This window comes from uncultured Fibrobacter sp., from assembly GCF_900316465.1.
Lineage (GTDB): Bacteria > Fibrobacterota > Fibrobacteria > Fibrobacterales > Fibrobacteraceae > Fibrobacter.
This window is the reverse complement of sequence record NZ_ONDD01000008.1, coordinates 57672-101476: the sequence shown is the minus strand read 5'-3', so window position 1 is coordinate 101476 and position 43805 is coordinate 57672. Positions and strand designations below refer to the sequence as shown.

Below are 43805 nucleotides of genomic sequence, written 5' to 3'. Positions count from 1 at the left end.
TAAGAACGGCAAAGTGACCGGAGTGAAGCCCGGCACGGTGACGATCACTGTGAAGAGCGAGGACGGCGGCAAGAGCGCGAGCTGCAAGGTCAAGGTGCTGAGGCGCAAGCAGTACAAGCTGAAGGCCGGAGCGAAGTATACCTTCAACAGCAGGCTGGGTCGCGAGCACAGCATGGACGTGATGTATCAGAACAGCGAGAAGAACACGAACGTGAGCCTCTACAAGACCACGTCAAATAGGAATGCCCAGATCTTCACAGCCGAGCAGAGAGTCGTGAACGGAAAGACGTGCTGGGCGCTGATCCGTACGAACAAGTACGTCACAAAGCGCGCGGTGACAGAGCTGAACGGCAAGAACATCGTGTTTGCGGCCTCGTCTGGGGAAATTGTATGCAATCAGGCCCCGTGCGGCGACCCGATTTCCAGTTCCAGCGTCGCAACATCGAGTTCCTCGGGCACAACCGCGATCGCCCCGCGTGCAATTCGCCACGATTCTCAAGCCCGCAAGGCATATCGTGACCTGAAGGGGCGCTCCTTCGACAAACAGATTCCGTATCGGGTGATGTTTTAGTTACGTGTCATCCTGAGCAAGGCGCTTGCGCCGAAGCCTCTTTGATCACTTAGTGCTTCAGCGCTTATGTGAGCATGATCCCCCTTGCGGGGAGAAGGATCTCTTTGGTTTAGGATTGGTATGAGTATATGAAAAAATTGGGTGTCATTTCTTCAATCGCGTTGCTTGCGGCTGCGGCTTGTTTTGCGGCGAATCCGCTCACGACTGATTTCTATTCGGCGGATGCGGCGGCGCTTGTGTATCACGACAGCCTGTTCATTTTCGCAGGGCACGACGAGCAGGGTCCGCAGGGCAATAACAACAAGGCGTTCGTGATGAACGACTGGCACGTGATGGTGACCGACGACATGGAAAACTATCACGACTACGGCGCGGTGCTAAGCGTCAAGACTTTCAAGTGGGCGAACGCGAGCGCATTTGCGGGGCATTGTGAATACCGTAACGGCAAGTTCTACTGGTACGTGGCGGTGCACCATGCGACTATCAAGCAGGACGAAGGCTTTGCGATTGGCGTTGCGGTGGCGGACCATCCGTCGGGACCGTGGACGGACGCGCTCGGGCATGCGCTAGTGACCGACAACACGCAGAATGACGTGGCGCTGAATATTGACCCCGCGATTTTCTACGACGGCGATGATATCTGGATGTATTGGGGCTCGTGGAATGCGGGCCGCCGCGTGAAACTCAAGGAGAATATGCTCGAACTCGCGAGCACTCCCGAAGATATCAAGATCAAGGACTTTTTCGAGGCCCCGTGGATGCACAAGTACCGCGGCAACTACTACTTCAGTTACGCCTCGGGTTACCCCTCCACGACGAACTACTCGATGGCTCCGAGTTTGAATGGTCCCTGGACGCAGAAGGGTGTCGTCAACGACAAACTTGACAATTCCGAGACGAATCACCAGGCGATCTTCAAGTATCTCGGGCACTGGTATTTTATGTATCACGGCGCGAACTCTCCGGGCGGCTGGACTTACCGCCGTTCCGTGAATATCGACTACCTGTATTATGACGAAAATGCGAATATCCAGAAAATCAAGCGCACCTCGACAGGTGTAGACAAGGTGAACAATGCCCCGCTAGTCGAAGGGGGCTACCGCTTGACGGTAACGCATAGCAACATGGTGCTCGAAGATGAAAACGGCATCGTGGTGCAGCGCCCGGCGGACGAGTCTTCCGAGGCGCAGCTCTGGGTGATTGCGAAGGGCGATTCCGCACGCCATTACACGCTCAAGAATTTTGCGACCGGCCGCTATTACTGCCCGCCCAAGGCTTTGCTCGATACGGTTAAGACTTCGGAGACTGCATGCGATATCCGCATCGAGAATGCGTCTGTGAACAAGGGCTATTACGTTTATGGCGATTACGATAGCGATTTTGTGGGCGACGTGCTGAACATCTCGAAGGAAACGGGCATGCCTGTGATTACGTGGGTCCGCACCGGAACGGATAACCAGAAATTCCAATTTAAGGCCGCCCAGTTGCCGGAACCTGTCGTAGATTCTTCGAGTTCGGAGGTTGAGTCAAGTTCTTCGGAAACTGCGCCGGGCTCAAGTTCTTCGGGTACGACCGCGATTGGCTCGCGCGCTGTCCGTCCTGACAATACGATGCTGCCCGCCCGCAAGGCCTACCGCGACCTCAAGGGCCGTCGCTTCGATAAGCAAATCCCGTACCGGGTGATGTTCTAAGGTTGACGTAAAGTTCTTTTTGGGCTAAAAGAAAGTATATTTAAATTGGTTGTGTGGGAAAGCGAGGCGTTATGAAAAGAGTCAACGTGGTTTTTGCACTTTCTGCACTGATGGCGGGGCAGGCTTTTGCGGCCAATTGGTATGCGAAGGAGACTCGCTGGGCGGGGCATGACCCAGACATTATCCGTTACGAGGACGGCTATGCGCTTGCCACGACGGACAATCACATGCTGATGCAGTTTTCCGAGGATGCGCTGAACTGGAAGAACGGCGAGCCCGCCATGCCGGAATTTTCGAAGTGGCTTTACAAGTACGCGCCGAACATGATTGACATCTGGGCGCCGGACATTCATTACATTGGCGGGGAATACCGCATGTACTATTGCGGTTCCGAGATGGGCATCCGCTCGTCGGGCATGGGCTTCATGGCGAGCAAGGAAATCGACCCGACAAAGCCCGGCTACGGCTGGACAGACCAGGGCGAGGTGATTCACACGGTCAAGAGCGATGCTTACAACGCGATTGACGCGGCAGTGCTGAAGGACAACGATGGCAAGGTCTGGATGGCGTTCGGTTCGTGGGGCACGGGCATCCACATTCTGGAACTGAACGAAGAAACAGGCAAGGTGAAAGACGGTGCGAAGATGATCAACATCGCGAACCGCGGCGGTTCGGGCATCGAGGGCGCAAGCCTCATCGAGCACGACGGCTACTACTACCTGTTTACGGCGTGGGATAACTGCTGCAAGAAGGGTGCCGACCTCGAGAACAATTCTTACAAGACGACTGTGGGGCGCTCCAACCGCATTGACGGCGGGTACGTGGACCGCAGCGGCAAGGCGCTCTTGAATGGCGGCGGCACGATTCTGTTGAGCCGTTACGGGCGCTACTACGGGCCTGCGGGCGGCGAAGCGTTCCAGGATGTGAACCGCCAGCGTTTCGTGAACCATTACTACGACAAGAACGACGGCGGAAATTCCTACATACAAGTTCGCGACATCGTCTATACCGATGACGGCTGGCCGGAACTGGGGCAGCCGTTCCTCGGGCGTTACCTGAGTGCGGAGGCGGAACACGGAGCCTTGACGCACGTGGATATTTCGAGCAGTTCCGATGCATCGAACGGCGAGTTCTGCGCCTACATCAACTACGAAGACAGCAAGATTCGCTTGCCGATGATTATCCCCCAGGCGGGCGACTACCTGATCCGCTACCGCTATGACAACAACTGGACCGAAGACGGTGCAAACGGTAGTTCGCACTATGTGAGCGTCAACGGCAAAAATCAGGAAGTGGAACTGCCGCTAACAGGTGCGTGGAGCGCGTTCCCTGAAAAGTCGGTGGTGTATATTCCCGCGAAACTCAAGCGCGGCTCGAATTTTATCGAGATTACGAAGGGCAAGCATTATGCGGAACTCGACCGTCTCGACTTCTTGCGCATTATTCGCGATACGATTCCGGCGAACGGCTTTGACAACGGCATCCGCGTGCGTTTGACGGATAAGGACGAATTTGCCATCAAGGACGGCGGCTATGCGATTTTCGAGAACGTGATTACGGATTCCATTGCGGGCCCGGGCGTGCTTGTGCAGGTGAAGAACGGAGCTGGCGGTACACTCTCGCTCCGCACTGAGAGCAAAAAAGGCGATGTGATTTCCAAGTGCGAGTTGCCCTCGGCGGGCGATGAGAGCAAGTGGATTGACGTGCGCTGCTCCAATATGCCAGAACTCAAGGGAGTGCAGGACTTCTACCTGACGGCGGATGGCCTCGGCGGCGAAACGCTTCTCGGGAACATCAAGTTCGACGAGGGCGTGAAGGACACGACGACTGCAATTCGCCGTATTGGCGGTCGCGACGAGCGGACCCTCCGTGCGGGCGACATGCGCGGCCAGAATAAAAAATACCGCGACCTTAAGGGGCGGCGGTATGATAAGCAGATTCCGTACAGGGTGATGTTCTAGACTTTAGCCCAGTCCTTGTACTTAATCCAGATGTGCAGCCAGATTCGGGCGACGGAATCGATTGCGTCGCTGAAGATCATGGTGCTGTACATCTCGAAATATTTGCCCCATTCAGTATCTGTTTCGAATTCCTTCATGGATTTCGTGTTTTCGAAATCTTCGGGAATCAAGAAGTACGAGAACAGGTAGGAATACTGCGAAACGACGCTCATGTAGTCCCACACGTTATTGTTCTTGCCGCCCCAGCCGTGCATGTACTTGCGGGTGGCAATTTCTTTTTCCACGTTCGTGGTGAATGGTGATGCTGTCAGCGGCAGCGGGTATCCATCCGGGTCGTAGAAGAATCGGTTGTTGTCCTTGTCGATCTTGTAGGCTTTGCTGATCGCATCTTCCCATTTCTTTTCGATGCCGCCGTGAATGCCCTTGCCGTCGGAATAGGGGCGACAGTCGCAATGCAGGGGCATGTGGCAGTCGGCAATGTAGTGGCTCAAAATGAAGAATCGCATGGCAATATGGTTGCCCGATGTGGCGATGGGGCAACCCTTTTCTTCGCGGTTGAGCATCTTGAAGTTGTCGATGATGCTGTGCGAAACCGCTTCGCAGCGGTCAGCGCAGTTGCCGCCTTCGATGTTGTAGGGTTTGCCCTTGAGCGGCGATTCCTTGGACATCTTGGTGTAAATACTATGGGTCGAGGGCAAACTGCCAAAGGTGTTGTAGGTGCCGTCTTCGGCGGGGCGGTATTTGACGATGTGGCTGGTGGCCATGTCCTTGAAAACGTCGTCGGGGTACCAGGCTCCCTTAATCACGAAGTCGCGGTAGTTCTTGAACCATTTGACCAAAGCCTTGGCCTCGGTGCGTACTTTGTCACTGACTCCGCTAATGACTTTTTCGTCGGTTGTGGTGGCGATAACTTCCAAACGCTTGATGGCCATAAAGGCAATCCATGCATGAGAATATTTTTTCACGCTTGTGTCTCCTTGTTTGCCTGCAAATATAAGTTTTAATTGCAAATGTATGACAGAATATGTTGTATAAATTACAAAACAAATATATTGCCTACAAACGAGGCATGATGATGGATTGTTGTTTTTTTATATTTGTTCACATGTTAACGATTAATGGACAGAGCGTCGATGCAGCCGGAAAAACGGTAGCCGAGTACCTGGCAGAAGCCGGGTTCAATACCGTGCGCATCGCTGTGGAACGGAACGAGGAAATTGTTCCGAAGGCGAAGTATGCCGAAACGGTGCTGGCCGACGGCGACGTCGTCGAGGTCGTGAACTTTGTAGGCGGCGGGTGATGACTGCTGATCTTTCGCAGATGCGCGAACCTTCTCGCGAAGAGATGCACGCTGCGCTTGAAAAGCGGCAGGGTGCAGAAGCAGTGCGCAAGTTGCAGGCGGCCACGGTTGCGGTTTGCGGCTTGGGCGGCCTGGGCTCGAATATTGCGATTTCTCTGGCACGAGCCGGTGTCGGCAAACTCATTCTGATTGATTTTGACAGTGTCGATGTCACGAATTTGCATCGCCAGCAGTACAAGGCGTGTCAGGTAGGCAGGCCGAAGCCCGAGGCGCTGCTTGCGAACTTGAAAGAGATTGCGCCCTATACGGAATATGAGGCTCATTTCGAAAAAGTGATCGCCGAGAATGCGAAGGCGTTGCTTTGCAAGGCCGACGTGATTTGCGAGGCCTTTGACAATGCCGAGGCGAAGGCGATGCTTGTGAACACGGTGCTTGAAAATATGCCCGAAAAGTTCCTGGTTGCGGCTTCTGGCATGGCGGGCTACGACAGCGGAAATTCGATTACGACTCGCAAGGTGACCAAGCGCTTTTTTGTTTGCGGTGACGGCCAAAGCGATGTGAATGATGGAATCGGGCTTATTGCGCCCCGCGTGATGCTTTGCGCCGCTCACCAGGCCTTGATTGCTATACGTTTAATTCTTGGGTTAGAATAGCCTAAATATTCTCTCGTCTTTCGTCTCTCGTCTCTCGTCTAATGCTATATTTAGCCCTGCAAAAAAGAAGGCTTTATGGACGACAAACTCGTTATCGGTGGTCACGAATTCAATTCCCGCTTTATCTTAGGTTCCGGCAAATACTCCCTCAAGCTGATTGAGGCTGCGGTGCGCGATGCTGGCGCAGAGATTGTCACTCTCGCCGTGCGCCGTGCGAATACCAAGGATCACGAAAACATTCTGGATTACATTCCGAAGGGCGTGACGTTGTTGCCGAATACGTCCGGCGCACGCAACGCCGAAGAGGCGGTGCGCATCGCGCGTCTTTCCCGCGAACTCGGCTGCGGTGATTTCGTCAAAATCGAAATCATGCGCGACACCAAATACCTTTTGCCCGACAACTACGAAACCATCAAGGCGACGGAAACCTTGGCGAAAGAAGGTTTCGTCGTGATGCCGTATATGTACCCGGATCTGAACGTGGCGCGCGACCTCGCTAACGCGGGTGCCGCAGCCGTGATGCCGCTGGCGTCTCCGATCGGGTCTAACAAGGGTCTTTCGACACGCGAATTCATTCAGATTCTCATCGATGAAATCGACCTCCCGATTATCGTGGATGCAGGCATCGGTAAACCGTCTGAAGCTTGCGCTGCCATGGAAATGGGGGCTGCTGCGATTATGGCGAATACCGCTCTCGCAACCGCCGGCAACTTGCCCATGATGGCCCAGAGCTTCAAGCTTGCAATCGAAGCGGGCCGTAAGGCGTACCTCGCTGGCCTTGGTCGTGTGCTGACCCGCGGTGCCTCTGCTTCTGACCCGCTCACGGGTTTCTTGAGAGATTAAAATCGGGGTTTTAGGGGCAGAGCCCTTAGGCGAAGGGGTAACGAAAAAAAGAGCGCTTAAAAGCGCTCTTTTTGTAGTGAGGGGAAGACTTGCCCCTTTACAGACCGCTCGGCTCTATCGCACAATCAAGAATGTGATATCGCCTCGCTCTCGCCGCCACGGCACGCTTACGCAGTGCCGTTTGACGGCTCACGGCAGACCGCTCGGCTTACAGCCTACTGCACATCAATCTGCACTTTGTACATAGCCTTCTTCTGCGTGAGTGAACCGCGCGGGGCTGTAGTCACGGTGACGTTTTTCTTGGTCACGCCGGGTTGCTGCTGTAAGGTCTTGAGCAGTTCCTGGTTGCGGGCATCGGCCATGGCGAGGATTTCCTTTTCCATGGTCTTGCGGTCTAGTTCCTTGGCGTGGGCTTCTGCGTAGGCGGCGTAGGCGCTATCCTTGTCTTCGATGGCGACAATGGCCTTTTCGTCGAGTTCGTTGAGCGTCGTCTTGTTCTGCGTTGCCTTGTAGAAGTCGGTCTTCAGCTTGTGCGTTTTGTAGGCTTCAACGGTCTTTTTCATGTTGAAGTTCTGCACAAAGTTCATCTTGAGTTTCTTGTCCTTGGCGAGCGCTTCGACCATCTTCTGGGCCTTGGCGAACTGTTCGCTGGTAAAGGAACTTGCGAGCGGGTCAATGTAGATTTCGTCGTTCTTGCCGAGGTCAATGCCCACAACGCCTGCGCCCGTGGCGGCCACGTTACCCACGACCTTGAGCGGGGAGAGAGCCACCTTGATGAGCAAGTTCATCACGGTCTGCCATACGATCTTCAGGTAAGAGAATTCCGGGTCCTTCACGTTGCCCTTCACAGGAACGTCGAACTGAATCTTGTCATCCTTGTCTTTGAGAATGTAGAGGCCGACCTTCATCGGGACCATGTATTCCGGGTCGGTGGTTCCGTCCTTGTCGGCGACGTCGATGTTGTAGATGTCGATGGTATTCTTACTTTCGATGTTCCAATCGTTCATCTTGTTTTCGCTGGCAAATGCCATGGTGCCCGAGCTGATGGGGTAGCCGGTGTAGTGGTGGCTATACGGCGAGAAGTGCTTGAGCGCAAGGTTTTTGACGCTAATGTAGGCGTCCATGGTACTAATGTCAGAGAGAGCGCCTTTGTACTTGAGCGTGAGTGCGCCGCCTTCGGGGAAGGCTGCAGAAACGTTGATGGTGCAGGGCGTGTTGAAATTGATGTTCGAACCGTTGACGGTGATGTTGCTGACTTTATAGTTGAATGTCTGCTTGGGCGTGTGGTCGGATGCAGAAACGTTGGTGTTGACCACTTGCAGCTTGTTGATCACGGCCTTGAGCGGCTTGGACTTTTCGGCAGCCTTGGCTTCTTCCTTGGCCGTCGTGTCGACCGGAGCGGCCTTTGCGGGCTTGTTCAGCGGTTCGAGCAAAATGTCGATGTTGGTCTTGCCGTTCTTTAAGAGGTCGAGGTGTGCGTAGGCTCCGTCCACAATCACGGAATCCACGCGGAAATCCATTTCGTTCACGTTAGCTTTGGCAATGCCGACGCCGACGTGTGCAACGCCAATGGTCTTGCCGCTGGTTTCAGTGAGCTTGATGTCGTCTACAGAGACGGTGCCGCTCACGTTCGAAGAAAGAACGTTGTTCACGTTACCCGCGACGTTCAGGTTCACGCCGAGGGAGCCTTCGAAATCCTTGTAGTTGATAAAATCCTTGAGGTAGGGCTTGGCAACGGCGAGGGCGAGCTTGTTGAGCGTAACGTTCACGCCGAAGTCCTGGGTCTTCATGTTGAACTGGACCTTGACGCCGAGGTCGCCACCGTTTGCGAACTTGAGGTTCACGCCGATGTCGGTGTTCTTGTTGCTGAAGTAAACGGCGGGGATTGCAACGGAGAAGTCCTGGATGTGGATCTTGGAGCCCACCTTGAGGTCTTCGTAAATGATGTTGCCTTTTTCAAGAGTGATGTTTTCGATTGCCACGCTGAATCCGCCCAAGGCTTCGGTGGGGTCGAGGTCCAGGGCCTGAGCAGAGTCCGCTGCGGTGGTATCGACCTTGGGTTCTTCCTTTGCAGTGGTGTCGGCTGTCGAGTCGGCGGCAAACTTGTTGAGAATGTCGCTGAAGTTGAACAGGTCGCCTCTCTGTGCTACGCGGGTGTAGAGACCTTTCAGGTAGATTTCGCTCACACTGATTTCTTTAGCGATGAGTCGCGTGGGGTTCACGTTGATGCGGAACTTTTCGAATGCCACGAAGGGGGTGGTTCCGTCGGGTTCAAAGATGGCGAAGTCGTCGACGGTGACGGTAAACGTAAACGGGCTGAATTCCACGTTTTCGATTTTCATCTTTCGGCCGATGAGTTCTTCGGAGTGATCGACTACGTAGTTCTTGGCGATGCCGGGAGCGATTTTGAGGGCGGCGATGACGAGCACGATCAGGGCCGCAAGAACGATAAGGGCAATATAACGTTTCTTCATGGTGCCCTAAAAATAGAATTCTTACTTTGCAGAAGTGTGTTAATTTTTTTTAGAACGCCTTTTTCTATCTTTATACATATAATGGAAAAATTCCCCGTGAATAACGATTCCCTGAATGTTTTGATTCTAGCGGCGGGCCTTGGAACCCGTCTTCGCCCGCTTACAAATGACGTGCCGAAGCCCCTTGTTCCCGTGGTTGACGCCTCGATTCTGGACTTGCAGGCCCGTAAGGCGCGTGCTATCGGAAATGTTCGTTTGCATGCAAATGCCCATTACCTGGCCGACCAGGTGGTTGCAGCGGGTGGAACTTTAGGTTTCGAAAAAGTCTGGGTGGAACTGCCCGATATCCTTGGGACGGCTGGTCCGCTCAAGCGCATTTATAACGAGGGCTATCGTGGTGGCCTCTTGATTATGAATGGTGATGCCTATTGCAATTTTGACTTGAAGGCATTTGTAGAAAATGCGCAGGTGTTGGCTGCTCAGCCAAATGGCCCGCAGGTGGCTTTGCTCGCGGTCGATTTTCCGAAGGTGAATACGTTCCGCGTGGGTGCGGACGGTCGCTTGGCCGGTGTGGTCGGGCGCTTTGGCAGCGAAGAAGGTTTGCCTGCAACATTTTCGGGCGTTTCTTGGTATAGCGACGAGGCTCTTTCTCGAATCCGCGACGGGGAATTCGATATCCGCGAATTCTGGAAGCAGGAATTGGCGGCGGGTCGCGCTCCGTTCGTGGACATGACGCAGCTGCATGCGACTTGGATTGATATGGGCTCGCCCGAAGGCTTGATGTCGGCGGTGGAAGCTCGTTTGAAGGAGCTTGGCCGCGACGTGAACGAAGCAGTCATTGAAGATGGCGTTCAAGTGCCCGCAGGCGTGACCATCAAGCATTCCGTAATTTATAATGGTGCCGAAATTCAGCCCGGCGAAACAATTGAAAATGAAATCCGCGGTAAGGGATTTATTTGGAAGGTTTAAATTATGCGCAAGTTTAGAGTTGTCCTAGTCGAACCGGAACATCCGCACAATGTGGGCTTTGTGGCCCGCGCCATGCACTGCTATGCCCTCGATGAACTTTATATTGTTTATCCGAGACGCGACAAGGTCATCGAAAATTCTTACCACACGGCTCCGAACAGTCACGAAGTCTTGGACAAGGCAACCATTGTGCACAAGTTTGAAGATGCCATTGGCGCTTGCGCTTGCGCGGTTGCGTTTAGCCGTCGTATTTACGGTTCAGCCATTAAGCACACGATGATGCCTGGGCTTTCGGAATTGCTGCCTGAAAACGGAACGATTGCGCTGGTGTTTGGCCGCGAATCTTGCGGGCTTGAGACCGAAGAAGTGAATGCTTGCACTTACCAGTGCGAAATTCCGGTGCCGGGACTCATGAGCTTGAACTTGGCGCAGGCCGTTACGGTGGGCCTTTATGAACTTTGCCGCAGCGGTGCGCTTGCCAACGGCGAAGGCCGCGCAAAGCGTGGTAGCAAGGGTGCCTGCGAAACGGCTCCGGCGACCATTGATCAGATTGATAGTTTCAAGAAATTCCTGGACCGCTATCTGACTGGCCAGTATCACGACCAGTCTTGGCGCGACAACTTCCTCAATACGCTCTTGCAGCGCCTGCACCCGACCCGCAACGAACTTTCGGCGTTGTTTGGCCTCATCCGCAATCTCGCAAAAAAGCCTGCCCGCTTGGAACAAGCCGCCGACAAGGCCGCTAAGGCTGCGGCAGAATCTGCTGAAAAATAAGCATGGAAGTCGAATTCAACATCGCAGGGCGAATTTTGACCAAGGATGGTACGCGAATCATATCGCTTGCCGAAATTCTTGCGTCGCCCTTGGTGGTGAATGGGGCTACGTGCGCCGCTGACCTTTCCGAAGATTCTCTCGCCGCCTACTGCAAGGCGGTTTCGGCGCAGAACGCCTGCATAGTCTACCTGTGGAAGGACCGCGAAGAATACGGTAACGCGAACGTATTCAACGGCGGCTCCGATTACGAAGTCGTGAACGAAGTGTGCTTTTTATGCGTTTACGACTGCGGAAAAGAAATGGTCCGTGAAACCACGAACCATTGGAACGAAAAAATTGACGCCGTAATTTAGCGACTTTCATATTCTTCTTTTGTAATGCAACTGACATGCCCCGTGCGGTGCTCGCTCATCAAGGGGAGATAAAGGTCCTTGGTGGTCCATTGGTATTTGAATCCACATTTTTCCTGCACTCGGCGAGATTTTTCATTTCCATCGTAGTATCCGCACCAGACTTTTCGCATGCCAAGATCTTGGAAGGCGTGCCGTATTAATTCTTTTGCCGCTTCGGGAATGAGCCCTTGCCCCCAAAAGGGTTTGCCGATCCAATAGCCTAGTTCGCATTCGTCATCGCGCTCGGTCAAATCGGTGTTGCCGTTGAGCTTCAGTTCGATTGCTCCGATGGCCTTGTTATCTTGTTTTAAACAGACGGCGTAAGCTTCGGCTCCGCAAAAAACGTACCGAATGACGCCAAGACTTTCTTGAACATTTTTGTGAACGGGCCAACCCGCAATAGGGCCCACATCAGGGTCGCTGGCGTATTTGTAAAGATCTTCGGCGTCGCTATCTTGCCAACGGCGAAGAATCAATCGTTCTGTTTCTAGGGACATATTCCAAATATAGACTTTTATATATTTGCACCATGACCACGAAGACGATTAAAATTCAGTACCTCGACGATTCTATTCCGAAACTCACTTACATCGGCGGCAAATCCGACTGGATTGATCTTGCCGCGGCAGAAACCGTGACGCTCAAGGCAGGCGAGTTTAAACTCATTCACCTGGGGGTCGCGATGAAGTTGCCCGAGGGTTACGAGGCGCATATCGCCCCGCGCAGCTCCACGTTCAAGAACTTCGGCATCTTGCAGGCGAATTCCGTGGGCGTGGTGGATTCAAGCTACTGCGGCGCGAATGACTGGTGGAAAATGCCAGTTTACGCTACCCGCGACGTGACCATCGAGAAGGGGAGCCGCATCGCTCAGTTCCGCATCATGGAGCAGCAGCCCACGCTTACCTTCGAGGAAGACTCTCTTGACGGCGCTGACCGCGGCGGCTTCGGCAGCACGGGAATCTGATTTTCCTATATTTTCACTCGCAAAAATTTTTAACAAGGACCTTATTATGGCAAAGATCGCTATTCTCGGTTACGGTAACCTCGGTCGCGGCGTGGAATGCGCTGTGAAGCAGGCTCCCGATATGGAACTCGTCGCTGTTTTCACTCGTCGTGACCCCTCTACGGTCAAGATTCAGACGGCTGGTGTTCCGGTTTTGAACGTTTCTGAAATGGAAGCCTGGAAGGACAAGGTGGACGTGCTCATCATTTGCGGTGGCTCTGCTACGGACCTGCCGGTGCTCACCCCGAAGTACGCTTCTATGTTCAACGTGATCGACTCCTTCGACACGCACGCCAAGATTCCGCAGCACTTCGCTGCCGTTGACGCTGCTGCCAAGGGCGCAAACAAGATCGCCATGATCTCTGTCGGTTGGGACCCGGGTATGTTCAGCCTGAACCGCGTGTACGCTCAGTCCATTCTTCCGGAAGGCAAGGACTACACGTTCTGGGGCAAGGGTGTTTCTCAGGGCCACAGCGACGCTGTCCGCCGTATCAAGGGCGTGAAGAACGCCAAGCAGTACACCTGCCCGGTGGAATCTGCTCTCGAAGCCGTGCGTAGCGGTTCCATGCCGGAACTCACGACTCGCCAGAAGCACACTCGTCTCGTTTACGTGGTTGCCGAAGAAGGTGCTGACAAGGCCTACATCGAAAACGCCATCAAGACGATGCCGAACTACTTCGATGAATACGACACTACCGTCAACTTCATCAGCGAAGAAGAATTCAACAAGAACCACAGCGGCCTCGCTCACGGTGGTTTCGTGATTCGTACCGGCAAGACCGGCATGAACAAGGAACACACTCACGTGATCGAATACAGCCTCAAGCTCGATTCTAACCCGGAATTCACGACGAGCGTTCTCGTGGCTTACGCCCGTGCCGCTCTCCGTATGAAGGCTAACGGCCAGACCGGTTGCAAGACCGTTCTCGATGTGCCGCCTGCATACCTCAGCACTCTGAGCGACGAAGAACTCCGCGCTCACTGCCTGTAATATGGTGACCCCGGAACAGTGTCCGGGGTGACAAAAGAAAATTGCCTCGGGTTAATCCCGAGGCTTTTTCTATAAAAAGAATTTCTGGTTGATTTCTATTTCTATACCCACGTATCGCGGGCCGAATTTCTTGCGGAGCGTGGTGGTAAGCCCGTCGGAAGTTCCCTTGTACGGGTAGTTGAAGCGGACTTTCATGGCGGGGTAGAGTCGCTTGATTTCTTCCTTGATGACGTTCGCGTAGGCGCGTTCTTGCGGGCGACTCGGGTCGTAGAGAATTCCGATGTCAGTGTTGCGGACTTTGCCGTTCAATTCGGGCGTAAAACTGTGGATGCCGAGGTGAATGATTTCTTTCTTGGCATTTGCTTTCACGAATTTTTCAATGACGGTGCGGTATTCGTTCCAATAGGTGGTGGCTTGCGCTTTTACTTTTGAGGCTGTCGCTTTGTCGAGCTGTTCGTAGTATTCGCTGAACGCGCTCTTGTTGGTGATGGTGCGGTTCAAGTCTACAAACAGGCGCGAATACTTTCCTTCGCAATAGAATTCCGGCTTTGCAAATTTTACCAGCTTGCGGAACACATGAACGGCTCCGATGTCGTAGGCGCGGTGCGTCTTTAATACATCTGCCGGAACAGCTTTTTTGAAGGCGGCGGGCAATCGATTGCTTGCGTGCTCGCAAGTAAGCATGAGTTTCATTATTTCAACCTGTCCTTCAAAGCAGCGATTTCTTCTTGAGTCATTCCCAGTTTTTCCAGGAATTTCTCTGTGGCTGAAGCCCAGTCTGCATTACTGGTGTCGGGAACCTCGATTCCTGCGGCATGGTATACGGACTTTAGATTCCTTAGGACAACGGCCTTGAAGAATCCCACTTGTTCTTCGCTCAAGGCAATCTGCTTGCCTTCGCGAACGGTGAAGTAGTTGCTAAAGGTCTTCGCATAGTCGGCTTGAATTTCTTCGGACGTTGCGCCCATCAGAGCTTCCAGAACGGCGATTGTGAAACCGGTGCGGTCCATGCCATAGGTGCAGTGAACCAGATACGGGCCTTCGTGCTCGATCATGTAGCGATATCCGATGACAAGTCGTTCCTGGAATGATTTAGAATAGAAATCTACGTTCAACGCCAAAAAGGCAATGTTTTGTGTCGAATAGTAGGTGGCTTCGTATCCCTTGTAAGAGGTGCCGGAGTTTTCTGAATCGGCCAAGTTGATAAACGTGGCGACTCCTGCTTCTTGTGCGAGGGAGTCGGCGTAGTAGTTTCGGCCGAGGCCATGGTCAATAGGGCTTGAGGAACGGTAGAGCTTGTTTTTCCCGATGCCTGTGGTGCGGACTTCCCTGAAGTTTGCGTATTCTTCGATTGAAAGTTCCGGATAACTTTCGGGGTAGGTGTCCATGTAATGGGCATTGCGCATGATGTCAAGACCCAATAAGTGACCACCTTTTTCTTTCATGGATACGATAACTTCTACGGGAGAGTTCTCAACACTTATTCCAAGGATTTCTGCCAGTTTCCCGTTGTGCACCGACATGTACATATAGTCGTTGCCATTTATTGCCGAAAGTACGAACTGTGCGATAGGAACATCACTGGTGGATGCTGCTACCGCCATTTCGAGGGTGTCGTAGCCGACGAATGCTACCATTACCATATCGCCAATTTCAAACCGGGTCAAGAACGAATCGGCCGGATAGTTGAGATACAATTCGCTAGATGTAATCTCTTTGTCGCCGAGTATAAAATGAAGACCTAAGCTATCTTCGGTAACTGCGTAGTGTGGGGTAGTGTCAACGGTTGCTGTTTCTTTAGGCGCAGTGGTGTTGGGAACGACTGTTTCGGTTTCCTCGACAGCCGTAGTATCCGGCTGTGTAGTTGTATCAGGAACTACAGGTTCTTCGACTGCGGACGTGTCGGGAGCTTTGGGCTCTTCAACCGCGGTTGTATCGGATTTTGTTGGTTCGCCGATTTCAATTACGGCAGACGATGTCGAATCACCACAGGCAATAAAGACCTGAGTGCAGAAAAAGAGCCCTGCAAAAATTGACCAAATTTTATTCATTAGGAATAAATATATTCTTTTAAATTCCGTAGAGTCTATTTTCGGCCAAGCATTTTGCCAATTTCCCGTATTCGTATACAAAGTCGTCGCGGTCGGGGTCTGCGCCGACGGCTTTCACGAGGGCGCTTGAGAGGGTTCCGCGTTTGAACATTTCGGCAAGCAAGGCCTGCGAATGGCTACTGATTTTGGCTTTGATGCGGTCCGTGATTTTCTGGATGAGTTCGCCGGCGGTGATTTCGCTGGCATCTACGTTCCAAATTTTCAAGAAATCGCGGTCTGTAATCACGGTCTTTTCGGCAGATTTTGTCGTCGCAAGCAGAATCTTGGCTAGGGCGTCGGTGTCAAGGGCACGAATTTCTTTTTCGCTTGCGAAAACGCCTTCTGCAAGGCCTTTAAGTACGGCGACTTCCCATTCAGCAATCGCGATGTCGGCATCAGGGCATTCCTGGATGTCAACCAGGCGGATTTCTACGGCCCCGCGGTCAAAGCGGGCGATAGCACCGCGGCTGTTCAAGAAGAAATGGTTCAGCAAATGTTCCGGATCGTAAGGCGCAATGTCTGCCTTCACGCGGTTGAAAATCTGCTCTTCGTAATCCTTGTAAGTGAATACCGCTTCGGGAATCACCTTGCCGGTAATGCTCGGGATTTTCTCCTGGTTGTGGCGGTAAGTCTCGATTCGTCCATCCAAGAATCCGCAGTACTTACTGTCCAAAAACGGGCTAGAGGCTGCTACGGCAGGAATCAGCGGCAGCAATGCGCGAATGGCGGCGTGCAACTTTCCGAATTCCTCGTCACCGTTAAAGGAAAGGTTGATGTGGGTGGATTGCAGATTCGCCCAACCATGGCCTTTGCAATTAAAGATGCGGTCGTAAGCCTGGTAAATGTCCAAGCAATCGTAGGGCCAAAGCTGCATTACGGCGGGATCCATAAAGGGGTGGGCTGCCGTCGGCAAAAGCATGGCGTTAATGCTCTTGAGCGATTCGTTCGCCTTCAAGATTTCGTGATGGAACGTCTTGCCCAAATGCTTCAAGCTATCAACTGGCTCTGCGCACTTGAATTCCAGTACATGGCTCACCAGTTCGTTGGAAAGTCCGATGGGCCCATGTTCTACGTCCGAAAGCTGTTCGCCATTCTTGTCTTTTCCAAGTGGTACATCAGCGCGGGGGAGTACATCAAGAGTATCACGATCCACGATCATGTACTCCATCTCAATTCCGTAACGTTGCCAAAGTTTGTAGTTGGACATTAGAACCATTCCCTTTCGTGCTGTTGCAATTTGTGTTGTGCGGCGTTCATGCGGTCTTCGATGCGGTGGCGCAGCGATCTCATGATAGCGAGGTAAACTTTGCTCTTGCCCACGCCATCTTCAATACCCGCGTCAATACTCGGGTTGTCGTTCACCTCGATAACAATCGGGTGACCATGCCATTCCTTCAAATCTACACCGTAAAGTCCGTTACCGATTAAGCTGCAAATGCGGAGTGCAGTCTTCACGATTCCGTGCGGCACCATTTCAATCGGCACGCTTTCGCACTTGCCCGAAAATTCTTCGCTCTGCTTGTCGTTGCTTTCCCAGTTGTAAATCTGCCAGTGACCTTTTGCCATGTGGTATTTGCAGGCGTAGAGCGGCTTGCCATCGAGTACGCCTACACGCCAGTCGAATTCCGTCGGTGTAAATTCCTGTGCAATTAAAAGGTCGCTGTGCTGGAACATCTCGTCGAGAATCTGTTCCAGTTCTTCTTTGTTGGTCGCCTTCTTCACACCCATGGAGAAACTCGAATCCGGCGACTTGATCACCATCGGGAATCCGATTTCTTTCGCGAGCGTGTGACGATTTTCGGCATGCGCGATAATCGTCTTCGGCGAATGAATCTTGGCGGCCTGCATCAGTTCCTGCAGGTATACCTTGTTGGAACAGCGCAGAATGCTGTCCGGGTCGTCAATCACTGCAATGCCCTGCGATTGTGCGCGACGAGCGAAACTGTAAGTGTAGTGGTTCACGTTTGTGGTTTCGCGAATAAAGATGGCGTCAAATTCGCCTACGCGCGGGTAGTCCTTCTTGGTGATCATTTCCACGCGGAATCCCGTTTCTTCGGCGGCCTTGATAAAGTTCTGAATCGCCTGCGCATTGCTCGGCGGTTCTACTTCGTCGGGGTTCGTAAGAATACCCAAGTCGTACAGGTAGTCTTCTTCTTTACTGGTGGCGTAGCGAGTCTTTTCAAAATATTCCTGCGCAAATTTATCGACGAATTCCATGTGCGATTCGGGAATTTCATCCACGCAAATGGGGCGAATACTCTGGATAAACCACTTCTGCTTGAACACGAATTTCGCACGCAGCAGCGGTGCTTGGAACAAACGGTAAAGTTCCTGCGAAAGCTCCAGGTATTGCGGGCTCACGTTCTGACCGAAGTAAATCGAAAGCACGAATTCCGTGCCGGTAAGCTTGTGCAGACTCTTTTGAATCAGGTTGTCGATTTCGTCGGAGATGTGCTTGATGACTGCCGGAGCCTTGAAGTCGCGCATGTTCTTGACGCCCGGAATCACCTTGTGTCCGCGAGCCTCGGCCAGCAGCGACACGTAGTAGCCTTTGCTCTGATAGTTGTAATCGCGGCAAAGGTTGAATACGCGCAGGTTGCGTTCGTTGGTGTACTTGCTCGAAATCAGGTAGTCCTGTGCCGAAATGATATCGATGCCAGGAACGTGCAATTTCCAGTGCTTGGGATTGTTTACAACGATTAATTTTTTCATGTTTTTTCAAATTGTCATTCCCGGCGCCTGTCCTCGCTTGACGGGGATGACCGGGAATCTTTATTTCTTATTCTCAATAACAAGCACGTTGCCGTCGTAGGTCATGACGCCGAGCAAGATGCTGTGGAGCAGGCGGAACTTGTCCACCTTGTAGTAAGGAGTCTTGTGGAGGGGGTTGGTGCCGTCGGGGTCGGCGACCATGAACTGATTCTTGTCGTCGATGCCGTAAACTACGACGAAGTGCCCCATGGGCTCGCCGTGAATGTCGTCGAAGACGGAGTGGTCGTCTTTATCGGTGAATTCACGCATGCTGCGGTACAGGTAGGTGGCCGAAAGTCCGCAAAGAACGGGCACGCCCTTTTTGAAGTACTTTTCGAACATGGCGGCGCGAAGGTCAGCGAATGCGACGGTTCCGCCCAAATCAATAAAGCGGATGTAGGCTTCGATTGCCTTGCGGAGCTTGGGGGCGTGCTTTGCCTTGTGCAAGAGTTCCAGCTTAGCCTTGAGTTCTGGCATGGAAAGCTCGCTCCAGGTGGGATCCAATAGCGTCAGGTTGTACGAATGAATGGTCGCCTTGAATCCGCGCTTTAAGGCGTCAATGCCAAGGAAAACGCCGAGGGTTCCGCCATCTTCAAGAAATTCAATTTCAGAAATCAGTTGTTTTAGGGAAATCTTGTAGCCGAGGTGGTTGTAGACCGCCTGTAGGCTAGTCGGCCCGCATGTAACGTCGTCGGGCTGCTGTAGAATCTTGATGTCCATCGTTGTGCCTTTTTTAAAGCTCGCCGGTTGTCCGGTGCTCGTCTGGCGGCTGTCGGAAGGTTTTTCCGGGTCGTCGATGGCGTTCCTCAAAGATACCAAAAAATGTAAAAATGGGCAAGAGGCTCTAAAAGACGCTTGTAAACTAAAATTACAAGACAAATTTCGTTTATATATATAGATTTGCCCTTGTATGAAATCGATTTCTTGGAAGATTGCCTCGGTAATTGCCTTGACGGTATGTTTTGCTTTTGCCGATGATTTTGAAGATGCTCTTGCCTCGGTGGATTCTACGGAAGCGGCGAATATGCCGGGCATGTACGATATCAACCATTTTGAATACATGGACTGCTGGATCGAGTCGGCGGCAAACATTGTCCCGCGCGAACGTAACCGTATCGGAGCCATTCGTGACGAGGCTACGGTGTGCGGTTGCTACACGGTCCGTGAAAAGGGTGGTTTCGGTTGGCGTGCAAACGACGAGGGTAAGAAGATCGTGAAGGTCTGGGACATTCCCAAGCCGCGTCTGCTTACCTGCCCCAAGGGTATGACCTGTTCGCAGGAACTCTATATATCGCAGTGCGTCGACCACATCAAGGAATCGGTCCCCATGCTTGCAGATTTTGCCAAGGGCAAACCGCTCGAAGGCGCTATCGCACTCAACTTCGAGGACAAGTCCAAGACGCCGTTCGGCGAATACCTGGAAGCCCGCAAGGCCCGCGCCGATTCCATCAACTGCTTTATCAACGTGCATAACAGACCGGATGCCGGTCTTGAAAGCGATATGCGCAACCCGTTCCTGTTCCACCTTTCTGGCATGCCCCGCAAGCTCATTCCGAGCGCCGTGGGTCGCTTCACCGATTACAGTGACGTGCGCTGTCTCGACAAGGGCGAATTGACGGGTTTTGCCGCCAACGGTTATATTGAAAACCTTCGCCACGTAGACGCCAATGGCCTTATGTACGGCGAAGAAATCGGTTACATGAACGATCCGACTTACCCCAAGAAGCAGGGGCCTGAATGGGGTGGTATCCTTTGGAAGTCCCATTACAAGATGGGCATGCGCGAAGGCGTTTCTACCTTCTACCGCTCCAGCGTCATGGATCAGAAGATTCATGGTACGGTCGACAGTTCTTACTACTTCAAGTTCCTGGAAGTGCCTTATACCCAGGGCTATGTGAACGGTACGGCCAAGATGTATTCTTACAAGGGATTCCTGATGGCCGAAATCCCGTACAAGCGCAACGCCTTGCACGGCCGTATGACGGTGTTCAACCCGTTCAAGAAAAAGCCGGTGGCTTTGACGTTCAATGCGAATAGCCTTGAAGGCTTTGTCGACTTCGGTGAATTCGGTGGTGTGTTCCACAAGGGTCTTCCGAACGGCATGGTTACCTTCTGGACGGTCAAGGACACTTGCTACCAGTGGATGCCCGACGAAGAAGTTTGCTACTCTGAACGCATTACCAAAAAGCAGTGGGGTGCCTACAAGATGGGCCAGTTCCAGGGCACTATGGAATGCGCCGACGGTACCAAGGGCGGCAAGGATTTGATCTGCCCCGAACTCGATTCCGCTGCCGTCAAGAAACTCGCCATCAATGCTGAAATTGCTCTCAAGGAAAAGGAACGCGCAAAGGCCGAAGCCTTGATGAAGGATGCCGAAGAAGATCTTGCCAAGCAGAAAGAAGCTGACTCTCTGAAGGCTGCTGAAGCGGCCGCAGCAGCTGCTCCTGCAGCAGAACAGCCGGCACCTGAACAGCAGGCTGCTGCCGCTCCTGCACCGGCTCCCGCTGCTGAACCTGCTCCTGCACCCGCAGCAGCCCCTGCTAAGCCGGAACAGTCCGAAGAAGAAATGGCTGCCGCCATTCAGAAGGGCAAGAAGGCTCTTGCCGCAAAGAAGACAGCCAAGAAGAAGCCTGAACCCGAACCGGCTCCTGCTGCCGCTCCGGAAGAACCGCACGAACCGACTGCACTTGAAAAGGCTGAAAAGGCCAAGCTCGAAGCCCAGAAGGCTTTGCAAGAAGCTGAGAAGGCCCTTGCCGAAGCAAAGAAGGCCGAACGCGAGGCAATCTTGGCTGAACAGAAGGCTTTGAAGGCTGAACGCCAGGCCAAGAAGGCTGAAAAGGCTCGCCAGAAGAAGAAAGGCAAAAAGAAGTAACGCCTTCTCGAACCATTAAAATCAAAACCCCTGAACTATGTTCAGGGGCTTTTTTAATTGCTGTCGCGAACTGATCGCGGTCGCAAAATGAATCGCGAAAAATTTAGTCGTGAATCGAGTTCTTCAGGCTTTCGATGAGTCGTGCAAAGCTCGGGTCAGTTTCCATTTCCTTCTTGATGCTCTTGATGGCGTGAACCACGGTGGAGTGGTCCTTGCCGCCAAAGCGGGAACCGATGCTCTGCAAACTGATGGGGGAGCATTCGCGCATCAGGTACATGGCGACCTGACGGGCCTTCGAAATTTCCTTGGTGCCACGACCCGATTCGGTGAGCTTGGCTTCGGGCACTTCGTAGTGCTTCGAAACAGTGTGGAGCACGGCGTCGAGGCTTACGCGGCGGCGGAGCGTCGGCGCAATTTCGGCGACCACCTTCTGGGCAATGCTCATGTCGATGTCGTGGTGCATCAGGCTCGACTGCAAGGTGAGCTTGATGATAGCGCTTTCGAGGCAGCGCACGTTGCTTGCGATGTTTTCGGCAAGGTAGTGCAGAACGTCGTCGCTGATTTCCAGGTGGCGTTCTTCGGCCTTCTTGTGTAAAATGGCTTCGCGGGTTTCTACGTCAGGCGGCTGGATGTCGACCGTGAGACCCCAAGCGAAACGGCTGACCAAGCGGTCAGACAAGTTCTTGACTTCGGCAGCCGGTGCATCAGAGGTCAGTACAATCTGCTTGCCGGCCTGGTGCAGGGCGTTAAAGATCAAGAAGAATTCGTTCTGGGTTTCGTACTTGCCGGTCCAGTTCTGGATGTCGTCAATCAGCAAGATATCGACTTCGTTGCGGTAGAAGTCGGACATTTCGGTGATGCGCTGTTCGCGCAGGCACTTCATGTACTGCTGCGAAAAATCTTCAGAGGTCAGGTAGCACACGCGCTTGGTCGGGTCTTCTTCGAGAATGTAGTTACCGATAGCCTGCAAAAGGTGAGTCTTGCCAAGGCCCGAAGAACCGTAAATAAAGAGCGGGTTGTACTGCGTACCATCGGGGTTGCGAGCGACTGCAAGGGCTGCATTGAAGGCGAGCTGGGCCTTGTCGCCCGGCACAAAGTTTTCAAAGCGGAAAGAGCCCGAAAGCGGAATGCTTGGCTTTAAAAAATCGCGGAAGCTGTTGTTGCCTGCAGGGGCTGCCTGCGTCACAGCTTCTTGCTGTTGGAATTCAAATTCAATTGCAGATTCGTCGTGCGTGACTTCGCGCCAGGCGAGGCGGATGAGTTCCTTGTAAGCAGAATAGACGGCGGTATCCAGTCCGGGCGGAACGGTAACGACGGCATGACCAGTAGTAAGGCTTGTGAGCTTGGTCTGCGCAAAATATGTCTTATAAACCGTGTCTGAAAGCATCCCACGGAGGTAGTTCAAACATCTTTCCCATTCGGCTTGCATTTCTTCCTCTTCCACTAAAGGCGAACAAAAATCTATCAACAGGTAGGCCATATAATCTAGAAAAATGCGTCGGGGTGTTGATAAGTTTCGCTTCACTTAGGGGCAAAAAAATGATTTTCGAGCTTGGACCGCAACCCTAAGTCGTTGATTGTAAACAAGATAGAACAAATAATTTACTTAAAGTCCTTGATTTACATATAAATTAACCTTTTGCGGCGAAGGCGGTTCTTTAAGGCTTCTTTTTCCTGAATTTGCCTCTATTTTTCTACATTTACGCCTGTATGCAGACGTTTGATTATATGCAGATTCTTGATACTGTGACTACACAGCTTTTGGAAACGATGGACTTTTGGTTTTGGGTTCCGCTCGTATTTTGGTTCTGGTTGTATAGGTGGTTTTATCGCTCATCATACCCGCTCTACTTCAAAAAATTGGCAAATAAAAGGGTAAAATGGGCTTATGTTCCTAAGTGGAAGTTTTATTGGAAGCCGTTGGACACCTTTTTTACGCTGATTTTTTCGATTGCCTCGGCCATGCCTGCAATTTGGGCCGTGATGAAGTGGCTGCCAATTTACCCCTGGTTCTACGGATTTGCCGTTACACCCTTGTTTGTTCTGTTTGGTCTGTTGCTTCGTCGTATTGCACGCGGCAAGACGGCTAAACTTTATCAGGCTGCCTACTTCTTGGAATATCGCAAGGCTTGTTACGAATGCGATATCAAGAGTGCTCTCAGGAATGAGTCCGATATTCAGAATCGTACTTTCTGGAGCTTTACCAAGAAGCTTAAGAATGCCGAAGCTCACGGACGTCTGTGGAAGTACGTGAATGCTATGGCAAAGAGCAAGAAGATTCCTCGCGACATTTACGCGGAGATCAGCTAGTTTTTCGGCAAAGTCAAAGGATGTGTTGAGGGTTTTGAATGTCAAATATTCTTGATTCAATCGGAGTCGGTGAAAACGTCTTGGACGGTCGCGCCGCATGGAAGTATGCCGAAGAAATCCTTCTGCAGGTTTCTAGAACGTTTGCGCTCAATATCAACGTTCTTAAGGGAAAGCTTCACAAGAGTATTTTGCTTGCCTACCTTTACCTGCGCATTGCAGACACGGTCGAAGACGATCCCGACATGAAGGCTTCTGAAAAAGAAGTCATTTTGGGAAAGTTTGCCGAAATCTTCAAGACGGCGGAACTCTCTGATGAATTGATTGCGGCCTTTGAACAGTCGCTGCCCGAAAGTTGGCGCAAGTCCGAACACCCGTACATGAATCTTTGCCTGCACACCCATGTGGTGGTGCCCCTGTTGCGCGAAATGCCCGAAACCTATGCGGCTCCCGTGCGTGCGGTAACGATTGAAATGTGTCATGGCATGGCGAAGTTTGCGCTTAGGCAAGAGGCAGCGCTCAGTTCTGGCTGGTTTACGCTCGAAAGTGTGGCCGACCTCGATGAATACTGCTACTATGTGGCTGGCATTGTCGGCAAGCTTTTGACGAATCTCTTTGTGGCCGATACTTGCCTCATCGGCGAAACCCGCAAGGCCGAAATGCAGAAGCTCGACGTGAGCTTTGGGCTTGCGCTTCAGGTGGCAAACATCGTGAAGGACTGTGTCGAAGATTCCGGCCGCAGGGTCTGTTTTGTTCCTGAAGAAATTTGCCGCAAGCATGGCTTCGCGCATTCCTATGAAATGTTCGAGGCTCCGGCAGATGCTAGTGCCCGCGCAGACTTTGACAAGCGTCGCGCCGCAGTGATGGGCGAGCTTGTGCAAAAGGCTTGGGGCCACTTGGATGACGCCATTGCCTACACCAAGCTCATTCCGAACGTCAAGATGCGTACAAGGCTGTTCTGCCTGTGGCCGCTCTTTATGGCCGCCGAAAACATGAAGTTGATTGGCAATGGCTCTAGCCTTTTTGCCTCCGAAAAGAAGGTGAAGATTACTCGCGACACCGTCAAGCGAATCATTAAGCAGACGACGTTGCATTTCTATTCGGATTCTTGGATCGAGAATTCTTACAATAAGTTGAAACAGGAAAGATAATGAAGTTTTATAATAAATGGCCGTTTCACCTGGGCTTGATTGTTTTTAGCATTGTGGCTGACCAGCTGACAAAGCTGTGGGCTCTCGTTCGCTTTACGAACGAAACGGGCGCTCCGAACCACGATACGATCAATATCATCGGTGAATTGGTTCGTTTTCAGTTGGTGTTCAACAAGGGTGCCGCTTTCAGTAGCCGTCCGCAAGACTTGATGCCCTTCTTGCCGCCTTGGCTGTTCTTTTTGATGATTTCGATTGTCGCGACGATTGTGCTTTTGTGGTTCTACAAGTCCATCGACAAGCGCGATTGGATGAGTCGCCTTGGCGTGGTGATGATTCTCGGTGGTGCCGTGGGCAACTTTATCGACCGCATGCGTTTGCAGATGGTGGTGGATTTTATCGATTGCGACTTCCCGGACTTTATCATGACCCGTTTCCCGACATTCAATGTTGCGGATTCCTTTGTCACTGTCGGCGTTGCCATTGTGATTCTTTCTCCCGTGATTTTGCGTGAACTGCACAAGCAGATCAAAGAAGAAAAAGAAAAGAAGAATGCCGTAGATGAAACACCGAAACCCGAGAACGAAAAAGGTGCGGAAGAATAATGAACTATATCGTTGAAGAAAAACATTCGGGCGAACGCATCGACAAGTTCCTTGTGGGTGTCATGGAAAACGTGTCCCGCACGGACGTCCAGAAGTTGATTGCTGCCGGTGAAGTCAAGGTTGGCGGGGTAGTCTCGCCCAAGAATTTCCGTGTCGAAACGGGCATGGTCGTGGTGGTCGACAAGATTCCCGAAAAAGAAGCAAGTACGCTTGAACCCGAAAATATTCCGCTCGACATCGTTTATGAAGACGACGATATCGTGGTCTTGAACAAGCCGCGCAATCTGGTGGTGCACCCGGGTAACGGCGTGCAGAACGGCACGCTTGCCGCAGGCCTTCTGTATCACTTTAAAGAAAATTTGTCTGCAGTGAACGGCCCGTTACGCCCGGGCATTGTCCATCGACTGGACAAGGATACACCAGGGCTTATGGTGGTGGCGAAGAACGACGCTGCCCACAGGCATTTGGCTCACCAGCTGGAGACCCGCACGCTGCACCGCACCTATAATGCCCTGGTGTGGGGGCATCCCCGCGACTTGGAAGGTACAATCGATGCCCCCATCGGACGTAACCCCAAGAATCGCTTGAAGATGGCGGTCGTAAGCGATGGCAAACCCTCCCGCACGCATTTTGTGGCCAAGAAGTTCTTTGCGTTTGCAACGCTTCTGGAATTGCAGCTTGAATCGGGCCGTACGCACCAGATTCGCGTGCATAGCCGCTACATGGGTCACCCGGTCGTGGGCGATCCGCTGTACGATGGCCGTGATGGCTGCTTGAACCGCGTGACTCCTTTGATGAAGGACATTGCGGCAAAGGTCTTGGAAATTGCTCCGGCTCAGCTCCTGCAGGCCGTGAAAATTGAACTGATTCACCCGACCACGGGCAAAAAGATGAAGTTCAAGGTCCCGCTTGAAAAGCCTTTCGAACAAGTTCTTAAACTCCTCAAAAAAGAATGCCCGGCAGACGCGCCCGTATTCGACGAAGACGAAGGTTTCCGCGATTTCGACCCCGAAATGCGTTATTTCGAAGAAGAGGAAGAAATCGACGATGGCGAACCGCTGGCTCTCTTCCCTGAAGAAGTTGCACCTTACAAAGAACGTAAAACTCGTGCCCAGCGCTTTGCCGAGCGCGCCGCTAATGCCGCTAACCGCAAGGCTAAGGCTGCGGAACGCAAGCGTATCAAGCAAGAAAAGGCTGCGCGCAAGCGTGGCATTGCTCCCGAAGACTTCGTTCAGCCGGGTTACGAACCGACAATCGACCCGGACCTGCTTTAAATGAATGCGACCAAAGAAGTATGCGAACTCCAAAAGGGTAAGTAAGTCTTTGGTCGCCCTTCGCTTTGACGGTAGGCTATATGCCTACCGCCTCCGCTCGGCATACATCAATCTTTAATTGCAAAAAAGGCTCCCCAAAGGGAGCCTTTTTTAGTTTATATAGATTTTAGCTATCGCAGCGGGTATTCCTTGAAGTCCTTGACGCCGAATTCCTTGCGCAGGTAATCCCAGCGGACTAGGCGGTTCTTCCAGTAATACTTGCGGTACAGGCGGCGTGCGACGCGGCTTGTTAATTCGTACGGAATCGTGTGGTGATCATCGGCCACGCTTTCCATCGAAATGCGGAAGTCCAGTTCGCCGTTGACGACGTCGACAGTTTCGCCGACTTGCACATCAGGAATGTGGCTCACGTCGACCATGGTGGCGTCCATACATACGCGGCCAAGAATCGGACAGAGCTGTCCGCGAATGAACACGAAACCCTTGTTGTATTCGCCGCGCAGGTAACCGTCGCCGTAACCGATGGCAATCGTTGCAATGCGGGTCGGCTGCTGGGCCATCCAGTAACCGCCGTAGCTCACGGTTTCGCCGGGCTTTACGTCGTGGATGTGGCGAATGGTAGACTTGATTCTCATGACGGGCTTGATCGGCCATGGAGAAGGTGCTGCACCCATGCAGTTGTAGCCGTAAAGGGCAAGGCCCGGGCGCACCATGTCAAAGTGACTTTCGGGGTGGGTGAGTGTGCCTGCAGAACTAGAACAGTGGCAAATCTCGGGGCGAAGTCCTTCGGCTTCAAGAACGTCGACCAGGCGCGTAAAGCGCTGGATCTGAATTTCGGTCTTCGGGTTCCCCGGCATATCGGCGGTAGCCAAGTGGGTGAACATGCCTTCGAAGTGCAGGTTCTTGAGGCTTAAGGCCGCGCGAACATTGTTAAAGTCTTCGGCGTCAAAACCGTAGCGGTTCATGCCGGTATCGATGGCGAGGTGGGCCTTGCAGGTGGTTCCTGTGTCGCGCAGGAACTGGTCGAATGCCATGGCGGTACGAATGTCTGTGATGGCCGCGGTCAGCTGGAATTCGACAAAGTAGGCGAAGTCCGCCGGGGTGCAGGGGCCAAGAACCAGAATGGGCAAGTCCATGCCATACTGGCGAAGCAGCATGCCTTCGCTAATGTGGGCGACGCCCAGGTAGTCGGCACCGCCGAATTTTGCGGCAAAGGAGCAGGCGAGGCTTCCGTGGCCGTAGGAGTCAGCCTTGACGGGCAAAAGAATCTTCGTATTTGCCGGAATCTGGCTTCTGATAAATTGAATGTTGTTGCAGAGAGCGTCTAAGTTGATTTCAATCCAGTTCGGGCGCGCTATCTTATTTAAATCGGGAGGAGTCGCTAAAAGTTTCATGATGTGTGAAATATAGGTAAGTCCTTTTGGTTTGGTTACATGTTTGTAAGAAAATTGTCCATTTTCTAGTCCATCTTATTCCATTGTGGAATAAATCAAGTTGAAATGATTTTTTGTAAATCCGGGGACCGTTACCAAATGTTTGATTCGCGCTCAATCCTAGTAATGGCGCGGGGTTTGTTATTTTGTCTGAATTTACATTTCGGTCGATGAAAATTTGTTTACCGTTTGCGATGAAACCTTTCTTTTATTTGTTTGTAGTTTTCAATTTGAAGAAAGAAATATTTTGTTCTAATTCCGAGTAAAGGAACGGATATAGAATGAATTTTAAATAAACTAATTCCTTTATTCTGTCGTTCTGTTTCCAAAACATTGTTGACTTTGTGTAATGGGCTTGCTTTTAAAGTCCCGTTCCGGAGTCTATTCCAAGGCAAGTACAAGGCCCCTGTCAAAAGGGGTGTGTCCCTGCCTATACCCTAAAACATCCATCATAACCCTGACAAAGGGAGGATAAAATCATGACAGCAGTAATCCAAACACCGGAATCGTTCATCGCTTCCTTGTTGCCGGATTCCGACAAAAAGATGGTGCGCATTGCAGGCGTATCGCTTTTGGTCGCGATTCTCTTGTGCTTCTGGGCGGCGGCGTACGAGGTGATCATTGACGATTCCATTTATGTGGATACGCCAACCACCGAAATAACGGCAACCATGAACATCATCGACAAAAAGGAGGAAAAAAAGCCCGACAAGAAACCAGAACGAAAACCACAAAATATCCAAAGCAAAAGGCCTGGTACTGGTGGGAAACCCGTAGGGCAAGGAAACCCTCGAGCCCCGCTTAACCGTGGCGTTATCCATGCGCTAGAAGCACAAACTGCAAATGCTTCGGCCGCGGCTTATGACTTGATTAAGCAAAGCTTTGCCAAGGATATCGACAAGGTCCTCAAGAATACGAATGGCTTGCAGGTCACTGGTAAAACAAAAATTGGCGAAGTCCGTGGAAAAATTTCCGACGGCTTTAACCAAGGCATGTTTGCTGGTGGCAGTGGCGGTATCGGCGACGATATCTCCAACTTGATTGGAGGATCAGCAGGTGCCATTTCGACCAAGTCAATGGGAAATGCAAGGGCTCCCAAGGAAAATGAAATCGAATGGGGCTCCGGGCCAGCATCCCGCTCTGCAACCGATATCATGAAGGTCGTTCGTCAGCGCACTCCGGGACTACGGCATATCTACAATAAACATCTCAAAAAGAAGCCGGGGTTCCAAGGAAAGGTCACGCTCAAGTTCACGATTGCGCCGGGTGGCGAAATCATCAGCATTTTGCTGGTGTCGTCCACGACGGATTACAGCGAATTCGACAATGAAATCAAGAAAACTGTCGGTCGCTGGACGTTCAGCAAGGTGAAATCGGGCAATACCACGGTGACAATCCCGTTTACCTTTACGGAATAACCAAATAGAGTGGTTTTAATCTAAATAGATTTTTAAATTTAAGCCGGTGGATTTATCTGCCGGCTTTCTACATCAATAAGGTACAGAAAATGACTGATCCTCGCATTACCAAATTAGCTGAAAATTTGATCAACAATGCCATTGCGCTTAAGCAGGGCGAAAACATTCTTATCGAAACGACGGATACTCCCGACGAACTTTCTACTGAACTTGTGAAGGCCGTCGCCAAGGCTGGTGGCAACGCTTTCGTGCATAATTATCGCGGTCGTGTGCGTCGCGAAATGATCAAGTCTGCAACCATTGAACAGATGAAGCTTCAGGCCGACCTCGCTATGGCCGAAATGCAGAAGATGCAGGCTTACATCGCCATTCGCGGTGCCGAAAACGCTCTTGAAAATTGCGACATCGATGGCCGCCAGATGCTCAATTACCGCAAGATTAACGAAGACGTGCTCAACTACCGCGTGAATAAGACGCGTTGGTGCGTGCTTCGCTGGCCGAACCCCTCCATGGCTCAGGGCGCCAAGATGAGTTCCGAGGCGTTCGAAGACTTCTACTTCGAAGCTTGCCTCGCAGACTATCCGAAGATGGCCAAGGCCGCGCAGAACCTCGTAGACCTCATGAACCGTACCGACAAGGTTCGCCTTGTGGCAAACGGAACCGATCTGACCTTCAGCATCAAGGACATTCCGGCAATCCCGTGCTGCGGCAACATGAACATCCCCGATGGCGAAGTCTATACCGCACCGGTGCGCAACAGCGTGAACGGCGTGATTCATTACAATACGCCGACCCTTTACGATGGCAAGTACTTCAGCAATATCCGCCTGGAATTCAAGGACGGCAAGATTGTGAACGCCACTTGCGAATCCGGCGACAACGTGGCTCTCAACGCCCTCTTCGATACAGACGAAGGTGGCCGCTATGTGGGTGAGTTCGCTATCGGTTTCAACCCGTTCGTGAACGCTCCCATGTGCGACATCCTGTTCGACGAAAAGATTGCCGGCTCTATCCACTTTACGCCGGGCCGCTGCTACGAAGAAGCCCCGAACGGCAACATCAGCGCCATCCATTGGGACCTAGTGCTCATCATGCGCCCGGAATACGGTGGCGGCGAAATCTGGTTCGACGACAAGCTTATCCGTAAGGACGGCTTGTTCGTGATTGACGAACTCAAGTGCCTGAACCCGGACCAGCTGGGAAAGTAACGATTTACGTTATTCTGAATTATGAAAAAAGCCGTCCTTTTCGGAACGGCTTTTTTGCAAATGAAAGCGGGGATGGTCCCGCTAGTTCAATTACATCTTGAGCAAGATTTGTACTCCTTCGGAGTACAATGCTCTGCGGCTCGGCAATGGGAATGCAAGCATTCCCGCTGCGCTCGCCTTAGGAGCATTTCACCGATTTACATCTTCAAGAGAATCTCACCGATTTGAACAGCGTTGAGTGCGGCGCCCTTGCGGATCTGGTCACCGGTGAGCCACAGCGTGTTGCTGTTTTCATCGGCGAGGTCCTTACGGATACGGCCCACGAAGATGTTGTCCTTACCGGCGCTTTCGAGCGGCATCGGGTACACATAGTTCTGCGGATCGTCCTTGAGTGTCACGCCCGGAGCGTTCTTGAGAGCGTTGCGGATTTCTTCGACAGAAACCGGACGTTCAGTTTCGAACCACACGGATTCGGAGTGAGAACGGAGAGAGCTCACGCGCACGCAGGTGGCGCTCGTACGAACGTCAGAGTGCATAATCTTGCGCGTTTCGTTGAACATCTTCATTTCTTCCTTCGTGTAGTCGTTTTCCGTCATCTTGTCGATCTGCGGAATCACGTTGTAGGCGAGCTGGAAGGGGAACTTGTTGATGTGGGTGGTAGAACCGGTTTCAAGGATATCCTTGTACTGCTGCTTGAGTTCTTCCATGGCCACGGCACCTGCACCGCTAGCGCTCTGGTAAGAAGAAATGTGGATCTTCTTGATGTGGGAAATCTTTTCGATCGGGTTGAGCACCACAACCATCATGATGGTCGTGCAGTTCGGGTTGGCGATAATGCCCTTGTGGAGCTTGATGTCTTCCGGGTTTACTTCAGGAACGACCAGCGGAACGTTCGGATCCATACGGAAGAAGCTCGTGTTGTCGACAACCACGGCACCGTTTTCGACGGCGATCGGGGCAAATTCCTGAGAAATGGCGGCACCAGCGGAGCTGAGCACCAGGTCAACGCCCTTGAAAGAATCCTTGTTCAGAACTTCGCACTTGAGAGTTTCGCCCTTGAACTTGAATTCCTTACCGGCACTGCGTTCAGAAGCGAGGAGCTTCAAGCTCTGCAGCGGGAAATTGCGCTCTTCGAGGATGGAGAGGATTTCTTGGCCTACGGCGCCAGTTGCGCCCATAATGGCTACGTTGCGAATCATAATTAACCTTTATTGTTCGGTTTGTTGTTGATTGTTTGATTGTAAAGCTTCAGTGGCGTTCCAGAAACGCTTCAGGTAGATTTTCATCTGACCGATTTGGTCTCTGGATTGCTTGTATTGAATCAGCTGCTGTTCCGGGTTTTCCTGGAGTGTGTAGCTGTAAAGCGCGTATGCAGCAAGTCGCACGCATTCGCTAGCTTGAATGAGCTCCTTATGAGCGTCGCTGGATTCGTGCGGGTGGAAAAGCCCGAGAACCTTCTTGTTCAAGGCGATTGCGTTGTTGTTGATGGCGAGAGCCTGGTTGCTGCGCGTTTCGCGTTCGGATTCCGAAATGCTGGACGGCAGGGTGCCAAAGGCATCCATGGCGTTCACGACATCGTTCATGCGCTTGATGACGGTTTCGGCATCGACCAGGTAGCTGTCGAGCCTGCTCAAGTCTTTGTCGTCTTTGCTAGCCTTGCCGGCCTGACCACCAGTGCGAACCCTGTGACCAGAGATCGCTGCACTCGGGAGAATTTGTTCGCCATCGCCGTTCTGGAACGAGGCGATGTAATCCTGGTACTTGGTGTTCATTGCGGCGATTTCTTCGGCGGTGTAGTCCGATGTCGGAATGAACGTCGGGCGGTCCCAGTAGGCAATCCCCATGAAGGCCGACAGCATAAAGAAGGCGAGGAAGATGTTTCCGACCTTCGCGGCGCGGTCATCAAAGCGGATAAAGCCTATGATGGCGAAGAAGAACAGGCTTGCGAATGAAAGCAGAAGTCCGCCGTCGCAGTTGTAGGCGATGAATGAATTCTTCGCGAAGAAGAAAATGCAGTCCATGACTACAATCAGGAACGACAAAAACACGCCCATCATGATCTTGGTGCGTGTTTCCGCAGACACGGCCATGAGAATTGCCGTAAAGGTGATGCCCAGGGGGAGCACCATCATCAAAGCGATATCTGCAATTTGCTGGTTCATTTTTTAGAACGGCAGATCGTCGTCGACGCCTTCCGGTGCCGGAGTATCGTAAGCGGGCGCGCTAGCCTGGTTAAAATTGTTGGACTGGCTGTAGGAGTTGCCTCCCTGGAAATTGCCGCCGTTCTGGCCGCGCGGCGTCAAAAGCTGGAAGGTATCCAGGTTGACTTCGGTGCTGTAACGCTTCTGACCGGTCGTCTGGTCGGTCCAGCTGCGGTTGGTGAGAGAACCTTCAACGTAAAGGGTCATGCCCTTGTGCACGCCGAGGGTTTCCATCGTGTCGGCGATTTTGCCCCAACCTACGATGTTGTGCCAGTCAGTCTGTTCCTTCTGTTCACCATTGTTATCACGATAGCGACGGCTGGTGGCCAAGGAGAACGATACGCGCTTGCGACCAGTTGCGCTTGCGCTAATGACGGGGTCCTTGCCGATATTGCCGATAAGCATCACTTTATTCAAATAAGCCATAATTAATCCTATTTTATCTTTTTTAGTCTGTGGCTAAAAATAAAAAAATCCGTCTGTCACTTTGTGCCATTTTTAGAAAAATCTTCGTTTTGAAAACAATCTTTGTCAATTTGGGGGTAAAGCAATGCGTTAGGGAGTTTTTATTTATATATTGACTTCAGTTACTAATTCCTAACTCCTAACATCGAATAAAAAATGGTTTCACTAGCTCTTTCACATTTTGAAAAAGTTTTCCCCGCAAATCTCAAGGGCAAGCGCCTTGGCGCGGTCTTGCATCCTGCATCGGTTCTCCCGGATTTGCACTATACCCTCGATTTACTCAAAGAATACGACGGCAAACTGTTTAAGCTTTCAGCCCTTTTTGGTCCGCAGCACGGCATCAAGGGACACACCCAGGACAACATGATCGAATGGGAAGGTTATACCGACCCCGAACTGGGCATTCCCGTTTATAGCCTTTACGGCGAACACCGCGAACCCACTGCCGAAATGCTCAGCCACGTGGACATGATGCTCGTGGACTTGCAAGACGTGGGTGCTCGTTATTACACGTTTATCTGGACTCTGTTCCTTTGTATGAAAGCCTGCGAAAAGACCGGAATCCCCGTGATTGTGGTGGACCGTCCGAACCCCATCAACTGTGTCGATGAAGAAGGCCCTGTGCTGGATTTGAACTACACGAGTTTCGTGGGACTCCACAGCATTCGTACGCGTCATGCAAAGACCATTGGCGAACTTGCTGTCCAGTTCAAGGAAGAACGTTTCCCCAAGTGCGAACTCTACGTGCTCGGCATGGAAGGTTACGATAAAAAGATGTGGTACGATCAGACGGGACTTCCGTGGATTTTGCCGAGCCCGAACATGCCGACTCTCGATACCGCTATCGTTTACCCGGGTATGTGCCTGTTCGAAGCGACCAACGTGAGCGAAGGCCGCGGCACCACGCGTCCGTTCGAAATTTTCGGCGCTCCGTTTATCGATGCCGTTAAGCTTTGCAAGTACATGAACGACCTCAAGCTTCCGGGCGTGTATTTCCGCGAAAACTACTTCCAGCCCACCTTCCACAAGGGGGCTGGCCAAATCTGTGGCGGTGCGCAGATTCATGTGCTTGACCGCGACAAGTTCCGCAGCTTTGATATGGCCGTAAAGCTGTTGCAGTACATCTTTAACGAATATCCGAAGGATTTCGCCTGGAAACAGCCGCCATACGAATATGAATTCAAGAAGTTGCCCATTGACATTTTGCTCGGCAATGGCACGTTCCGCAAGGAATTTATCGAGAGTAGCATTTAACCATCAAAGAAGAGGAAAATATGATTCAACAATCAAACGGAAAATTTGAAATGCCGGCACTCCCGTACGCAGCGGGGGACTTGGCTCCGGTTCTCAGCCAGGAAACCATCGAATTTCACTATGGTAAGCACCTGCAGACTTACCTCAACAACCTGAACGCCGCCCTTCCGGGTAGCGCTTTCGAAGGCAAGACTGTCGAAGAAATCGTCAAAATGGCCGAAGGCGGCGTGTTCAATAACGCAGGCCAGTTCCTGAACCATTACATGTATTTCATGCAGTTCAAGGCTCCGTCTGCAGGCAACATTCCGACGGGCAAGATTGCTGACGCCATCGCTCGCGATTTTAGCTCCTTCGAAAAGTTCCAGGAAGAATTCCAGGCGAAGGGCGCAGGCCTCTTTGGTTCCGGCTGGGTATGGCTCTCTGCCGATGCTTCGGGCAAGCTGGTCATCACGCAAGAAGGCAACGCCCAGAACCCGCTCACTAAGGGTCTCAAACCGTTGCTGACCTTCGACGTGTGGGAACATGCCTACTACATCGACTACCGCAACCGTCGTCCGGACTACCTCAAGGGTCTGTGGCAAATTGTGGACTGGGACGTGGTCAACAACCGTCTCGGCTAATTCCGATACAAGTGTAAAAGAAAACCGCTGGTCGATGGACCGGCGGTTTTTTCATAGGTATTTTGTGCAAGGAAATTACTGCTTGGCGGGTACGAAGCCGTCGGTCGTCAAGAGTTCCATGGTAGCCTGGCGTGCGGCAGTGATGCCGGGACCGTTACCCAAGGGCATGGGGTTGTTCCAAGTCACGGAACCCTTCCATACAGGCTTCTTTTCTTCAATGGAATACAACACCAGTTCTTCTTCAAAACTGTCAAGAGCGGCGTTGTAGAGGTTCACCTTGGTAAAGTTCTGGACCAGCAGATAGTCGGCGTTCTGTTCCTTGGCGTAATCGAGAACCGGATTTTCGCTCAGAGAAAGCGAACTCTTGTCCTGTACGAATGCCTTGGCTTCGACGCCGTGAACCTTCAGGGAGTCGGCCATGGTGGTGGCGACCTGGTTTGCGAAATCGGCTACCTGTTTGTGGGATTCAGAAACGACGACAACTGTTTTACCCTGCAGTGGGTGAACCTTGTCAAAGTTGGACATTTTCTGGATAGCCGGTGCGCAAGAGCAAAGCAAAAGCGCAGCAAATGCGAGTAACACTAATTTTTTCATTATTTCTCCTCTTTTAAGATTGAATTTTCATGAAAGTCTTTGATGATTCCCTTGACCAGTTCGCTCTGGGCCCAAAGTTCCATTCCGGTCGTTTTCAGGATAGCTTTCCAGACGACTTTACCATTGTTGCAGTCGTACATGACAGAAGTGTATTCGACTTCGCTGGAACCGCCCACGATCATGCCGGTCGAGGCGTCGTACTGGGTGGTTTGGGATTTGCCGGACACGGCTGTATGCATCAGGTAGGAATCCTTGCATTCCTGCATGAGAGCCTTGGGACTGACCGGTTCCAGGGCCAGAGCTTCGTTCTTGCGGTATTCGATTTCAAGATTGTTCTTGTCGCCGTATGCCTTCCAAAGGGAATCGAGCTTGGTGGTGTAGCCCGTGTATGCCTTCTGGTCGTCGACAAGAATCCAAAGTTTTTTGCCGTTGATATCGAGGCCGGGGAGCGAATTACGCTCAATTTTTGTTCCTGCACAGGCGGCAAGAATCAGGCCGAGCGATAAAGCCATGAGAGAGTATGTTTTTTTACGCATAGTTTGTAAGGTAGTATCAGATTGTTAGTTTGTCAAAGATTTGTGAGCGGGCCGGTTTATTCATCCGGGTTTTCACGTTCGATAAGTCCGTTCTCGTCTCGGAGCATCTCTTCCCATTCGTAATTGTTGCCGTCTTTACATCTAAAATAGTATCCTTCGGAGTAGGTGTCGCACGAACTTGAAGGAACCGTTTTTGCGATTTTGGTCTTGTACATGGTTTTGCAATGGACGGTGGTGTCGCTAGCGAGCATGTACGGGTAAGAGGTGCTGGCCTCGGCTTGAGCGCTGTCTTGTGCGATCTTTTTCTGAATGGGAATATACTTCTTGTCGATATTGGAATATTCCTGTTGAAAAATCGTGTCGCCTTCCAGCAGATTGAATGCTCCTGGTTGATACTTGCAACCGTTATCGCATGTGTAGACATGTTCAGTTCTGTCGTAGTCTTGGCAGACTGGCTGGACAATGCCGTATAAAGGCATATCAGCTTCCATATCTGCAATGGATTGTTTTAAAGAGGGCTTACTTGAAGGGCACCACGATTTATGGAAATAGCTTGAATCCTTGCAGTGGACATTCGGGAATGTGCTTAGCGTGTAGGGGTATTCGCTGTTCACGCTAGACGACGATTCTGTCTCGCTAGATGACGATTCAGTCTCGCTGGGCGATACCGCTTCGCTAGACGATTCGGGGACTGCTTCAGTGCTGCTGGAAATTTCGTCAGAAGATTCACTCGATGTCGGTGCTTCCACTTCGGAAGAACTGCTGGGGGCGGTATCCTCGGAACTGCTGGGGAGAGGAGTAATCTCGCCGGGATTCTCTGGAATGGCTTCGGTAGCGCTGCTGGAATCGCTGTCGCACCCAGCCCAAAACAATGCGGCAACGCATAAAGCGAGCTTGCGCTTGTACTTCCTGATAGACATCTTGTTCTCCTTATTTCTGGCTCAGGACGAACCAGTATAAACACTCGTTTATAATATATATTCAAAAAAGAACGTTGTCTATCTTTTGTAATAGAAAATTTGGATAAAATGTCAAATTACCGTCTTGCCAGCGGAATAAGTCCGCCGCCAATGGAGTTTCCCACGGTAATTACAAGCAGGGATTTAAGCATCAGAGAGGAAAAATCCCCGGCGAGCGAGAAATAGAACATGTCTGCGATGCAGTGTTCGAATCCGCTCAAGATAAAGACCATGACCGGGAGAAAAACGACGACGACTTTTCCGATCTGGTTTTCGATGCTCTTGAAACCGTCGGCAGCAATGAACATGAGCATGCCGCAGAAAATGCCCAGTATGAGGAGGCTTGCAATGCTGTCGCCGTCTTTGACGAGGCAGAGGGCGCTAGCCTTGGCCTGCAGGGCTGCTCCGTAGCGCGTGAGCGCAATCATTCTTGCAAAAAGGAAAGTCCCGATAAAGTTACCGAGCCAGACGATCCCGAGGAACCCCCAATAGCAGGGCTTGTTCTTGACGAAATAGCCGACCTTGCCAGTGAAAAGGTTAAAACCGAAATTCAAGATGGTAAAAAGCCCGAGGCCGAAAAGGAACGAACCTAGAACCTTGTTGTCGCAAGAAAGGTAGACGGTGCCGCCAAGGCCGATGCAAAGGCCAGAGTAAATAGACAGAATCAAATTTTTAATCACGGGCGGCAAATTTAGAAAAATTTATACCCGTGTCTAACTTTTAATTGAAATAATTTTTTCTTTCTTTATTTTGAATTTACGGTTTTTGTCGGTGCGACATTTTCCGTAAAAACTATTCTACGACTAGGGACTTCTCGTAAATATAGTCGACTTCTTCGGGGGTGATTCCGCCGGGCACAAGGTCTAGCTTGGAGCGATTCACCTTCATGGCGGCGGCAAACTGGTCGCGCATTTCGCGAGAAACCTTGCATTTGCCGATGAGCTTCTCAAGCATTGCGGTGAAATCGGCGGTGCTTTTGAGGCCCAGGAGGTCCAAGATTCGCTTGACGTCTTCGGGAACCTTTTTTTCGCAGACTTTTACATAGCCGGCGAGGAAGTAGCCGACGGCAGGGCCGTGGGGTACACCTTGATGCAGCGTGAGATCATAGCTCATGCCGTGCGGTACGGAAGTACTTGTGTGCGCGATGGACATACCCGCGATAGTCGAGGTGAGTATGAGCTTTTCGTAAAGGCTTTCGTCGACGGGGGAGTCGGAAAGGAGCGCTTCCTTGAATTCTCCCCAAAGTTTGAGGCCGTATTCCGGACACATATGGTTGAACGCGTTGGAATAGACATTCAATATGCTTTCGACCATGTGGGCGAGGGCATCGACCGCGGTATTGATTATCAGTGTCTTCTTGGCCGAGGCAAGGTATTTGCCGTCGACAAGCGCGAGTGTCGGGAAAATGCGGTGCGGAATGCTCTTCTTCAAGTGAATTTTGTGGTTCGTGATGATGGAGACTGGCGTTGCCTCGGAACCCGTTCCGCAAGTAGTCGGTACGGCAACGACAGGCACATGGCCGAGTGGTTTTTCGGGTGCCTTGTGCAAGTTGTCTGCGAGTATATTCGGGTTCGCAAGGAGCAAAGCGACTGCTTTGGCTGCATCGATGGCGGAACCGCCCCCGATACCGATAATGTAATCGGCCCCGAATTCGCTAGCTTGTTTCGCGGCGTTCCCCACAGTGTCGGTAGACGGATTTTCTTCGACCTGATCAAAAATCTGGTACGGCACGTGACCTGCATCCAGAACGGCTGTAACATCGTTCAAGGAACCATTCTTCTTAGCAGAGGAATGTCCCGTCATAATGAACGCGCGCTTTCCAACCGCAAGCAAGTTTTGTGCGTGGTTCTTCACGCAATTTTTTTCAACGTAGATATCCGTGGGTACGCAGAAACGCATAGAGAAAGATCCTTTTTTACATGTCCTTTATAGAGCGGACTTTTTAAAGAAAATAATTAAAAATGGAACAAAATGCTTGGGTCAGTTAAATAAAAATGAGTAAAGCGTTCTTATTTGTTTATATTAATAGGGGAATGTTTATCCATTTTTCAAGAGGTGTGACTTATGGACAACGAACTGACGCTTTTGATAGGGAAGGGGGAAAAGATCCTTTATGCCGGTAAGCCGGACAAAAGGTGTTTCATTTTCGAATGTATCTTCAATCCGTTGCTTCCGTTTGCAGCTTTGTGGGGCGTTTTTGACATGTTTTTTATTGGGGCTGCGTTTTCGTCTGACCAAGCGGACAAGGCTGCTTTCTTTATCATCCCGTTCATGGCGCTGCACATGATGCCGGTTTGGCTTTACTTGGGCGGGGCGCTGCTCTCGTTCAGGCGGTACCGCAATACGGCCTATATCGTTACTGACAAGGGAATCTATGCGTCCGGCGGTATCTTTGCGAGGACTTATAAGTCAAAGCCTTTCGCGGAACTATCGCATGTGGATTTGCATCGCGGCGTTTTCGACCAGTGGTTTGGCGTGGGCGACATCATTACGACCTCTGCGCAGGCGAATCCTGCCACGATGAACGGGCGTAGGACTTCTGCCAACGCGGGCATTTCCATTGACAGTATCGCCAATTACGCGGAAGTGTACAAGCTCGTGAAACAGCTGCAAGAAGACATCTACACCGACGTGATGTATCCCAATGATTTGCGTCCTTCAGAAAATCACGGGTATAAGTCGAAGTATATGCGCTAAGGCTTGATGGTTATTGGAGTGCCGTCCTTGACGGCGTCGTAGATTTCTTCAATTTCGTCGTTGGTGACGGCGATACAACCGGCAGTCCAGTCCTTCCACCTGTGCCAGAACTTAAAGAGAAACGTAGGAACCTTGTTCGGGTAGCCGTGGATCATGATGTCGCCACCGGGCTCGTAGTTACCTTCTTTCGCGGCCTTGATTTGCTCTGCGTTCGGGTACGAAATTCGGAGCGATAAATGAAATCTGCTCTTGGGGTTGTGAAGCACGATGGTGTAGTCGCCTTCGGATGTCTTGTTGTCACCGGATTTGACCTTCGCTCCGATCGGATTCTTGCCCAAAGAAATTCTGTACGTCTTGACAACGTTCTCGCCGTTGCGCAGGTGCATTTGGCGCTTCGCCTTTTCTACGAGAATGTTGTCGATAGGTGAGGTGAGCATGGGTTGAAATCAGGAGTCGGTTGATGCGCACTGTTCAATCTTACTCCTGAACCAGAAAATCGCCTTGAATGCAATAACATGATAAATGGCGGTGATGAATACCGGCATGAAGGTGGCACCGGAATTGCTTCCCAAAATAAATAGAATCATTATAACGAAGAGTGTCCCTGAGCAAGCAATGCTGAGCCCAAGGGGGGTGGAGGCTATCCGCCTTGCTGCACCGGTGCTTAGATTTTTCTTGAAAAGGAATAAATTCAGCAGACTCAAAGGGATGGCAAGCAGTACAGCAAGTCCAGGAAAGATTAATATTAGGCCTCCGTCTCTCATGTCCACGTGATCTAAAAATACAAAATAACTTACTACAGGAATGATTGGTATAATCATGCAAAAAAGCATCCAACCAAGTATGTGTTTGGCCTTTAGATTGTTCATCAAATGCCTCCTTTACAAGACTTACTTTCTGAATATACCTTTATTTATGCGGATTCGCAAGCAGCTTTTATGTTGTCACGAACTTAATCAGTTCTGTATAATCCCCGGAATCGGTGGCATGAAGCGCGTCAATATACTTCTTCCGTAAATCCGTAATGTCGTTCAAGCTGGCATCACCCCAGTAGAGCCGCGGCTCGCCAAGTTGCTGCATAAGCAGGTCCGCCATCAGTCGCGAAATTCTACCATTGCCGTTAGGGAACGGGTGGATTAAAACAAGCCTGTGGTGAAGCCGGACGGCTATTTCCAAGTTGGGGAATGTATGGTTCTCCATCCAGAATTTCACATCATCGAACAACGTCTTCAATTTGACGGGAATTTGGTATGGCGCGACCCCAATGTTTCTTTCCGTCGTTCGGTATTCACCGGCCCATTTCCACACTTGACCGAACATCCGTTTGTGCAATTTCATAAGGAATGTATCGTTCAGAACATCTCGTTGCTTGTGAGTTGCGAGCCACATTTCAGCATCCAAAATATTGCGCGTTTCGAAGTCGTTGAGTTCGCGCCTAAGTGTTATCCACTTGGGCTTTAACCCTTCGCGTTCTTCTGGCGTAAGGGGCGTAGAATTGTCGTCTGATGTAAATATATCGGCCATACCCAAAATATAAATTATGGGCATGTCATAAAATGACAAAATGACGAATGGGGGAAATTTTTACTTATCCCAAATGCGCCTTATGTTCTTGGCTATCATCTCATCGGCCATGTCCGTCAGGATATGCGGATCGTCGGCAAGTTGATTTTCCAATGCCATGTTCGTGTTGACGCTCGACAGGATTGCTTCGGCTTTTTTACGGGCCTGTCGTTTAATCGTCTCCTGCAGGCTGCTCTTGGGGATAAAACCGTAAACGAAATCGCAGTCAAGGCCTTCCGCGATTTTTTTCATGGTCGAAATCTTGAGGTTGTTTTCGTTGAGTTCCATCTTGGCGATGCGCGGCTGAGAAAGCCCGACGCGTTCCGCAAGTTGCTTTGCGGTCATTCCGAGAGCCCGACGAACGGCGGAAATCCACCCCTGCTTGGGAGGTTGGGCGTCGCGAAGCTGGGCAAGGTTTCCCGTCTTATGGGCAAGAGCCCTGAGCAAAATCAGCCTTTGGTTCATAAAATAACCTATTTGTTATAATATTCTTAGATAATATAATAAATATATTATAGAATTTCAATAAAATACAACTTTTTTATTGTAAATTGAAACATGGCTGCGAAAATTCCCAAAAAATACTATTTCTCGCAAAAAAAAACGCCCAGGCTTTGAACCTGGACGTTTTTGAAAAGGAGAAGGCTACCCTTCGCCTAGGGCTCCGCCCTAAAACCAAAAAAACTTATGCTCTACGATTGTAAGCGATACAGAATCTAGCTTTGAGTTTGAAATCCACCCTTGGCATCTTGAACCGTTTTCATATTTTTTTTGATACAGGAGAGATGATGAATCCGTTGATTTTAAAATGTAAACAGAATCGTTAGTTTGCAAGTAACAGTGTACATCTAGAAGTTCTTTTTCTCGATATAGGCTGATTGCCCCTTCCTTACTTGCATAATTTTGTGCACAGCAAGTTAGTATTAGTGTTGTAATAATCAATGCGATAAATTTGATTTTCATTTATATAGATTCCGTCAAAACTTTTATTATAAATATAAAAAACGCCCAGGCTTTAACCTGGACGCTCTTCAAAAGTGACTAGATCCTTCGACTACGCAACTTGCGTTGCTTCTACCCAAAGGGCATAACTCAACTAGAGAACTAAAGTTCTAAGTTTCGTTTAGCTCAGGATGACACTGCGTGTCACTTCAGAAACTGCATATACGGCAGCTTCTTGGCTAGTTCCTGCACCTTGTCGGCGTTGGCCATGAGGGCGGAGCGTGCGTGCCAGGAGCCGTCGAGGAACTGGCCGCGGGGGCCGTCGGCAAGCGTGAGCTCGATGGTTTCGTCACCCATCTTGAGCGTACGGCTTTCGGTGCTCGTCACGAGTTCTTCGCTCGGGTGGGCTTCGATCCAGGCGAGAATCTTGTCAGCCACTTCGTGGCTTACCTTGTAGCAGGGAACGCCAATGGCCACGCAGTTACCGAAGAAGATTTCGGAGTAGCTTTCGGCGATGATGGCGCGGATGCCCCAGCGCTTCAGGGCCTGCGGGGCGTGTTCGCGGCTGGAACCGCAACCGAAGTTCTGGTTCGAGACGAGGATGGAGCCGTTCTTGTAGGCCGGATCGCGGAAGGGGTGGACCTTGCCCTGAGCGGCGAGGCCAGCGATATCGTCGGCAAAGGCGTTGTCGCCGAGGCCTTCGAACGTGACGCACTTGAGGAAGCGTGCCGGGATGATACGGTCAGTGTCGATGTCGTTGCCGCGTACAGGAACGCCGGAACCTTTAACAATGTCGATAGAATTCATTTTTTAAATCTCCTTAGCGTTACTTGATGTACTTGCGGACGTCGGTGACACAGCCTTCGATGGCGGCGGCGGCCACCATGGCGGGGCTCATGAGGATGGTGCGGCCCGAGGGGCTGCCCTGACGGCCCTTGAAGTTACGGTTGCTGGAGCTTGCGCTCACCTGGCGGCCCTTGAGCTTGTCCGGGTTCATGGCGAGGCAGAGCGAGCAGCCCGCTTCGCGCCATTCGGCACCGGCTTCCTTAAAGATCTTGTCGAGACCGAGTGCTTCGGCTTCCACCTTGATCTTCATGGAACCAGGAACGACCCACATCTTCACGGTCGGGGCGACCTTGTGGCCCTTGATGATTTCGGCGGCGGCCTGCAAGTCGCTGAGGCGGCCGTTGGTGCAGCTACCCACGAACGCGATGTCGATGGGGCGGCCAATCATCTTGGAACCTTC

General features: G+C 51.4%; 45 protein-coding genes (1 of these 45 only partly in view). 21 read left to right on the top strand and 24 right to left on the bottom strand.

Features of this window, described 5'->3' with window-relative positions; genetic code table 11:
• The first annotated feature begins 37 nt into the window (after positions 1 to 37).
• The 3 genes from QZN53_RS04840 (at position 38) to QZN53_RS04830 (ending at position 4223) form a co-directional block, all read left to right on the top strand.
• Positions 38 to 571 carry a hypothetical protein gene (locus tag QZN53_RS04840; protein WP_163437764.1) on the top strand — a complete coding sequence of 178 codons (534 nt, stop codon included), beginning with the start codon at positions 38 to 40 and terminating at the stop codon, positions 569 to 571.
• Between the two features lie 128 nt (positions 572 to 699).
• Entirely contained in the window at positions 700 to 2262 is a 1563-nt protein-coding gene (locus QZN53_RS04835) for a family 43 glycosylhydrolase (protein WP_163437763.1), read from the top strand.
• Between the two features lie 71 nt (positions 2263 to 2333).
• On the top strand, positions 2334 to 4223 hold the full coding sequence (locus QZN53_RS04830; RefSeq protein WP_294651915.1) for a family 43 glycosylhydrolase: 1890 nt from the start codon (positions 2334 to 2336) through the stop codon (positions 4221 to 4223).
• Here the strand turns inward: QZN53_RS04830 and QZN53_RS04825 are convergent.
• Positions 4220 to 5188: a hypothetical protein gene (locus QZN53_RS04825; RefSeq protein WP_163437762.1), complete on the bottom strand. Its 969-nt coding sequence runs from the start codon at positions 5186 to 5188 to the stop codon at positions 4220 to 4222. The genes QZN53_RS04830 and QZN53_RS04825 overlap by 4 nt on opposite strands.
• Before the next feature lie 140 nt (positions 5189 to 5328).
• Between QZN53_RS04825 and thiS the strand changes: the two genes are divergently transcribed.
• From thiS to QZN53_RS04810, 3 genes are all read left to right on the top strand, one after another.
• On the top strand, positions 5329 to 5523 hold the full coding sequence (gene thiS, locus QZN53_RS04820) for a sulfur carrier protein ThiS (RefSeq protein ID WP_294651913.1): 195 nt from the start codon (positions 5329 to 5331) through the stop codon (positions 5521 to 5523).
• Positions 5523 to 6176: a thiamine biosynthesis protein ThiF gene (gene thiF, locus QZN53_RS04815; protein ID WP_205428121.1), complete on the top strand. Its 654-nt coding sequence runs from the start codon at positions 5523 to 5525 to the stop codon at positions 6174 to 6176. Before thiS ends, thiF begins: the two co-directional genes overlap by 1 nt.
• Before the next feature lie 75 nt (positions 6177 to 6251).
• The gene (locus QZN53_RS04810) at positions 6252 to 7019 is read left to right on the top strand and encodes a thiazole synthase (RefSeq protein ID WP_163437761.1); all 768 of its coding nucleotides are present in this window, start codon (positions 6252 to 6254) and stop codon (positions 7017 to 7019) included.
• A 215-nt stretch (positions 7020 to 7234) separates the two neighbouring features.
• On the opposite strand, the gene QZN53_RS04805 is transcribed toward QZN53_RS04810, so the two are convergent.
• Positions 7235 to 9493, bottom strand: a complete 2259-nt coding sequence (locus QZN53_RS04805; RefSeq protein WP_163437760.1) for a DUF748 domain-containing protein — start codon at positions 9491 to 9493, stop codon at positions 7235 to 7237.
• An 81-nt stretch (positions 9494 to 9574) separates the two neighbouring features.
• Here QZN53_RS04805 and QZN53_RS04800 point away from each other — a divergent pair, with 81 nt between their 5' ends.
• The 3 genes from QZN53_RS04800 to QZN53_RS04790 are packed head-to-tail and all read left to right on the top strand — an operon-like array spanning position 9575 to position 11589.
• Positions 9575 to 10462 carry a sugar phosphate nucleotidyltransferase gene (locus tag QZN53_RS04800; RefSeq protein WP_294651910.1) on the top strand — a complete coding sequence of 296 codons (888 nt, stop codon included), beginning with the start codon at positions 9575 to 9577 and terminating at the stop codon, positions 10460 to 10462.
• Between the two features lie 3 nt (positions 10463 to 10465).
• Positions 10466 to 11236, top strand: coding sequence for an RNA methyltransferase (locus QZN53_RS04795; protein WP_163437759.1), 771 nt, complete (start codon positions 10466 to 10468; stop codon positions 11234 to 11236).
• 2 nt (positions 11237 to 11238) lie between these two features.
• Positions 11239 to 11589, top strand: coding sequence for a hypothetical protein (locus QZN53_RS04790; RefSeq protein WP_163437758.1), 351 nt, complete (start codon positions 11239 to 11241; stop codon positions 11587 to 11589).
• Here the strand turns inward: QZN53_RS04790 and QZN53_RS04785 are convergent.
• Positions 11586 to 12125 carry a GNAT family N-acetyltransferase gene (locus tag QZN53_RS04785; protein ID WP_163437757.1) on the bottom strand — a complete coding sequence of 180 codons (540 nt, stop codon included), beginning with the start codon at positions 12123 to 12125 and terminating at the stop codon, positions 11586 to 11588. The two genes, QZN53_RS04790 and QZN53_RS04785, sit on opposite strands and share 4 nt — an antisense overlap.
• A gap of 32 nt (positions 12126 to 12157) precedes the next feature.
• Here QZN53_RS04785 and QZN53_RS04780 point away from each other — a divergent pair, with 32 nt between their 5' ends.
• Entirely contained in the window at positions 12158 to 12592 is a 435-nt protein-coding gene (locus QZN53_RS04780) for a dUTP diphosphatase (RefSeq protein ID WP_163437756.1), read from the top strand.
• Positions 12593 to 12635: 43 nt separating this feature from the next.
• Positions 12636 to 13622 carry a diaminopimelate dehydrogenase gene (locus QZN53_RS04775; protein WP_367269176.1) on the top strand — a complete coding sequence of 329 codons (987 nt, stop codon included), beginning with the start codon at positions 12636 to 12638 and terminating at the stop codon, positions 13620 to 13622.
• 69 nt (positions 13623 to 13691) lie between these two features.
• Here the strand turns inward: QZN53_RS04775 and QZN53_RS04770 are convergent, their stop codons facing one another.
• The 5 genes from QZN53_RS04770 to QZN53_RS04750 are packed head-to-tail and all read right to left on the bottom strand — an operon-like array spanning position 13692 to position 19273.
• Positions 13692 to 14315 carry an N-formylglutamate amidohydrolase gene (locus tag QZN53_RS04770; RefSeq protein WP_163437754.1) on the bottom strand — a complete coding sequence of 208 codons (624 nt, stop codon included), beginning with the start codon at positions 14313 to 14315 and terminating at the stop codon, positions 13692 to 13694.
• On the bottom strand, positions 14315 to 15673 hold the full coding sequence (locus QZN53_RS04765) for a tyrosine-protein phosphatase (protein WP_163437753.1): 1359 nt from the start codon (positions 15671 to 15673) through the stop codon (positions 14315 to 14317). Before QZN53_RS04765 ends, QZN53_RS04770 begins: the two co-directional genes overlap by 1 nt.
• A 19-nt stretch (positions 15674 to 15692) precedes the next feature.
• Positions 15693 to 16919, bottom strand: a complete 1227-nt coding sequence (locus QZN53_RS04760) for a glutamate-cysteine ligase family protein (protein WP_163437752.1) — start codon at positions 16917 to 16919, stop codon at positions 15693 to 15695.
• Complete coding sequence (locus QZN53_RS04755; protein WP_163437751.1) at positions 16919 to 18424, bottom strand: RimK family protein; 1506 nt, start codon at positions 18422 to 18424, stop codon at positions 16919 to 16921. The genes QZN53_RS04760 and QZN53_RS04755 overlap by 1 nt, the downstream gene beginning before the upstream one ends.
• A 60-nt stretch (positions 18425 to 18484) precedes the next feature.
• Positions 18485 to 19273 (bottom strand): peptidase-C39 like family protein, encoded by a 789-nt coding sequence (locus QZN53_RS04750; RefSeq protein WP_294651904.1) that lies wholly within the window; start codon positions 19271 to 19273, stop codon positions 18485 to 18487.
• Between the two features lie 100 nt (positions 19274 to 19373).
• Between QZN53_RS04750 and QZN53_RS04745 the strand changes: the two genes are divergently transcribed.
• Positions 19374 to 21335, top strand: coding sequence for a hypothetical protein (locus QZN53_RS04745; protein WP_163437750.1), 1962 nt, complete (start codon positions 19374 to 19376; stop codon positions 21333 to 21335).
• Between the two features lie 103 nt (positions 21336 to 21438).
• Here the strand turns inward: QZN53_RS04745 and dnaA are convergent, their stop codons facing one another.
• Positions 21439 to 22815, bottom strand: a complete 1377-nt coding sequence (gene dnaA / locus QZN53_RS04740) for a chromosomal replication initiator protein DnaA (RefSeq protein ID WP_294651901.1) — start codon at positions 22813 to 22815, stop codon at positions 21439 to 21441.
• Between the two features lie 503 nt (positions 22816 to 23318).
• On the opposite strand from dnaA, the gene QZN53_RS04735 reads away from it, so the two are divergent.
• Genes QZN53_RS04735 through QZN53_RS04720 form a run of 4 tightly spaced genes read left to right on the top strand, consistent with a single transcriptional unit; the run spans position 23319 to position 26669 of the window.
• A complete protein-coding gene (locus tag QZN53_RS04735; protein WP_163437749.1) occupies positions 23319 to 23645 on the top strand; it encodes a hypothetical protein in 327 nt (108 codons plus the stop codon).
• A 38-nt stretch (positions 23646 to 23683) separates the two neighbouring features.
• Positions 23684 to 24793, top strand: coding sequence for a squalene/phytoene synthase family protein (locus QZN53_RS04730; protein ID WP_163437748.1), 1110 nt, complete (start codon positions 23684 to 23686; stop codon positions 24791 to 24793).
• The gene (gene lspA / locus QZN53_RS04725) at positions 24793 to 25395 is read left to right on the top strand and encodes a signal peptidase II (RefSeq protein WP_294651898.1); all 603 of its coding nucleotides are present in this window, start codon (positions 24793 to 24795) and stop codon (positions 25393 to 25395) included. Before QZN53_RS04730 ends, lspA begins: the two co-directional genes overlap by 1 nt.
• On the top strand, positions 25395 to 26669 hold the full coding sequence (locus QZN53_RS04720; protein ID WP_163437747.1) for an RluA family pseudouridine synthase: 1275 nt from the start codon (positions 25395 to 25397) through the stop codon (positions 26667 to 26669). The genes lspA and QZN53_RS04720 overlap by 1 nt, the downstream gene beginning before the upstream one ends.
• A 170-nt stretch (positions 26670 to 26839) precedes the next feature.
• Here QZN53_RS04720 and alr read toward each other — a convergent pair whose 3' ends face one another.
• Positions 26840 to 28063: an alanine racemase gene (gene alr / locus QZN53_RS04715; protein ID WP_163437746.1), complete on the bottom strand. Its 1224-nt coding sequence runs from the start codon at positions 28061 to 28063 to the stop codon at positions 26840 to 26842.
• A gap of 518 nt (positions 28064 to 28581) precedes the next feature.
• On the opposite strand from alr, the gene QZN53_RS04710 reads away from it, so the two are divergent.
• Together QZN53_RS04710 and QZN53_RS04705 are read left to right on the top strand one after the other, a co-directional pair.
• The gene (locus QZN53_RS04710) at positions 28582 to 29520 is read left to right on the top strand and encodes an AgmX/PglI C-terminal domain-containing protein (protein WP_163437745.1); all 939 of its coding nucleotides are present in this window, start codon (positions 28582 to 28584) and stop codon (positions 29518 to 29520) included.
• Between the two features lie 89 nt (positions 29521 to 29609).
• Positions 29610 to 30728 carry an aminopeptidase gene (locus tag QZN53_RS04705; RefSeq protein WP_163437744.1) on the top strand — a complete coding sequence of 373 codons (1119 nt, stop codon included), beginning with the start codon at positions 29610 to 29612 and terminating at the stop codon, positions 30726 to 30728.
• Positions 30729 to 30925: 197 nt separating this feature from the next.
• Here the strand turns inward: QZN53_RS04705 and QZN53_RS04700 are convergent, their stop codons facing one another.
• From QZN53_RS04700 to QZN53_RS04690, 3 genes are read right to left on the bottom strand one after another with little or no spacing between them, the layout of a single operon-like run.
• A complete protein-coding gene (locus QZN53_RS04700) occupies positions 30926 to 31927 on the bottom strand; it encodes an aspartate-semialdehyde dehydrogenase (protein WP_088628945.1) in 1002 nt (333 codons plus the stop codon).
• A 9-nt stretch (positions 31928 to 31936) separates the two neighbouring features.
• On the bottom strand, positions 31937 to 32890 hold the full coding sequence (locus tag QZN53_RS04695; protein ID WP_163437743.1) for a hypothetical protein: 954 nt from the start codon (positions 32888 to 32890) through the stop codon (positions 31937 to 31939).
• A gap of 3 nt (positions 32891 to 32893) precedes the next feature.
• Positions 32894 to 33355: a single-stranded DNA-binding protein gene (locus tag QZN53_RS04690; protein WP_163437742.1), complete on the bottom strand. Its 462-nt coding sequence runs from the start codon at positions 33353 to 33355 to the stop codon at positions 32894 to 32896.
• A 195-nt stretch (positions 33356 to 33550) separates the two neighbouring features.
• On the opposite strand from QZN53_RS04690, the gene QZN53_RS04685 reads away from it, so the two are divergent.
• Positions 33551 to 34648 carry an exo-beta-N-acetylmuramidase NamZ domain-containing protein gene (locus QZN53_RS04685; protein ID WP_163437741.1) on the top strand — a complete coding sequence of 366 codons (1098 nt, stop codon included), beginning with the start codon at positions 33551 to 33553 and terminating at the stop codon, positions 34646 to 34648.
• A 20-nt stretch (positions 34649 to 34668) separates the two neighbouring features.
• Positions 34669 to 35268 carry a superoxide dismutase gene (locus QZN53_RS04680; protein WP_163437740.1) on the top strand — a complete coding sequence of 200 codons (600 nt, stop codon included), beginning with the start codon at positions 34669 to 34671 and terminating at the stop codon, positions 35266 to 35268.
• Positions 35269 to 35343: 75 nt separating this feature from the next.
• On the opposite strand, the gene QZN53_RS04675 is transcribed toward QZN53_RS04680, so the two are convergent.
• From QZN53_RS04675 to QZN53_RS04655, 5 genes are all read right to left on the bottom strand, one after another.
• Complete coding sequence (locus QZN53_RS04675; RefSeq protein WP_163437739.1) at positions 35344 to 35862, bottom strand: hypothetical protein; 519 nt, start codon at positions 35860 to 35862, stop codon at positions 35344 to 35346.
• Entirely contained in the window at positions 35862 to 36398 is a 537-nt protein-coding gene (locus QZN53_RS04670; RefSeq protein ID WP_163437738.1) for a hypothetical protein, read from the bottom strand. Before QZN53_RS04670 ends, QZN53_RS04675 begins: the two co-directional genes overlap by 1 nt.
• A gap of 56 nt (positions 36399 to 36454) precedes the next feature.
• On the bottom strand, positions 36455 to 37318 hold the full coding sequence (locus QZN53_RS04665; protein ID WP_163437737.1) for a hypothetical protein: 864 nt from the start codon (positions 37316 to 37318) through the stop codon (positions 36455 to 36457).
• Positions 37319 to 37434: 116 nt separating this feature from the next.
• Positions 37435 to 38037, bottom strand: a complete 603-nt coding sequence (locus tag QZN53_RS04660; RefSeq protein ID WP_294651889.1) for a formate/nitrite transporter family protein — start codon at positions 38035 to 38037, stop codon at positions 37435 to 37437.
• A 112-nt stretch (positions 38038 to 38149) separates the two neighbouring features.
• Complete coding sequence (locus QZN53_RS04655; protein ID WP_163437736.1) at positions 38150 to 39256, bottom strand: iron-containing alcohol dehydrogenase family protein; 1107 nt, start codon at positions 39254 to 39256, stop codon at positions 38150 to 38152.
• 165 nt (positions 39257 to 39421) lie between these two features.
• Here QZN53_RS04655 and QZN53_RS04650 point away from each other — a divergent pair, with 165 nt between their 5' ends.
• Positions 39422 to 40054, top strand: coding sequence for a PH domain-containing protein (locus tag QZN53_RS04650; RefSeq protein ID WP_163437735.1), 633 nt, complete (start codon positions 39422 to 39424; stop codon positions 40052 to 40054).
• Here QZN53_RS04650 and QZN53_RS04645 read toward each other — a convergent pair.
• The 6 genes from QZN53_RS04645 to leuC all read right to left on the bottom strand — a co-directional run.
• On the bottom strand, positions 40051 to 40491 hold the full coding sequence (locus QZN53_RS04645; protein ID WP_163437734.1) for a L,D-transpeptidase family protein: 441 nt from the start codon (positions 40489 to 40491) through the stop codon (positions 40051 to 40053). The genes QZN53_RS04650 and QZN53_RS04645 overlap by 4 nt on opposite strands.
• A 9-nt stretch (positions 40492 to 40500) precedes the next feature.
• Positions 40501 to 40923, bottom strand: coding sequence for a hypothetical protein (locus tag QZN53_RS04640; RefSeq protein WP_163437733.1), 423 nt, complete (start codon positions 40921 to 40923; stop codon positions 40501 to 40503).
• A gap of 67 nt (positions 40924 to 40990) precedes the next feature.
• Entirely contained in the window at positions 40991 to 41578 is a 588-nt protein-coding gene (locus QZN53_RS04635; RefSeq protein ID WP_163437732.1) for a mobile mystery protein B, read from the bottom strand.
• A gap of 60 nt (positions 41579 to 41638) precedes the next feature.
• The gene (locus QZN53_RS04630; RefSeq protein WP_163437731.1) at positions 41639 to 42082 is read right to left on the bottom strand and encodes a mobile mystery protein A; all 444 of its coding nucleotides are present in this window, start codon (positions 42080 to 42082) and stop codon (positions 41639 to 41641) included.
• A 681-nt stretch (positions 42083 to 42763) separates the two neighbouring features.
• Positions 42764 to 43366, bottom strand: coding sequence for a 3-isopropylmalate dehydratase small subunit 2 (locus QZN53_RS04625; RefSeq protein ID WP_163437730.1), 603 nt, complete (start codon positions 43364 to 43366; stop codon positions 42764 to 42766).
• Positions 43367 to 43385: 19 nt separating this feature from the next.
• A protein-coding gene (gene leuC, locus QZN53_RS04620; protein WP_088638134.1) for a 3-isopropylmalate dehydratase large subunit crosses the window boundary here: on the bottom strand, positions 43386 to 43805 show its 3' portion. The gene runs 990 nt beyond the window's last position; 420 of the gene's 1410 nt are visible here — the last part of the coding sequence; the start codon falls outside the window, past its right edge; it ends in the stop codon at positions 43386 to 43388.

Bases quoted from the DNA above. Each gene is read 5' to 3' on its own strand.
- QZN53_RS04835 (WP_163437763.1), top strand. From the start codon at position 700: ATGAAAAAATTGGGTGTCATTTCTTCAATCGCGTTGCTTGCGGCTGCG.
- QZN53_RS04830 (WP_294651915.1), top strand. From the start codon at position 2,334: ATGAAAAGAGTCAACGTGGTTTTTGCACTTTCTGCACTGATGGCGGGG.
- thiS (WP_294651913.1), top strand. From the start codon at position 5,329: ATGTTAACGATTAATGGACAGAGCGTCGATGCAGCCGGAAAAACGGTA.
- thiF (WP_205428121.1), top strand. From the start codon at position 5,523: ATGACTGCTGATCTTTCGCAGATGCGCGAACCTTCTCGCGAAGAGATG.
- QZN53_RS04810 (WP_163437761.1), top strand. From the start codon at position 6,252: ATGGACGACAAACTCGTTATCGGTGGTCACGAATTCAATTCCCGCTTT.
- QZN53_RS04805 (WP_163437760.1), bottom strand. From the start codon at position 9,493: ATGAAGAAACGTTATATTGCCCTTATCGTTCTTGCGGCCCTGATCGTG.
- QZN53_RS04800 (WP_294651910.1), top strand. From the start codon at position 9,575: ATGGAAAAATTCCCCGTGAATAACGATTCCCTGAATGTTTTGATTCTA.
- QZN53_RS04795 (WP_163437759.1), top strand. From the start codon at position 10,466: ATGCGCAAGTTTAGAGTTGTCCTAGTCGAACCGGAACATCCGCACAAT.
- QZN53_RS04790 (WP_163437758.1), top strand. From the start codon at position 11,239: ATGGAAGTCGAATTCAACATCGCAGGGCGAATTTTGACCAAGGATGGT.
- QZN53_RS04785 (WP_163437757.1), bottom strand. From the start codon at position 12,125: ATGTCCCTAGAAACAGAACGATTGATTCTTCGCCGTTGGCAAGATAGC.
- QZN53_RS04780 (WP_163437756.1), top strand. From the start codon at position 12,158: ATGACCACGAAGACGATTAAAATTCAGTACCTCGACGATTCTATTCCG.
- QZN53_RS04770 (WP_163437754.1), bottom strand. From the start codon at position 14,315: ATGAAACTCATGCTTACTTGCGAGCACGCAAGCAATCGATTGCCCGCC.
- QZN53_RS04765 (WP_163437753.1), bottom strand. From the start codon at position 15,673: ATGAATAAAATTTGGTCAATTTTTGCAGGGCTCTTTTTCTGCACTCAG.
- QZN53_RS04760 (WP_163437752.1), bottom strand. From the start codon at position 16,919: ATGTCCAACTACAAACTTTGGCAACGTTACGGAATTGAGATGGAGTAC.
- QZN53_RS04755 (WP_163437751.1), bottom strand. From the start codon at position 18,424: ATGAAAAAATTAATCGTTGTAAACAATCCCAAGCACTGGAAATTGCAC.
- QZN53_RS04745 (WP_163437750.1), top strand. From the start codon at position 19,374: ATGAAATCGATTTCTTGGAAGATTGCCTCGGTAATTGCCTTGACGGTA.
- dnaA (WP_294651901.1), bottom strand. From the start codon at position 22,815: ATGGCCTACCTGTTGATAGATTTTTGTTCGCCTTTAGTGGAAGAGGAA.
- QZN53_RS04735 (WP_163437749.1), top strand. From the start codon at position 23,319: ATGAAGTGGCTGCCAATTTACCCCTGGTTCTACGGATTTGCCGTTACA.
- QZN53_RS04730 (WP_163437748.1), top strand. From the start codon at position 23,684: ATGTCAAATATTCTTGATTCAATCGGAGTCGGTGAAAACGTCTTGGAC.
- lspA (WP_294651898.1), top strand. From the start codon at position 24,793: ATGAAGTTTTATAATAAATGGCCGTTTCACCTGGGCTTGATTGTTTTT.
- QZN53_RS04720 (WP_163437747.1), top strand. From the start codon at position 25,395: ATGAACTATATCGTTGAAGAAAAACATTCGGGCGAACGCATCGACAAG.
- alr (WP_163437746.1), bottom strand. From the start codon at position 28,063: ATGAAACTTTTAGCGACTCCTCCCGATTTAAATAAGATAGCGCGCCCG.
- QZN53_RS04710 (WP_163437745.1), top strand. From the start codon at position 28,582: ATGACAGCAGTAATCCAAACACCGGAATCGTTCATCGCTTCCTTGTTG.
- QZN53_RS04705 (WP_163437744.1), top strand. From the start codon at position 29,610: ATGACTGATCCTCGCATTACCAAATTAGCTGAAAATTTGATCAACAAT.
- QZN53_RS04700 (WP_088628945.1), bottom strand. From the start codon at position 31,927: ATGATTCGCAACGTAGCCATTATGGGCGCAACTGGCGCCGTAGGCCAA.
- QZN53_RS04695 (WP_163437743.1), bottom strand. From the start codon at position 32,890: ATGAACCAGCAAATTGCAGATATCGCTTTGATGATGGTGCTCCCCCTG.
- QZN53_RS04690 (WP_163437742.1), bottom strand. From the start codon at position 33,355: ATGGCTTATTTGAATAAAGTGATGCTTATCGGCAATATCGGCAAGGAC.
- QZN53_RS04685 (WP_163437741.1), top strand. From the start codon at position 33,551: ATGGTTTCACTAGCTCTTTCACATTTTGAAAAAGTTTTCCCCGCAAAT.
- QZN53_RS04680 (WP_163437740.1), top strand. From the start codon at position 34,669: ATGATTCAACAATCAAACGGAAAATTTGAAATGCCGGCACTCCCGTAC.
- QZN53_RS04675 (WP_163437739.1), bottom strand. From the start codon at position 35,862: ATGAAAAAATTAGTGTTACTCGCATTTGCTGCGCTTTTGCTTTGCTCT.
- QZN53_RS04670 (WP_163437738.1), bottom strand. From the start codon at position 36,398: ATGCGTAAAAAAACATACTCTCTCATGGCTTTATCGCTCGGCCTGATT.
- QZN53_RS04665 (WP_163437737.1), bottom strand. From the start codon at position 37,318: ATGTCTATCAGGAAGTACAAGCGCAAGCTCGCTTTATGCGTTGCCGCA.
- QZN53_RS04655 (WP_163437736.1), bottom strand. From the start codon at position 39,256: ATGCGTTTCTGCGTACCCACGGATATCTACGTTGAAAAAAATTGCGTG.
- QZN53_RS04650 (WP_163437735.1), top strand. From the start codon at position 39,422: ATGGACAACGAACTGACGCTTTTGATAGGGAAGGGGGAAAAGATCCTT.
- QZN53_RS04645 (WP_163437734.1), bottom strand. From the start codon at position 40,491: ATGCTCACCTCACCTATCGACAACATTCTCGTAGAAAAGGCGAAGCGC.
- QZN53_RS04640 (WP_163437733.1), bottom strand. From the start codon at position 40,923: ATGAACAATCTAAAGGCCAAACACATACTTGGTTGGATGCTTTTTTGC.
- QZN53_RS04635 (WP_163437732.1), bottom strand. From the start codon at position 41,578: ATGGCCGATATATTTACATCAGACGACAATTCTACGCCCCTTACGCCA.
- QZN53_RS04630 (WP_163437731.1), bottom strand. From the start codon at position 42,082: ATGAACCAAAGGCTGATTTTGCTCAGGGCTCTTGCCCATAAGACGGGA.
- QZN53_RS04625 (WP_163437730.1), bottom strand. From the start codon at position 43,366: ATGAATTCTATCGACATTGTTAAAGGTTCCGGCGTTCCTGTACGCGGC.